The following is a 54,549-nucleotide window of genomic DNA, read 5'->3' on the forward strand; positions in this document are numbered from 1 at the left end:
ACCGTGTTGCCGCTCCAGATCGCCGAGAACAGCAACCCCAGCGCGCCGCACAGGGCCGGGATGGCCACGTGCCAGCGGCGCTCGCGGTTGCGGTCGGAGTTGCGCGCGATCAGGATCATGCCGATCACCGCGAACAGGTTGGGCACCGCCGTCAGCAGGCCGATCGCCAGCGGGCTTTGCACGCCGGTGCTCTTGATCAGCGTCGGCATCCAGAACCCCACCCCGTACAGCCCCATCACGAACGAGAAGTAGATCAGCGCCATCGCCCACACGCGCGGATGCGCCAGCGCGGCGCGGATCGGCGGGTCTTCCTTGTGCTGCTCCTCGGCCGCGATATTGCGGATCAGCACCGCCTTTTCATTGGCGGTCAGCCACTTGGCCTTGTTGATGCGGTCATCCAGGTACATCAGCACCAACACGCCGATGATCACCGACGGGATGCCTTCGAGCAGGAACAGCCATTGCCAGCCCGACAGGCCGTGGTCGCCGTGGAAGGTATTCATGATCCAGCCGGAGATCGGGCCGCCGATCAGGCCGGACATCGGCACCGCGGTCATGAAGAAGGTGGTGATGCGCCCGCGCCGGGCGGCGGGATACCAGTAGGTCAGGTAAAGGATGATGCCCGGGAAGAACCCGGCCTCGGCCGCGCCCAGCAGGAAGCGCAGGAAATAGAACATGTGCACGCTGGTCACGAACATCATGCAGGCCGAGATGATGCCCCAGGTGATCATGATGCGCGCGATCCAGACCCGCGCGCCGACCTTGTGCAGGATGATGTTGCTGGGGATCTCGAACAGGAAATAGCCGATGAAGAATATCCCCGCGCCCAAGCCGTACACCGTCTCGCTGAACTGGAGTTCCTGCAGCATCTGCAGCTTGGCGAAGCCCACGTTGACGCGGTCCAGGTAGGCCACGACGTAGCAGACGACCAACAGCGGCACCAGCCGCCACCCCACTTTGCGATAGATCCGGTCCTCCTCAGCCGCCGGGATCGCCGGCGAGACCCCGGGGGCCATAGTGTGTTCCATCAATGTCTCCTCCTCTAACGGGACAGGCCGGCTCTGTCTGCCGGCGGCTTGCGCGGTCCCGCCGCCCCCGAGGGGACGCATGGACCGGCGCATCAAGCCTAGAACCCCGTAGTTGACAAAAAACTGAACAACTTGCCGCTGTGCGTGCAAACCCCTAGTGTGTTTTCGCTTCGATCCGTCCCTCCCATTCTGCGGCCGGGCTCACAGGGTGGCCCCAACCACGGTAAAATGTCCGGTTTCGCACAAAAGTCATCAGGAATCATCATGGAAGCCGAACGTCAGAACCAGCTCGCAGCCCGCCTCGCCGACTACGCGGAGCGCGAACAGGCTCTACGGAGGTATCTTTGACTACGATGCCAAAGCCGAACGCCTGCAAGTCGTAAACGCCGAGCTCGAAGACCCGGCGGTCTGGAACGACCCCAAGCACGCCCAGGACCTGGGCCGTGAAAAGAAAGCCCTCGAAGACGTGGTGGAAACGCTCACCGGCCTGGGCACGGGCCTGGCCGACTCCAACGAGCTGTTCGAGCTGGCCGCCGCCGACAACGACGACGCCACCCTCGAATCCATCGAGCTGGACGCCAACGGCTTCCAGGAAAAGCTGGAAAGCCTCGAATTCCGCCGCATGTTCTCCAACCCGGCCGATCCGCTGAACTGCTTCCTGGACATCCAGGCCGGCGCGGGCGGCACGGAAGCGCAGGACTGGGCCTCGATGCTGCTGCGCCAGTACCTCAAGTACGCCGAGCGCAAGGGCTTCAAGGCCGAAGTGCTGGAAGAATCCGAGGGCGAAGTCGCCGGCATCAAGTCCGCCACCATCAAGCTCGAGGGCGAATACGCCTTCGGCTACCTGCGCACGGAAACCGGCGTGCACCGCCTGGTGCGCAAGAGCCCGTTCGACTCCTCGGGCGGCCGCCACACCTCGTTCGCCAGCGTCTTCGTCTACCCCGAGGTCGACGATTCCTTCGAAGTCGAAGTGAACCCGGCCGACCTGCGCGTGGACACCTATCGCGCCTCGGGCGCGGGCGGCCAGCACATCAACAAGACCGACTCGGCGGTGCGCCTGACGCACATCCCGACCGGCATCGTGGTGCAGTGCCAGAACGACCGCTCGCAGCACCGCAACCGCGCCGAAGCGATGCAGATGCTCAAGTCCAAGCTGTACGAACTGGAAATGCGCAACCGCATGGCCGAGCAGCAAAAGCTGGAAGACTCCAAGACCGACGTGGGCTGGGGCCACCAGATCCGCTCGTACGTGCTGGACCAGAGCCGCATCAAGGACCTGCGCACCAACGTCGAAATCTCCAACACGCAGAAAGTGCTGGACGGCGACCTGGATCCCTTCATCCAGGCCAGCCTCAAGCAAGGCGTGTAAGTTCCGCGATACTTCCGTCCACCGTCCCCCGAGGGTCCACGCATGTCCGACACCATCGCAATTCTCACCGGCGCCTCGCGCGGCATCGGCGCCGCCATGGCGCGCGGCCTGGCCAAACCGGGCACCCGCCTGATCACCCTGGCGCGCCGCGAAGACCCCGAGCTGGCCGCCTACGCCCGCTCGCAGGACGCGCAGCTTGAACAGCTGTCCGTGGACCTGTCGGACCTGGCCGCGGCGGAAGCGGCCGCGCGCCGCATCTGCGACGCGCTGCCGCGCGACGCCGGCCGCTATCTGCTGATCAACAACGCCGGCACCGTGCATCCCGTGTCCGGCACCGACGCGCTGATCGACGGCCCGGCGATTGCCGCGGCCTTCAACCTGAACGTGACGGCAGTGATGCTGCTGACCGCGCGCTTCCTGGCCGCGGTCGCGGACCTCAAGGCCGACCGCCGCGTGCTCAACATCTCGTCCGGCGCCGGCCGCAATCCCAATGCCGGCTGGGGCGTGTACTGCGCCACCAAGGCCGCGCTCGACATGTACTCGCGCGTGGTCAAGCAGGAACAGGGCGAAGGCGGCGCGCGCGTCGTCTCGCTGGCCCCCGGCATTGTCGACACCGACATGCAGGCCGCCATCCGTTCCAGCGACCCCAAGAGCTTCCCGGCGCTGGCCAAGTTCCAGGACTTCCACGCCAGCGGCAAACTGTCCTCGCCCGCCAACGTGGCCTCCCGCATCCTCGCCTACCTGGATCGCGACGACTTCGGCACCACCGAAATCGACGACATCCGCAATTACGACTGATCCCCCGACCATGACCGACCACACGACCGCTCCGGCAACCGCCCAGGATGAAAACCGCTTGATCGCCGAACGGCGCGCCAAGCTGGCCAAACTGCGCGAGACCGGGGTCGCGTATCCCAACGATTTCGTCCCCGACGCCCGCGCCGCGGCCCTGCACGACAAGTACGACGACCAGGAGCAGGAAGCCCTGGCCGCCGCGCCCGTCACCGTCAAGGTCGCCGGCCGCATGATGCTCAAGCGCGTCATGGGCAAGGCCAGCTTCGCCACGCTGCAGGACAGCACCGGCCGCATCCAGATCTACCTGGACCGCGGCACGCTGGGCGAAGACAGCTACGCCGCGTTCAAGCAATGGGACATCGGCGACATCATCGCGGTCGAAGGGTCGGTCTTCAAGACCAACAAGGGCGAACTGTCGGTGCACGCCGCCACGGCGCGCCTGCTGTCCAAGTCGCTGCGCCCGCTGCCGGACAAGTTCCACGGCGTGGCCGACCAGGAACTGCGCTACCGCCAGCGCTACGTCGACCTCATCATGACCGACGCCACGCGCCGCACCTTCGAGGCGCGCAGCAAGGCCATGGGCAGCATCCGCCAGTTCATGCTGAACGCAGGCTTCCTCGAAGTCGAAACGCCCATGCTGCACCCGATTCCGGGCGGCGCGGCGGCCAAGCCCTTCGTCACGCACCACAACGCGCTGGACATGGAAATGTTCCTGCGCATCGCGCCCGAGCTCTATCTCAAGCGCCTCATCGTCGGCGGCTTCGAACGCGTGTTCGAAGTCAACCGCAACTTCCGCAATGAAGGCGTGAGCCCGCGCCACAACCCGGAATTCACGATGATGGAGTTCTACGCGGCCTTCGCGGACTACCGCTGGCTGATGGACTTCACCGAGGAACTGATCCGCCAGGCCGCCATCTCGGCCACCGGCAGCGCCGTGCTGACCTACCAGGAACGCGAGCTGGATCTGTCCAAGCCGTTCGACCGCCTGACCATCTGCGAAGCCATCCTCAAGTACGCCCCCGGCTACACCCAGGCGCAACTGGACGACGTCGCCTTCGTGCGCGCCGAACTCAAGAAGCTGGGCGCCGATGCCGATGGCCCGGTGCTGGCGCGCGCCGGCCTGGGCGCGCTGCAATTGGCGCTGTTCGAGGAAACGGCCGAAGCCAAGCTGTGGAACCCCACCTACATCATCGACTACCCGGTCGAGGTGTCGCCGCTGGCGCGTGCCTCCGATACCCGCGAGGGCATCACCGAGCGCTTCGAGCTGTTCATGACGGGCCGCGAGATCGCCAACGGCTTCTCCGAGCTGAACGATCCCGAAGATCAGGCCGAGCGTTTCCGCTCGCAGGTCGAGGCCAAGGACGCCGGCGACGAGGAAGCGATGTACTACGACGCCGACTACATCCGCGCGCTGGAATACGGCATGCCCCCGACGGGCGGCTGCGGCATCGGCATCGACCGTCTGGTGATGCTGCTGACCGACAGCCCCAGCATCCGCGACGTCATCCTCTTCCCGCACCTGCGCCGTGAAGACTAAGACGCGGTCGGCATCGTGATCCTCAAGATCCTGATGCTGGCGGCGGTGGTTGCCGCCCTGTTCTACATGGTGATGCAACCGCGTCGCGCCCGCGGCGGCTACCACGGCGCCGCGGCGCCCGTGCGCCGCGCGCCGCTGTTCATCGCCCTGTGCCTGGCCACCGCGCTGTCGATCACGGGCGCGCTGGTCACGGCGGTCCTGTGGATGGGCAGCGTCGCCGGCGGCGTGACCGGCGGCGGCTATCATGGCGAAGCCGATTTCCTCCTGACCATCGCCGGCGCCCTGCTGGCGATCGCGGTGGCCTGCGGCGTCGGCGCCTTCCTCAAGCGCAAGGCCTAGCGCCGACGGACCCCGTGGTCCCGCGCCTCTCTGGCGCCGGCGCGTCCCCCCGCCCCCTACTTCCCGCCCAGGGCCGCCGCCAGGCGCCGCATGGCAAGATCGATCTCGTGCGTGCTGAGCGAGGCATAGCCGAGCAGCCAGCCCTGCAACGCGGGCGTGCCGGCATACAGGCGTCCCAGTCCCGGCAGCGCCAGGCCGGCCGCCGCCGCCCGGCGGATCGTGTCCGCTTCGGACCAGCCCGGTTCCAGCAGGCACGGCACCTGCAATCCCCCCTCCGGCCGCAACGCCCGCGCCACGCCCGCCAGGTGCCGGCCGACCGCTTCCAGCATGGCTTCGCGCCGCGCCGCATACAGCTTGCGCATGGCGCGCACGTGGGCGTTGTAGTGGCCGTCGGCCATGAAACGCGCCAGCGTCAGCTGCAGGATCTGCGGCGTATGGCCATCGACAATGCTGCGCGCGCGGGTGAAAGACGACACCAGTTCTTCCGGCAAGGCCATGTAGCCCATCCGCAGGCCGGGGTACAGGGTCTTGCTGAACGTGCCCAGGTAGATCGTGCGGCCGTGCTTGTCCAGCCCCTGCACGCAGGCGGTGGGCAGGCCGTCGTAGTGGAATTCGCTGTCGTAGTCGTCCTCGATGATCCATCTGCCGCCCTCGGCCGCCCAGCGTGTCAGTTCGAGCCGGCGCTCCAGCGATAGCGTGGCGCCGGTCGGATACTGGTGCGAAGGCGTCACGTAGACGCACGCGGCGCCGCTGCGGTCGGCGCGCAGCAGGTCGGTGCGGATGCCCTGCGCATCGACGTCGACCGGCACCACGCGGGCCTCGGCGAACTCGAAGGCCTTGCGCGCGCCGAAATAGCCGGGATTCTCCAGCAGGATCGGCTTGCCGGCATCCACCAGCAACTGCGCGCACAGGAACAGGGCCTGGCGCGTGCTGCTCAGCACCACGATCTGCTCGGCGCGCACCTTGGCGCCGCGTTCCAGGTTCAGGTAGGTGGCGATCGCGCGGCGCAGGGGCTCGGCGCCTTGCGGGTCGCCATGCAGCAACACGTGGCCGCGGTGGTCCCGCAGTACCTGCCGCTGCAAGCGCTCCCAGACCGCGAGCGGAAAGCTGCGGGTCTCGGGCAGCCCCGTGGCGAAGGCCTGGACCGATTGCTGGTCGGCCACGCCGCCGCTGTCGAAGATCGCCCGGCCACGCCGGCTCAGGCCGGCCGCCGGCGCGATCGATTGCGCCGACGCCGGCCGGCGCTCCCGCGATAGCGCGCGACGCCGCGCCGAACCGCGCAGTTCGGTGCCGATGGTTTCCGATACATAGCTGCCCGAGCCCTTGCGCCGCGCGATGAACCCATCGCGCTGCAACTGCACGTAGGCGTTTTCGACCGTGTCGCGCGCCACGCCGAGCGACTGCGCCAGCGCGCGGGTGGCGGGCAGCTTCACGCCGGGATCCAGGTCGCCGTCCAGCACCAGCGCGCGCAACGCGCGCTGGATCCGCTGGTGCAGGTCGAGCGGCGCCAGGTCCGCGTCGCCCATGCGGATCTTCAGTGTCTCAAGCGTGAAAGTCTTGCTCATGCGGTCTGCCCAAGGGCGATGAAAGCGTCAATGACGACCGACCATTCTAGTCGCCGGCGAGCGCGCCGGGAGCAATAAAGTGGTCCGGCCAGACCAGTCAAAGTGTACGGTCCAGACAGTCCAATACGGCGTTACAAAGTGGCTTGCCCCTCAACCCTTCCAACCTGTCTCGCCCATGTCTTCCCCCAGCGCTTCCCCTCTGCTTGCGCGCGATCTCCTCCATCCCGTCGTCGCCGGCCTGATCTCGGTCATCGTCAACTATGGCGGCACCTTCATTCTGGTGTTCCAGGCCGCCAAGGTCGCCGGCCTCAGTCCAGCGCTGACCGCCTCCTGGGTCTGGTCGGTGTCCATCGGCGTCGGCGTCACCGGCATCCTGCTGAGCTGGGCCGCGCGCGAACCCATTATCACCGCGTGGTCCACGCCCGCCGCGGCCTTCCTGGTCACGGCGCTCGCCACCACGCCCTACGCCGAAGCCATCGGCGCCTACCTGATCTCGGCCGCCGCGTTCGTCGCGCTCGGGCTGTCCGGCTGCTTCGACAAGGCCATCCGCCTGATCCCGCCCGGCGTGGCCGCCGGCCTGTTGGCCGGCATCCTGCTGCCGTTCGGCATCGGCGCGTTTGGCGGCATGTCGCTGGACCCGTTGCTGACGGGCTGGCTGATCCTGGCCTACGTCGCCCTCAAGCGCTATACCGCGCGCTACGCCGTGGTCGGCATCCTGGTGTCGGGGCTGGCCCTGCTGTTGTTGCAGGACCGGGTCGACCTGTCGGGTCTGCGGCTGGAATTCGCCACGCCGGTCTTCACCGCGCCCGCATTCTCGCTCAATGGCCTGCTGAGCGTGGCGCTGCCGCTGTTCCTGATCACGCTGACCGGGCAGTACATGCCGGGCATGCTGGTGCTGCGCAACGACGGCTTCAAGACCAGCGCCAACCCCATCGTCACCCTCACCGGCCTGGGCTCGCTGCTGATGGCGCCGTTCGGCTCGCATGCCTTCAACGTGGCCGCGATCACCGCCGCCATCTGCACCGGCCGCGAAGCCCATGACGATCCGTCCAAGCGCTGGATCGCCGGCATCGCCGCGGGCCTGTTCTACATCCTGGTCGGCGTGTTCGGCGTGACGCTGGCCGCCCTGTTCATGGCCCTGCCCGCCACCTTCATCACCACCCTGGCGGGCCTGGCGCTGCTGGGCACCATCGGCGGCAGCCTGGCCGGCGCCCTGGCCGATCCAAAAACACGCGAGGCCTCGCTGATCACCTTCCTGGCGGCCGCGGCCAACATCAAGCTGTTCGGCATCGGCGGCGCCTTCTGGGGCCTGGTGATCGGCCTGCTCGCCCATGCCGCGCTCAATGGCCGCCTGCCGCGACGCCTGCGCCCGCCCCGCTACACTGATCTGCCGCGCCCCCAAGCCACCGGCAAGGAAATGGTGAAATGATGACGCTCCCGACCGATCCCGCCCAGGCCGCGCCTGGCGGCGCCGACACGCAGACCCGCCACGACCAGCACGGCCGCTATCCGCAGGCGCTGAGCGTCGAGGACTTCCGCCACAACCTGGCCGTCATCCACGCGCGCATGGACGCCGCCTGCCGGCGCGTCGGCCGGGACCCGGCCGGCGTGCGGCTGCTGCCGGTCAGCAAGACCATGGACGAATCGCGCATCCGGCTGGCCCATGCCGCGGGCTGCCGCCTGCTGGGCGAAAACAAGATCCAGGAAGCCCACCGCAAATGGCAGAACACCGCGGACCTGCCCGACCTGCGCTGGTCGGTGATCGGCCACCTGCAGACCAACAAGGCCAAGCTGATGGCGCAGTTCGCCAGCGAATTCCAGGCGCTGGACAGCCTGCGCCTGGCCGAAGCGCTGGATCGCCGCCTGCAGGCCGAAGGCCGCGCGCTGGATGTCTACGTGCAGGTCAACACCTCCGGCGAGCCCAGCAAATACGGCCTGGCGCCCGACGATGTCGCCGCCTTCATCCAGGCGCTGCCGGCGTTTTCCTCATTGCGGGTGCGCGGCTTCATGACGCTGGCATTGTTCTCCAGCGAGGCCGAGCGGGTGCGTCAGTGCTTCGTGCTGCTGCGCGGCCTGCGCGACCGCCTGCGCCAGGATGCCCCGGCGGGCATCAGCCTGGATGAACTGTCGATGGGCATGTCCGGCGACTTCGAGATCGCCATCGAGGAAGGCGCCACCGTCGTGCGCGTCGGCCAGGCCATCTTTGGCGCCCGCGCGCTGCCGGACAGCCACTACTGGCCGGGCGCGGCGTAGCCTGCGCAACGGGACGGCCCTAGGCCACCGGCCAGCGCCCCGCTCCCTCCGGCAGCGCCGGCAGGCTGGCCCGCAACATCTCATCGATGAACGCCGCCGGCCGCAACCGGCCTTCCGGCTTGTACCACTGCACCGTCAGGTTCATCGCCCCCAGCACGCAGCGCTTGATCACGCGCGCATCGCCCCGCAGCACGCCGGCGGCCACCGCCGCCGCCACCGCGTCCTGCCACATGGCCTCGTAGCGGTCGCTCAGCGCCTTGACGCTGGCTTGGCTCGACGCGGACAGGCTGCGCCATTCGTAGACCAGCGCGTTCATCGCATCGCCGCCGGCGCCATGCAGCATGCTCCACATGTGCACGCGGAACAGCGCCGCCAGCCGGTCGGCCGGCGTCCGGTAACGATCCAGCGCCTGGCGACCTTCGTCCAGCACCTCCTGGATACCGTTGTTCATCACCGCCACCAGGATTTCCTCCTTGCTGCGGAAATGATGGAACAGGCTGCCCGACTGCAGGCCCACGGCGCGCGCCAGTTCGCGCACGGTGGTGCGTTCGTAGCCGTGCTTGCGAAACAGCCGGGCCGCCGTCAGGATCACTTCGGCGCGGCGCAGCGATTCCGCGCCGTCCTCGTGGCCCTGCGGGGCCGCCTGCGCCGCGGCCTTGCCGGATCGGTTCATAGCCGTTCGACGATGGTCGCCGTCGCCATGCCGTGCCCGATGCACATAACCTGCAGGCCGAACTGGCCGCCGCTGGCGCGCAGCCCCGCCAGCATCTTGGCCATCAGCGCCGCGCCCGTGGCGCCCAGCGGATGGCCGTGGGCAATGGCGCCGCCCCATGGGTTGACCTTGGCCGGATCCGCATCCAGCGTCTTCAACCAGGCCAGCACCACGCTGGCAAAGGCCTCGTTGATCTCGATCCAGTCGATGTCCCGCAGGCGCAGGCCGGCCCGCTCCAGGGCGCGCTCGGTGGCGGCGATCACGCCGGTCAGCTGCAACACCGGATCCGAGCCGATCGCCACCCGCGCGCGAAAGCGCGCCTGCGGCCGCAGCCCATCCGCCAGCGCGGCCTGGCGGTCGGCCAGCAACACCGCCGCCGCGCCATCGGCCAGCTGGCTCGACTGCGCCGCCGTCACGTTGCCCTGCCCCGGCGGGCGCAGGGCAGGCGCCAGCGCGGCCATCTTGGCGGGGTCGGCATGCTCGCGGATGCCCTCGTCGCGCGCCGGCGTCCCGGCCGGGCCCGGCAGCAATTCGCTGTGGCGGCCGGCGCTGGCCGCCGCCCAGGCGCGCGCATGGCTCTGCATCGACCAGGCATCCAGTTCCGCGCGCCCCAGCTGCCACTGCTCGGCGATGCGTTCGGCGCTCTCGATCTGGTGGATCAGCGGATAGCGCTGCAACAGTCCGGGATTGAGCGACTCGAAGCCGCGGAACTCGCGCTGGCCCAAGGTCACGTCCAGGAACATCGGCACGCGGCTCATGCTCTCGACGCCGCCGGCGACCACGTAGCGCATATCGCCGGCGGCAATGGCCTGGGCCGCCGCATGCACCGCCTGCTGGCTCGAACCGCACATGCGGTTCAGGGCCACGCCCGGCACCGTCTCCGGCAGGCCGGCCAGCAGGGCCGACAGCCGGCCGATGTTGGCGCCCTGCTCGCCCGCCTGGCTGACGCAACCGGCGATCACATCGTCCACCTGGCCGCCCGGCAGACCGGCGCGCGCCAGCAGGCCCTGGATCACCTCGGCCAGCAGGTCATCGGGCCGCTTGTCGGCCCACCAGCCGCCGCGCCGCCCGAACGGCGTGCGCACCGCCTCCACGATCACCGCTTCGTTCATGCTGGCGCCTCCTCGGCGTAGAGCCGTTCTATCTCGTCCGCGTAGCTGCGGTAAATGCTGGCGCGGCGCACCTTCATGGTCGCGGTCACCTCGCCATCGTCATGGTCCAGCTCTTTGGTCAGCAGATGGAAGCGCTTGATCTGCGCCACCGGCGCCAGGCCCGCGTTGGCGCGCGCCACCTCGCCGGCCACCAATTCGCGCACCTCGGCGCACTCGGCCAACGAGCGGAAATGGGTGAAGGCGATGCGGCGCGATTCGGCCCACTTGCCCACGGTCTCGAACTCCAGCTGGATCAGCGCCGCCACATAGCGCCGGCCGTCCGCCACGATCACGCATTCCTTCACATAGGGGCTGCTCTTGACCGCGTTCTCGATCTCCGACGGCGTCAGGTTCTTGCCGCCGGCGGTGATCATGATGTCCTTCAAGCGGTCCACGATGCGCAACTGGCCCTCGCGAACCTCGGCCACGTCGCCGGTATGCAGCCAGCCGTCGCGCACGGTCTGGGCGGTGGCGGTTTCGTTCTTGTAATAGCCGGCGAACACCATCTCGCCGCGCACCTGCAATTCGCCCTGCTCGCCCAGGCGCCAATCCACGCCCAGGATAGGCTCGCCCACCGTGCCCGCCTGCACGCGGTCCGGATGCTGGCCGAAGATCATGCCGGTCGACTCGGTCAGGCCGTATACCTCCACCAGCGGCACGCCGAGATTGCGGAAGTAGCGCACCACCTCGGGCGCGATCGGCGCCGCCCCGGTCATCGCCACCCGTACCCGCCGCAGGCCGATGAAATTCTGCAAGGCGCGCAACACCAGCCAGTACCACAGCGCATAGGTCATCCGCTCGCGCATGCCGCGCTGGCGCGCCGACTTGTGCGCGAACGGCGCGCACGCGGCCAACGCGCGCCGGTACAGCCATTGCTGCAATCGCCCCGTTTCCTGCATCTTGATCGAGATGGACGCGTGCAGCTTTTCCCAGATGCGCGGCACGCCCAGGAACACGGTCGGCGCCACTTCGCGCAAATCCTCCTGCACCGTGCGGATCGACTCGCCGAAATTGACCTGCGCCCCCAGGTAGATCGGCACGAAGGTCGACAGCATCTGCTCGGCCACGTGGCACAGCGGCAGGTACGACAGATGCACGCTGCGCGCCTCCATGCCCAGCCGCTCGGCAATGCCGGGCGCCACGCCGCGCATGTTGCGGTAGCTGAGCATCGCGCCCTTGGGCTTGCCGGTCGAACCCGAGGTGTAGATCATCAGGCCCAGGTCGTCCAGCCCCTGCGTGTCCAGCACCTCGTTCAACGCCTGCAACCCTTCCGCCTCCTGCCGCTGGCCGTCGGCCTCCAGCTCGGCGAAGGCGACGATGCGGGCGCGTTCGGCCGGCGCGTAGGAACGCAGGCCCTTGGTCTCCATCACCACGATGCGCCGCAACAGCGGCAGCCGGTGCGCCACCTGCAGCACCTTGTCGGTCTGCTCCTGGTCCTCGCACACCACCAATTCGACGTCGGCATGCTCCAGCACATAGCCCATTTCCTCGGCCGGGCTGGTGGCGTATACCCCTACCGCCACGCCCCCGACGGCGCCCGCGCCCAGCTGCGTCAACAGCCATTCCAGCCGGTTCTCGGCAACGATGGCCACGCGCCCGCCGCGCGACAGGCCGGCCGCCCGCAAGCCCAGCCCGACACGGCAGGCGCGGCGCCAGTACTCCGCCCAAGACATCGGCCGCCAGATACCGAAATCCTTCTGCCGCACCGCGACGGCGTCCGGCTGCCGGCGCGCCTGCTCGCGCAGCATCTGCGGCAGCGTCAGCGCCGGCCAGGCCCCAGGCGCGCGGGCGAATTCGAGCGGCCCGTTCATGACAGCCAGCGCTTGCGGCGCTTGTAGTGCTTGATGTCGCGAAAGCCGCGCGCCTCGCCCGATCCGCCCATGCCCAGGTAGAACTCGCGCACGTCGGGGTCGGCCGCCAGCTTTTCGGCCGTGCCGTCGATCACCACCTTGCCGGTCTCCATGATGTAGCCGTAATGCGCCACCGCCAGCGCCACCGAGGCGTTCTGCTCGACCAACAGCATCGACACGCCCTGCTCGCGGTTGATGCGCGCGATGATGGAAAAAATGGTTTCCACCAGCATCGGCGACAGCCCCAGCGACGGCTCGTCCAGCAGCATCAGCTTGGGCTGCGCGATCAGCGCCCGCCCGATCGCCAGCATCTGCTGCTCACCGCCGGAAAGATAGCCCGCCAGGCCGCGGCGGCGTTCGTACAGCCGCGGAAAATATCCGTACACTAGGTCGAAATCGGCCTTGGCGCCGGACCTGCCGCTGAGCGCGTAGGTCGCGGCCACCAGGTTCTCCTCGACCGACAGGTCCTCGAACACGCGCCGTCCTTCCATCACATGCGCCAGCCCGGCGCGCACCAGGTTCTGCGGCCGCGCCCCCGCGGTGTCGCCGCCGTCGAACAGGATGCGCCCGCGCGCCAGCTCGCCATCCTCCAGGTCGAGCAGGCGCGACACCGCCTTCAACGTCGTCGACTTGCCGGCGCCGTTGCTGCCCAGCAGGGCCACGATGGCGCCGGCCGGCACCGACAGCGACAGGCCGCGCAGCACCTGCACCGCCTTGTTGTAGACCACCTCGATGTTGTTGATGTCCAGCACCGTGGCCGGCGACGCAGCGTGTCCGGGGTTCACGGGCGCCTCACTGCAGCACGATCCAGTCGGAAGCCGGCACCATCTGCTTCTGCTTGGTATCGGCGCGATAGATACGGCCCACCGGAATCGAATTGCCCTTGATGCTGATCGGCACGCCGATCAGCCCGCCGGTGTCGAAGTCCTTGATGCCCTCCAGCGCCGCCTTCATGTTGGCGCTGGTCAGCTCCTTGCCCGCCTCCAGCGTGCGCTTGGCCACCTCGGTGAACAGCATCGCGGCAAGGAAGCCCTGCATGTAGCCGGTGCTCTGGTATTGCGGCCGCATCTCTCGGATCTTCTTGAGCATCGGCGCGTCCGCCGTCTCGTCGTAGTAATAGCGGTATGGCATCACGCCCATGAAGCCCTCGGCGTCCTCGCCCATCTGCATCACGGTGGAGTTGTCCATGGTCCAGAACGTGCCCATGTAGCGCGTCTTCAACCCCATGCGCTTGCCCTGCCCGACGAACTCGGGAATCGGCGCCAGCACGTAGCCGTGGAAAATGGTGAAGTCCGGATCGGCGCGGCGCAGCTTGATGACCTCGGTCGACACGTCGACGCTGCCCGGCGGCGTCATGATCTCGGTGGCCACCGTCAGCCCCAGCTTCTGCGCCACCGCGCGCGAACTGGCGATCGGGTCGCGGCCGAACTCGGTATCCGAATACACGAACGCCACCTTGGCGCCCGGCTTTTCCTTGGCGATGTAGCGCAACAGAATGCCGAACATCTCCGTGTAGTCCGGCCCCAGCATGAACTGCGCCGGATACTTGGCCGGGTCGTTCAGCTCGGTGGCGAACGACGCGCCCGTCATGAGGATGTTGCCCGAACGGTTGAGCTCGGCATTGATGGTCTTGGAAAACCCGGTCGAATCACCGTAGTAGAAATTGACCTTGTTCTGGCTGGTGATCTTCTTGAAGGCCGCCACCGACGCGTCCACCTTGTAGGCGGTGTCCTCCGGCACGTAGCGCAGCTTGCGGCCCTTGACGCCGCCCTGGTCATTGACGATCTTGACGTAGTCGGTGATGCCGGCATGGATGCCCTGCCCGGCGAACGCGAACACGCCGCTCAGCGGGATCGAACCGCCCAGCACCAGGTCCTCCTCGGCCTGGGCCGCCGGCGCCGCGGCCAGCGCCAATGCCACGCCCAAGGGGGCCAGCAACTTCGATAAACCGCTGCCTATCCGGATGCGCTTCATGGTTTCGTCTCCTGGTTCTCTTGGGAATACGCGGCCGCCGTCTAGGTGCGGAATGGCCACAGATGGAAGTAGCGGCGCACGCGGCGCCAGATTTCCGCGAGCCCGTGCGGCTCGAAGATCAGAAAGCCCACGATCAGCAGGCCGAACACAATCGTGCGCACCGGCGATATCAGCCGCAGGGCATCGCCCCCCACCGGCAGCCAGCCCACCACCAGCTTGAGCAGTTCGGGCACCATGGTCATGAACACGGCGCCCAGGATGGAACCCAGGATCGACCCCATGCCGCCCACGATGATCGCGGCCAGGAAGAAGATCGACATGATCAGCGGGAAACTCTCCGGCGTGACCACGCGGAAGAAATACGCCCACAACCCGCCCGCCACGCCCGCGTAGAACGACGACAGCCCGAACGACAGCAGCTTGTAGCGCAGCAGGTGGATGCCCAGCACCTCGGCGGAAATGTCGCGGTCGCGTATCGCGATGAAGGCGCGGCCGATGCGCGTGCGGAACAGGTTGGCCGCGCCCAGCACCATCAGCGCCGTCAACGGCACGATCAGCCAATAGATCTTGAACGACGTGTCCAGATCGATCCCCAGCAGCCGCGCCGGCGGCACCTGCAACCCGCCCGTGCCACCAGTGAAGGCCCAATTCGCGAACACGAAGTGCGCGATGAACGAAGCCGCGATGGTCGAGATCGCCAGGTACAGCCCCTTGACCCGCAGTGAAGGAATGCCCACCAGCAGCCCGCCCAGCATCGCCACCACGCCGGCCCCCAGCAGGTTCAGCAGCACCGGCGTGCCCAGCCGCAGCTCCATCACCGCCACCGTGTACGCGCCCAGCCCCATGAACGCCGCCTGCCCCAGGCTCACCAGCCCGGTGTATCCCGTCAGGATGTTCAGCCCCGTGGCGCTGGCCACGTTGATCGCCACCAGGCACGCCAGGTACAGCCAGTAGGCATCGGCCACGAACGGGAACAGCGCCAGCGACGCCGCCAGCAGCGCCAGCCACAGCCGCTGGGTTGCCGTATCGAACAGCGCCTCGTCGGCCCGGTAGGTCTCTTTCGCGGTCGCGATGCGCATGGCTACAGCCTCTCGATTTCGCGCGTGCCGAACAGCCCATAGGGCCGCATCATCAGCACCGCCACCAGCACCACGAAGGTCGCCAGCAGTTTGTATTCGCCGCCCAGGTAGGCGCCGGCCCAGGCCTCCAGCAGCCCGATGAAAATGCCTCCCACCAGGGCCCCCGCCACGCTGTCCAGCCCGCCCACGATCACCACCACCAGCACCGACAGGCCGAACACGCCCATCGATGATGAGATCCCCCCGATCGCCCCCACGATCACCCCCGATACCGCCGCGATCGCGCCCGCCGCCGCCCACGACAGCGAGAACACCCGCGGCACGTTGATGCCCATCGCGTAGGCCGCTCCCTGGTCCGAGGCGGTGGCGCGCAGGGCCACCCCGCCGCGCCAGTAGCGGAACACCGCCAGCACCAGCAACACCAGCGCCAGCGCCACCCAGAAGCCATAGAACACCTTGGGCGCGACAAACGCCTCGCCCACCATCACCGGCGCGCGCGGCATGAACTCCGGCAGGCGGCGCTGGTCCGCGGTCCAGATCAGTTCCACCACGCCCACCAGGATCGACGCCAGTCCCACGGTGATCATGAACACCGAGATCGGCGACTCGCCCAGCATCGGCCGGATCGTCACCCGCTCCACCAGCGCGCCCAGCACGGCAGACAACGCCACCGCCCCGGCGATCGCCGCCCACACCGGCCAGGCCATGCCAGCGGCAAACGCATAGAACACGTAGGCTCCCATCATCAGGAATTCGCCGATGGCGATGTTCACCACGCGCGTCGCCTTGTAGACGATCACGAACGCCAGCGCCGCCAGCGCGTACAGGCCGCCGCTGCCCAGCCCGGCCAGCGTCACCTCCAGGAAGAATAGGCCGTCCATCAGGCCGCCTCGCGCAGCCGCCGGCGCAGGTCGCCGACGTCACCCGCGCCCAGATAGGCCTTGATGACCTCGGGATCGGCCTGCACCGCCGCTGGCGTGCCATCGGCGATCACCTGGCCAAAGTTCAGCACCACCACATGGTCCGACAGGTCCATCACCATGCCCATGTCGTGCTCCACCATCAGCACCGTCACGCCCCACTCGGCGCGCGCATCGAGGATGAAGCGCGCCATGTCGTCGGTCTCCTCGCGGTTCATGCCCGCCACCGGCTCGTCCAGCATCAGCACCTTGGGCTGCATCGCCAGCGCCCGCGCCAGCTCCACCCGCTTGCGCAGCCCGTACGACAGCGCCGCCACCGGCGCATGGCGGATGTGGTCGATCTCCAGGAAGTCGATGATGCGTTCTTCGATATCGGCGCGCAGCGCCATCTCTTCGCGCCGCGCCCGGCCCAGGTACAGCAGCGCATCGAGCACATTGGTGCGCAGGTGGGCGTGGCGCCCCAGCTTGATGTTGTCCAGCACCGTCATGCCGCGGAACAGCGCGATGTTCTGGAAGCTGCGCGCCAGCCCCAGGCGGGCGCGCTCGGGCGCCGCCACGCGCGTGATGTCGCGGCCCAGGAAGCGGATGGTGCCCGCGGCCGGCCGGTAGAAACCCGAGATGGTGTTGAACAGCGAGGTCTTGCCCGCGCCATTGGGGCCGATGACCGTGGTGATGGATCCGGGCGCGACACGAAAGCCCACGCCCGTGAGCGCCTTGACCCCGCCGAACGCCAACGTGACCCCATCCACCTCCAGCAAGGGAGGGCTGTCGGATTGATCCACCTTTGTCTCCTCGCCTTGGTCGCGAAGCTGTTTTTCTATTGGCGGTGAATCAGCGGAGCCCCGAGGCAGGCGATGCGGCGAACCTGTCTTTACCTACGCTGTACAGCGCCGGAAAATCGTTCTATGCGTTACGCTTGTGTGGCGGACGGCAACCGAGCAAGCGCTTGGTTCCGACCATAGCATCGTGGTTTTTGGATCGAAAGTTGGTATTTACCCGATAACGGAGACAAGCCATGAACCCACCCCTTCCGGTCTTTCCAACCCTGCTGCTGGAAACCGGCGACGGCATCGCCACGCTGACACTGAACCAGCCCGCCACGCTCAACGCCATCGACGTCGCCATGGCGCTCGACCTGCAACGTGCCGCCCAATGGCTCGATACGCGCGCCGACATCCGCGTCGTGCTGCTGCGCGGAGCGGGCAAAGCCTTCTGCGCCGGCGGCGACATCACGCTGTTCGAAGGCGACGTCAACGCGGTGCGCGCGAAACTGCTCGCCCTGTTCACGCCGCTCAACGATTTCGTCGCGCACGTCGCGCGCATGGACAAGCTGTGGCTGGCGCAGATACACGGCGTCGCGGCCGGCGCCGGCCTGTCGCTGGCGCTGGCCTGCGACCTCGCCATCGCCGAGGCCGACACGCGCTTCATGACGGCCTACCTGAAACTCGGCGCCACGCCGGACGCCGGCATGACGCATGGCCTGAACCGCCTGCTCGGCCCGCGCCGCGCGCTCGACCTGCTGCTGCGCCCCGACGCCTTCAGCGCCGCCGATGCGCACGCCTGGGGACTCGTCAACCGCATCGCCGACGCCGGCCAGCTCGCGCCGCAAGCGCAGGCCTACGCGCAACAGCTGGCCAGCCACGCGCCGCACGGTATCGCTGGCGCCAAGCACCTGCTGCGCAACGCCGCCCATGCCACGCTGGAAACGCAGCTGGCCGAAGAAACCGCCTGCTTCCTGGAAACCGCGCGGCGCGAGGATTTCACCGAAGGCGTGCGCGCCTTCCGCGAAAAACGCGCGCCGCGCTTCCAGGGCCGGTAAAGCGCGGCGCCCGCGTCAGAACTTGTAGGTGACGCTGGCAATCGCGCTGCGGCGCGCTCCGTACCAGCAATCGCCGCGCGACAGGCAGGTGGCCAGGTAGGTCTTGTCCGTCAGGTTGTTGACGTTCAAGGCATAGCGCCAGTGGCTGGTTTCATACGCCATCATGGCGTCGACCAGCCACACCGGCGACAGCTTGGGCCCATCGCCATCGCGGAACGAGGACATCCAGCGCGTGCCCGCGCCCACCGTGAAGCGCCCGTCCAGGTTGTCGAGCGCGAAGCGGTACCGGCCCCACGCCGCGGCCTGGTGGCGCGGAATGCCTTCCAGCTGCGGATCGAGGTCGATGTAGTTGTAGTGCGCGATCACGTCGAACGACGACGTCAACTGGCCGCGCCATTCCAGCTCCAGGCCGCGGGTGCGCGTCTTGCCCGTCTGCACGTTGTTCAGCGCCGCCGTCGGATCCGGCACCAGGCGGTTCTTCTCCCGCAGGTCATACACCGACGCCGTGGCCAGGTGGCTGCCATCCTGCGACTGGTATTTCACGCCCGCTTCCCATTGCTTGCCACGCAGCGGCTTGTATAGCTCGGGCACCGCGCCATCGGGCGTCTTGCGCGTGGTGCTGGCCACCGGCGTGAACGATTCGCTGTAGCTGATGTAGGGCGACCAGCCGTTGCTGGCCGCGTACATCAACCCGAAACGCTTGGTGGTGGCCTGGGCCTTGTCCGCGTCGCCGCCCTCGAGCTGGCTGCGGGCGCGGTCGTGGCGCACGCCCGCCGTCACGATCCAGTTCTGGCCGATCTTCATCTGGTCCTGCAGATAGATGCCGGTCTGGCGCTGGTTGAACTGCGGCTCGCCGGTAAGCTCGGGAATGTAGCCATTGCCGTATACGGGCGAGTAGGCATCGATCGTGTCCATGCCGCTGCCGCTCTCGCGGTCGCGGCGATAGCGCGACCAGTCCAGGCCCAGCAGCAGCTTGTGCGTCACCATGCCGGTGCCGACCTCGCCCGTCAGGTGCTGGTCCAGCGTATCCATGCGGACCTTGGTGATGGTGTCGTCGGCGTAGCGGCCGATGATGCGCTGGTTGATCGGATCCGCGGCCCAGCCGCCCGGGACGCTGAACGAATCCGCATAGTGCGTGAAATACGTCACCTTGTTGTTCGCGTGGCGAAAGCCCTGGCTGAACGCCCATTTGTCGTTGAACTTGTGCTCGAACAACCAGCCGAAGCTGCGGCGCTCGGAATCGTAGCGATCGTGATCCGGCTCGCCGATGAAGCGATAGGTCGGAATCATGCCGTTCGGATTGGGCGTGCGCATCCCCGACCACGGCATGAACTGCGCGGTCGAGCCCGACTTGTCCTTCTGGTACAGCGCCTGCAAGGTCAGTGTCGTCGCCGCGCTCGGCCGCCACGTCAGCGACGGCGCCACCAACGTGCGGTCGTCCGGCACATGGTGCACCTGGGTATCGGCGTCGCGCTGCAGCGCCACCAGGCGGTACAGCCACTGGCCATCTTCGGTTATGGGCCCCGTCAGGTCCATCTGCGCCTGCTTGCGCCCGTGGTTGCCCAGCTGCACGCCCACTTCGCGCTGCGCCTCGGCCAACGGACGCTTGCTCACCATGTTGATGAGGCCGCCCGTGCTGCCCTGGCCGTAAGTCATGGCCGCCGGCCCGCGCAGCACCTCGATGCGCTCCAGCATGTATGGATCGGGACGGGTCGTGCTGGTGTAGTAGTCGAACGCCTGGCGCATGCCGTCCAGGTAGACGTCCACATCGGTCCCGCGCACGCGCACGCTGTCGCTGCGCGAATCCAGGCCGTAGGCGTCGGACCGCACGCCCGCCGCATAACCCAGTGCCTCCTGCAGGCTGGTGGCGCCCTGGTCCACGATCTGGTCGCGCGGCACCACGGTGATCGATTGCGCCGTTTCGTTCAGCGGCGTATCCGTCTTGGTGGCCGTGGCCGACCGGGTGGCGGCATAGCCCAGCACCGGGCCGGTCGCCGTCTCCTCCGCGCCGGCCTCCACCCTGACGGACGGCAAGGTCGTCGGCTCGGTGGGCGCCGACTGCGCGACCAGCGCGGCCGGCAGCAGGCTCAACGCCGCCGCCAGGCTGGCGCGGCGGGACATGACAGGATCAAACATCGACGTGGCTCCCCTTGATGGATTTTCGAGAGCCAGATGTTAATGTTTCTCGTTATTGAAATGGTTCCTTTTCCCTACAAAAGGAAAGTCTTCCCCTGTTTGCAACAGGGCCGGCGTGGCTTGCGCGCGACAAGCCACCCGGCCCCAAAAAAGAAAACCCTCATCGAGGCCCCGCCGGCCCTCGTCGGCTCAGGCCTTGCCCCCTGCCCCCGCTCGGCTCCCCGCCGATTCAACCCCGGCCGGCGCGCAGTTCCACCGCCTTGGCCCAGCGCCGCGCCACCGACGGCGAGGTCGCGCAGGTCGCGGACTCCGTCACGACCCGCACGGCGCGCTCCAGCAGCTGGATATCCGCTTCATGCTGGCGCGCCACGTGCGGATCCTCGAAGAAGATGACGCGCTGGCACTGGTGCTCCAGCACCAGTTCCGCGATCTGCGCGTCGCCGCCCAGCGGCCCGCTCAGGTAGCGATGCACCCACGGCGTATCCTTGGGCCAGCCGCGCGACCACGCCAGCTCGTTCAGGCGGCCGCCGGTGGTGCCGGTGGCCACGCGCCGCGCGAACTGCGACAGCACGTCGAAATGTTCGGCCGCAAACGCCACCATCTCGTCCTTGAGCGCATCGTGCGCGATCAACGCCAGCGTCTGGCCAGCGTAGTTGAACAGGCGCGATGCCGCCGCATCCGGCGCCAGCCCGGCGTGCACCCGCTCCACCTCCATCCATTCGATGGCGCCCGCCAGCGTCGAGATGAACGGACGGCCATGCGTGATGCACTGGCGCTTGAGCGCCAGCGCCTCGGGGAAGATCGACGACGGGTCCACCGGATCGATCAGGTAGATCGCGCCGTCGAACGGCGCCTGCCCGTCGCGTCCTTCGGTGACGCGCGCCACCAGCTTCATCAACCCGCCCTCGCGGCCATACGGATAACGGATCAGGCCGGGATAGCCCTGCAGCATGCCCTCGCGCACGATCGCGTCGTGCGTGCGGCCCACGGTATGCAACTGCACGCCCAGTTCGCGGATGGTGGATGAGCAGGCCCGCAGCCAGGTGAACAAGGCGGCATCGGGCGTTTCGTGGTGCAGTCGGTTGGCGGCCAGGCCAAAGCGCAATTGGGCAGCGGGCATCGGTAGACTCGGATGGCAAGGACAACGAAAAGAGTCTTGATGATACCCCGCGCCCGCGCCCCCAATGCAAAAACGCTCCCGAAGGAGCGTTTCGCTGAAGGTTCAGTCGGCCTCGTCGATCCAGGCCATCTGGATGGCCTCCAGGATCTTTTCGCCGCTGCGTTCCGGGTCGTCACTGAAGCCGGGCAAGGCCAGCACCCATTCGCGCAGCTGAGTGAAGCGCAGCGTCTTGGGATCGACGTCCGGGTGGGCGTCCGCCAGCGCCTCGGCGATCTGGTAAGTATCGGTCCACTTCATCAATGGCCCTCTTTCGCGTGGTTGATGGTGTACTTGGGGATCTCGATCGTCAGATCGGCATCCTCGACCCGCGCCTGGCAAGACAGGCGCGAGGTCGGCGTCAGGCCCCAGGCCTTGTCCAGCAGATCCTCTTCGTCATCGGTCGCGTCTTCCAGCGAAGCATAACCCTGCTTGACCACCACGTGACAGGTCGTACACGCGCACGACAGTTCGCAGGCATGCTCGATGTCGATATGGTTGTCCAGCAGGACGCGGCAGATCGACACGCCCTTGGGCGCGTCTTCGATCACGGCGCCCTCGGGGCAGTAGTCGGGATGAGGCAGTACGGTCAGTTTCGGCATAGCGTGTTATCAGGCGATCTCGTCAAGTTTGCGGCCGGCCAGCGCGGCGCGGATGCTGCGGTCCATGCGGCGCGCGGCGAATTCGTCGGTCGCGGCCGACAAAGCCTCGACCGCGGCCTTCACCGCGTCCACGTCCTGCGCCTCCTGGGCGCGGCTGGCCGCCTGCAGGCATTCATCGACCCGTTGGCGTTCCTCGGCATTCAGCAGGTCGCCGTCGACAGCCAGCGCGGCCTGCACCGACTCGACCAGTTGGCGCGCCTCCACCTGCTGCTCGCGCAGCATGCGGGCGCGGGCGTCGTTGTCGGCCTGCGCCACGCTGTCGGCCAACATACGCGCGACTTCGTCGTCGCTCAGGCCGTACGACGGCTTGACCGACACCGCCGCTTCCACGCCCGTGCTCTGCTCGCGCGCGGTCACGCTCAGCAGTCCGTCGGCATCCACCTGGAACGTCACGCGGATCCGCGCGGCGCCCGCCACCATCGGCGGAATGCCGCGCAGCTCGAAACGCGCCAGCGAACGGCAATCCGACACCAGGTCGCGCTCGCCCTGCAGCACGTGGATGCTCATGGCCGTCTGGCCATCCTTGAAGGTGGTGAATTCCTGCGCCCGCGCCACCGGAATGGTGCTGTTGCGCGGGATCACGCGCTCGACCAGCCCGCCCATGGTTTCCAGGCCGAGCGACAGCGGCGTCACATCCAGCAGCAGCCAGTCCTCGCCCGGCGCGCGGTTGCCGGCCAGCAGATTGGCCTGCAGCGCGGCGCCCAGCGCCACCACCTGGTCCGGGTCCAGATCGGTCAGCGGCTCGGTGCCGAACATCTGGCCCACCGCGGCGCGCACCACCGGCATGCGCGTGGCGCCGCCCACCATCACCACGCCGCGCACGTCGGCCGGCTTGAGCGCGGCGTCGCGCAGCGCCTGGCGCGCGCTGTCCAGCGTGCGCTGCACCAGAGGCTGGGCCAGCGCCTCGAACTGCGCGCGGGTCAGCGTGTGATCGATCACCTGGCCATTGGCCAGCGTCAGATTCAGATTGGCCTCCTGCGCGTCCGACAGCGCCTCGCGCGCCGCGCGCGCCGCCATCAGCAGGCCGCGCCGGTCGGCGTGCGTCAGTGCTTTGGCGCCCGCGGCCGCCACCACGTGGTCGACGATGAGCGAATCGAAATCATCGCCGCCCAGCGCGGTATCGCCGCCGGTCGAGATCACTTCGAACACGCCCTGCGTCAATCGCAGGATGGAGATATCGAACGTGCCGCCACCGAGGTCATAGACGGCATACACGCCTTCGGCGGCGTTATCCAGGCCGTAGGCGATCGCCGCGGCGGTCGGCTCGTTCAAGAGGCGCAGCACGTTCAGGCCGGCCAGGCGCGCCGCGTCGCGGGTCGCCTGGCGCTGGGCGTCATCGAAATAGGCCGGCACCGTGATGACGGCGCCCACCAGGTCATCGCCCAGCACGTCCTCGGCGCGCTGGCGCAGCACCGCCAGGATCTGCGCCGACACTTCCACCGGGCTCAGGTCGCCCTGCGCGGTGCGGATGCGCACCATGCCGGGCGCATCCACGAATTCGTAAGGGGCGCGCGTGGCGCGCGCCTCTTCCAGCGAACGGCCCATGAAACGCTTGACCGACACCACTGTATTCAGCGGGTCCTCGGCTTGCTGCGCCAGCGGTTCACGCCCCGTGGTGACCTTGCCGCCGGGGAAATAGCGCACCGCCGACGGCAGCAGCACGTGGCCCTGCGCATCAGGCAGGACCTCGGCGACGCTGCTGCGCACGGCGGCAACCAGGGAATTGGTGGTGCCCAGGTCGATCCCCACCGCCAGCTTGCGCTGGTGCGGCGCGGGCGATTCGCCGGGCTCGGAAATCTGCAATAAGGCCATGATTGTTTTTTCTACTCAGTAGGCGGCGAAGTCCGGGCGCCCCGCGGCCGGGCCATCCTGGGGGACTAGGAATCGGGGTGGGCCTGGGCCAGCTCCTGCGCCAGCTTCTCCACGAACATCCATTCCCGCACCTTGAGACCCGCCGCGGCGTAGTCGCGCTGTTCGTCCAGCAGGCGCGTCAACGCGGCGCGCATCTGCTGCCGGGCATCCTCCAGCTCGGTCCGCAGCTCGGCCAGCACGCCGGCGTCATTGCGCGCGTCGTCCATCATTTCGCGCCAGGTCATCTGCTGCATCAGGAAAGCCGTGTCCATCGACGTATTGCTCTCGGTCTGCAGATCCACGCCAGCCTGTTCGCACAGGTAGCGCGCCCGCAACAGCGGATCGCGCAACTGGCGATAGGCCTCGTTGGCGCGCGCCGCCCACTGCATGGCCACGCGGCGTTCCGCGGGGCTGGCGGTGGCATAGCGGTCGGGATGCACCTGCGCGGCGACGGTGCGCCACGCCGATTCCAGCGCCTGGGCGTCCAGGTCGAAGCGTGACGGCAAGCCGAACAGGCTGAAGTGATCGTCTCCAGCCAAGACTTACACCGTGAACGACTCGCCGCAGCCGCAGGTCGCCTTTTCGTTGGGGTTGCGGAACTTGAAACCTTCGTTCAGGCCTTCGCGGGCGTAGTCCAGCTCGGTGCCGTCCAGGTAGGCCAGGCTCTTGGGATCGACGAACACCTTCACGCCGAAACTCTCGAACACCTGGTCCTCGGGCGCCGCGTCGTCCACGTACTCCAGCTTGTAGGCCATGCCGGAACAACCCGTCGTCCTAACGCCGAGGCGCAAGCCGATCCCCTTGCCGCGCTTTTGCAAGTAGCGGCCGATGTGGGTGGCGGCCTGTTGGGTCAGGGTAACGGACATGTTCAGCTCGCAACAGCTTCGGCCGGAACCGAATGCTTTTCCTTGTAGTTCTGCACCGCGGCCTTGATCGCGTCTTCGGCCAGGATCGAGCAGTGCACTTTCACCGGCGGCAGGGCCAGTTCTTCGGCGATCTGCGTATTGCGGATGTTCATGGCTTCGTCCAGCGTCTTGCCCTTGACCCACTCGGTCACGAGCGAGCTGGAGGCAATGGCCGAGCCACAGCCGTAGGTCTTGAAGCGCGCGTCTTCGATGACGCCGGCTTCGTTCACCTTGATCTGCAGCTTCATGACGTCGCCACAGGCAGGGGCGCCGACCATGCCGGTGCCCACCGAGTCGTCCGACTTGTCGAACGAACCGACGTTGCGCGGGTTTTCGTAGTGATCCAGGACTTTGGTGCTGTAAGACATGTTAGTTCTCCACGTATTCTTTGGCTCGGGCGCTCAGTGCGCGGCCCACTGCACGGTATTCAGATCGATGCCTTCCTTGGCCATTTCCCACAGCGGCGACATGTCGCGCAGCTTGCCGACACGGCTCTTGAGCAGTTCGATGGTGTAGTCCACTTCCTGCTCGGTGGTGAAACGGCCCAGCGTGAAGCGGATCGAGCTGTGCGCCAGCTCGTCGTTGCGGCCCAGGGCGCGCAGCACGTAGGAAGGTTCCAGGCTGGCCGAGGTGCAGGCCGAACCGCTGGACACGGCCAGTTCCTTGATCGCCATGATCAGGGACTCGCCTTCGACATAATTGAAGCTGACGTTCAGGTTGTGCGGCACGCGCTGGTCCATGTCGCCGTTGAGGTAGACCTCTTCGATCTGCGACAGGCCGGCCCAGAGGCGATCACGCAGCATGCGGATGCGCTCGTTCTCGGTGCCCATTTCCTCGCGGGCCAGGCGGAAGGCTTCGCCCATGCCGACGATCTGGTGCGTGGCCAGCGTGCCCGAACGGAAACCACGTTCGTGGCCGCCGCCGTGCATCTGCGCCTCGATGCGCACGCGCGGCTTGCGGCGCACGTACAGCGCGCCGATGCCCTTGGGGCCGTAGGTCTTGTGCGCCGAGAACGACATCAGGTCGACCTTCAGCTTCTGCAGGTCGATCTCGACCTTGCCGGTGGCTTGCGCGGCGTCGACGTGGAAGATGATGCCCTTCTCGCGGCAGATCTCGCCCAGGGTTTCGATATCCTGGATGACGCCGATTTCGTTGTTCACCATCATCACGGACACCAGCACGGTGTCGGGACGCAGCGCCGCCTTGAAGACGTCCAGGTCGATCAGGCCGTTGTCCTTGACGTCCAGGTAGGTCACTTCGAACCCCTGGCGCTCGAGTTCACGACAGGTGTCGAGCACGGCCTTGTGCTCGGTCTTGACGGTGATGATGTGCTTGCCGCGTTCGGCGTAGAAGTTGGCGGCGCCCTTGATCGCCAGGTTGTCGGATTCGGTGGCGCCGGAGGTCCAGACGATCTCGCGCGGATCGGCGTTCACCAGCTTGGCGACTTCCTCGCGGGCACGCTCGACGGCGTCCTCGGACTCCCAGCCAAACGAGTGGCTGCGGGAAGCGGGATTGCCAAAGTTCTCGTACAGCCAGGGCACCATTTTCTCGACGACGCGCGGGTCGACGGGGGTGGTGGCCGAGTAGTCCAGATAGATCGGGCGGGTGGTCATTTCTACAACTCCTACTGCTTATACGGTGGCATTGGCCGCGACGGTGGTGGTCGGGGCATTGGCGGCGGTGTTGGCGCCGCCCACCCGATTCACGCGTACCGCGCACGCCTGGGCTTGATTGTTGGCTTCCTGCAATTGGCGCACGCGCTGCTGATCGACCAGATCCTGCAGCGACACCGAATCCAGGTAATCGACCATCTTGCGATTGAGCGTGGCCCAGAGTTCATGCGTCATGCACTTGCCAGGCTTGCCGTCGTTGCCGCTCGTACAGTCCCGCTTGCCGCCACAGCTGGTGGCGTCCAGCGGCTCGTCCACGGCGAAGATGATGTCGGCCACGGTCACGTTGCGCGCCAGGCGGGCGAGCGAGTAACCGCCGCCGGGGCCGCGCACGCTGTCCACGAGTTCGTGGCGACGCAGTTTCCCGAACAGCTGTTCCAGGTAGGAAAGCGAAATATTCTGACGCTGGCTGATGGCCGCAAGAGTGACCGGACCGCTATGCTGCCGCATAGCCAGATCGATCATGGCAGTCACGGCGAAACGCCCTTTGGTAGTTAGCCGCATGGTGAATTCCCTGTGATTCGGCAATGGCCGCCGGCGAATCCGGCGGTCAATACCCGAGTAATTGGCTCAAGTATAGCAAATTCCCGAGTAATTTGGTATGGCTCCCGGCTAGAAAAAACCGCGCTGTCGCGCGGTTCTTTTCACTGCCAATTCACCGGGAGCCCCACAGGGCGCCCCGGCGCACAGGAGACCTCAGGCCGCCTGGTATTGGGTAGCGCGCTTGCGGACCAGTTCGAGCACGCCCTGACAGGCGTCTTCGAGGTAGTCCAGCACCTTGCCGAAACCATCGGCGCCGCCATAGTAGGGATCGGGCACGGTGGCTTCTTCGAACTCGTTGGCAAAGCGCATCAGCAGCATCAACTTGTGCTGATAGGCCTTGGGGCACTGCTGCTGCATGGCGGACAGATTGTCCCAGTCCATGGCGAGGATGAGGTCGAAGTCGCGGAAGTCTTCCGCGGTGACCTGGCGGGCCTCGCAGTGCGTGATCTCGTAGCCGCGCTTGCGCGCTGCGGCCTGCGCCCGGGCATCAGGCGCCTCGCCGATGTGAAACGCGTGCGTGCCCGCGGAGTCGATGCGAACCACATCGCCCAAACCCGCGTCGTTCACCAAATGGCGAAACACGCCCTCTGCGCTCGGCGAGCGACAGATATTGCCCATGCAAACGAAAAGTACCTTGGTCATCATGGGAGTAAGTGTGCGGGAAAACCCGAGATAAGGCAAGCTTTTTTTGCGCCCAGGGACTCTCTTTCGCGGCGATGCATCCTCGAAAATTTACCCTATAAATCAAATAGTTAAACGCTATATTTAACTTCATCCCAGGGCCGCGAGCCGCTTCGGTTACGCAAATTCCGGGCCCCGCTTCTGCAACACTTGCCTCATCATCACTTTCAGCAACCCGTCAGCGAAAAGACACATCAAGATACAGTTTTGCCCTCATACCGCGCCGTCCAGCAGCACCCGCTGCTTCAAGGCCGTCAGGGCATCGCGAGCGGCCGCGGCCTGCTCGAATTCCAGGTTGCGGGCATGGTCCATCATCAGCTTTTCAAGCCGCTTGATTTCGCGCGCCAGCGCCTTCTCGTCCTTCAGCAATTCGGCCGGCACCGCCGCTTCCAGCGCATCGTGCTGCACCGGGGCCACGATGCCGTCGATCAGCTCGCGCACCGCCTTCTGCACGCCGCGCGCGGTAATGCCGTGGTCGGCATTGAATTGCAATTGCTTGGCACGGCGCCGGCTGGTCTCTTCCATGGCCCGCTGCATCGAATCCGTGATGCGGTCGGCATACAGGATGGCGTGGCCATTCAGGTTGCGGGCGGCCCGGCCGATGGTCTGGATCAGGCTGCGCTCGGAACGCAGGAAACCTTCCTTGTCGGCATCCAGGATGGCCACCAGCGACACTTCCGGGATGTCCAGGCCTTCACGCAGCAGGTTGATGCCCACCAGCACGTCGAACGTGCCCAGGCGCAGGTCGCGGATGATCTCCACCCGCTCGACCGTATCGATGTCCGAGTGCAGGTAGCGCACCCGCACGCCGTGCTCGGTCAGGAAGTCGGTCAGGTCCTCGGCCATGCGCTTGGTCAGCGTGGTGACCAGCACCCGCTCGCCCTGGCTAGTGCGCGCCTTGATCTGGCCCAGCAGGTCGTCGACCTGCGTGCGGGCCGGCAACACCTCGACGATCGGGTCGACCAGGCCGGTGGGACGCACCACCTGCTCGACCACGTTGTCGGCATGCTCTTTTTCGTAGGCCGCCGGCGTGGCCGACACGAACACGCACTGGCGCATGCGGGCCTCGAACTCCTCCAGCTTGAGCGGGCGGTTGTCCAGCGCCGAGGGCAGCCGGAAACCATACTGCACCAGGGTTTCCTTGCGCGAGCGGTCGCCGCGGTACATGGCGCTGAGCTGGCCGATGGTGACGTGGCTTTCGTCGATGAACATCAGCGCGTCGGCGGGCAGGTAGTCGATCAGCGTGGGCGGCGGCTCGCCGGGCGCGGCGCCCGACAGATGGCGCGAGTAGTTCTCGATGCCCTTGCAGAACCCCAGTTCCTGCAGCATTTCCAGGTCGAAGCGGGTGCGCTGCTCCAGACGCTGGGCTTCCACCAGGTGGCCGTCATCGACGAAGCGCTTGGTGCGCTCGCGCAGCTCTTCCTTGATGGTCTCGATGGCGCGCAGCACGGTGTCGCGCGGCGTCACGTAGTGCGAACCCGGGTAGACGGTGAAGCGCGGCAGCTTCTGGCGAATACGGCCGGTCAGCGGATCGAACAGTTCGAGGCTTTCGATTTCGTCGTCGAACAGCGTCAGGCGCAGCGCCAGCTCGGCGCTTTCCGCGGGGAAGATGTCGATGGTTTCGCCGCGTACCCGGAACACGCCGCGGGTGAACTCGGCATCGTTGCGGGTGTACTGCATGGCCACCAGTCGCGCCAGGATCTCGCGCCGCGAAATCTGGTCGCCGGCGCGCAGGATCAGCACCATCGCGTGGTAGTCGCCGGGGTTGCCGATACCGTAGATGCACGACACGGTGCCCACGATGATGGTGTCGCGCCGTTCCAGCAGGCTCTTGGTGGCCGACAGCCGCATCTGCTCGATGTGTTCATTGATGGACGAATCCTTCTCGATGAACAGGTCGCGCGTCGGCACGTAGGCCTCGGGCTGGTAGTAGTCGTAGTACGAAACGAAGTATTCCACGGCGTTCTTGGGAAAGAACTCGCGCATTTCGGCGTACAGCTGCGCCGCCAGCGTCTTGTTGGGCGCCAGCACCAGCGCCGGCCGCCCGAGCTGGGCGATGACGTTGGCCATGGTGTAGGTCTTGCCCGAACCGGTCACGCCCAGCAGGGTCTGGTACATCAGGCCGTCCTGCACGCCCTGGATCAGTCCCTCTATTGCGCCCGGCTGGTCGCCGGCAGGCGGATAGGGTTGATACAGGTGGAATGGGCTGTCCGGGAAATCGACATACCCCGGGCCGGCCTCCGGGGCCGCCACGGCAGCGCCAGAGGGCCCATCGGTCGCCCCGTCGGTGACCGCGCCAACGGCTGCGGCACCCGCCGCGCTCGGGTCTATTGCGCTCTTAGGCATGCTAGACTGTTCCCAGGGTAAACCCCCCATTATCCACAGCACTTCCGACTGCGTCCACTCACCCTCAGCAGAGTCCCATGAGCACCCTTTTCGATTCCGTCGAACTCGCGCCGCGCGACCCCATTCTTGGCCTGAACGAACAATACAACGCGGACACCCGCCCCGGTAAAGTCAATCTGGGCGTGGGCGTGTACTACGACGACCAGGGCCGGATTCCCCTGCTGGGCGCCGTGCGCAAGGCGGAAATCGCCCGCATCGAGGCCGCCGCCGCCCGCGGCTACCTGCCGATCGAAGGCATCGCCGGCTACAACCAGGGCGCGCAAGCCCTGCTGATCGGCAAGGATTCCCCGCTGGCCGCCGCCGGCCGCGTCCTGACCACCCAGGCCCTGGGCGGCACCGGCGCGCTCAAGATCGGCGCCGACTTCCTGCGCCAGCTGCTGCCGACCTCGAAGGTCCTGATCAGCGACCCCAGCTGGGAAAACCACCGCGCGCTGTTCGAGCGCGCCGGTTTCGAAGTCGGCACCTACGCCTACTACGACGCGGCCACCCGCGGCCTGAACTTCGACGGCATGCTGGCCGCCCTGAAGGCCGCGCCGGCCAACACCGTGGTCGTGCTGCACGCCTGCTGCCACAACCCCACCGGTGTCGATCCCACCTTCGACCAATGGAAGCAGATCGCCGCGGTCGTCAAGGAAAACAAGCTGGTGCCGTTCCTGGACATCGCCTACCAGGGCTTCGGCGAAGGCCTGCATGAAGACGCCGCGGTCGTGCGCCTGTTCGCCGACCTCGACCTGACCATGTTCATCAGCTCGTCGTTCTCGAAGTCGTTCTCGCTGTACGGCGAGCGCGTCGGCGCCCTGACGGTCGTGGCCGGCAGCAAGGACGAAGCCACCCGCGTGCTGAGCCAGCTCAAGCGCGTCATCCGCACCAATTACTCCAATCCGCCCACCCACGGCGGCACGATCGTCTCCACGGTGCTGAACTCGCCCGAACTGTTCGCCATGTGGGAAGAGGAACTCGGCGCCATGCGCGACCGCATCCGCCTGATGCGCAAGCAGCTGGTCGAGAAGATCAAGGAACACGGCGGCAAGCAGGACTTCAGCTTCGTGCTGCAGCAGCGCGGCATGTTCTCGTACTCGGGCCTGACCTCGGCCCAGGTCGACCGCCTGCGCGAAGAGCACGGCGTCTACGCCGTCTCCAGCGGCCGCATCTGCGTGGCCGCGCTCAACAGCGGCAACATCGACCAGGTGGCCAAGGGCATCGCCGCGGTGCTCTAAGACTCAGCGCCAGCGTCACCCCCAAACGGGACCTTCGGGTCCCGTTTTCATTGCCTGTCACAAAACCATGCCCGATCAACGCTTGCTTTTTTGCGTTATGTCCCCCAGAATGCCGCTGTATATATGTACAGTCCGACACCCAACGGATCATCGCCATGGCCAGCAAACTCACTGATCGTCAACAGCAAATCCTGGACCTCATCCGGCAGACCGTCGCGCGCACCGGCTTTCCGCCCACCCGCGCCGAAATCGCCCAGGCCCTGGGATTTCGCTCGCCCAACGCGGCCGAAGACCATCTGAAGGCCCTGGCCCGCAAGGGCGCCATCGAACTCACGGCCGGCGCCTCGCGCGGCATCCGCCTGAAGGACAACTCCTCGACGCCGTCCCAGGCGCCGTTGCCCCTGCCCGGCCTGGCGCAGCTGCTGCTGCCGCTGGTGGGCCGCGTGGCGGCCGGCAGCCCTATCCTGGCCACCGAACACGTCGAACGCGAGATCGGCGTCGATTCCAGCCTGTTCGCCCAGGCGCCGGACTACCTGCTCAAGGTGCGCGGCATGAGCATGCGCGACGCCGGCATCCTCGAAGGCGACCTGCTGGCCGTCAAGAAAGCGTCCGAGGCCCGCAACGGCCAGATCGTGGTGGCCCGGCTGGGCGACGACGTCACCGTCAAGCGCCTGCAGCGCCAGAATGGCCGCATCGAACTGCTGCCCGAGAATCCCGACTTCAACGTCATCGTGGTCGAAGCCGACCAGGAATTCGCGCTGGAAGGCATTGCCGTTGGACTGATCCGTCCGCACGCGCTGCACTGATCCTTCCGCCCCAACCTGGCGCCCGCCCGACGGCCGCGCCAAAAAACAAACCCCGCTTGCGCGGGGTTTATTTTTGACGGCGCCCCTCGCGGGGCGCCGTGGGCCGGACATCAGTGCTTGAGCACCGGATCCGTGGAACCCGGTTCGGCCGGCTTGGCGACCAGCGGTTCCTTGACCGCTTCGTCTTCAGCCAGCGGCTCCGGCAGGCGTTCCAGGGCCAGCTCCAACACCTTGTCGATCCAGCGGACCGGCACGATCTCGAGATGGTTCTTGACGTTGTCCGGGATCTCCGCCAAATCCTTGACGTTTTCTTCCGGGATCAAGACCGTCTTGATGCCACCGCGGTGGGCGGCCAGCAGCTTTTCCTTCAGGCCGCCGATCGGCAGGACTTCGCCACGCAGCGTGATCTCGCCGGTCATGGCAACGTCGGCGCGCACCGGGATGCGCGACAGCGCCGACACCATGGCCGTGGTGATCGCGATACCGGCGGACGGACCGTCCTTGGGCGTCGCGCCTTCCGGCACGTGCACGTGCATGTCGTGCTTCTCGAACACGCTGTCGGCAAAGCCCAGGCGACGCGCCCGCGAGCGCACCACGGTGCGGGCCGCCTCGACCGATTCCTTCATCACGTCGCCCAGCGAACCGGTGCGTTGGATCACGCCCTTGCCGGGCATGTCCGCCACTTCGATCGTGAGCAGGTCGCCACCGACTTCCGTCCAGGCCAGGCCGGTCACCTGACCGATCTGGTTTTCCTTTTCGGCCATGCCGAAGGTGTAGCGGCGCACGCCGAGGTAGTCGCTGAGGTTCTCGCCCGTGACGTTGACCGGCTTGAGTTCGAAGGTCTTGCCTTCGGCCTTGGCGCGGTCGCTCTGGGTCAGCAGCTGCTTGATCACCTTGCGGCAGATCTTGCCCACTTCGCGTTCGAGCGCACGCACGCCGGCTTCGCGGGTGTAGTAGCGCACGATGTCGCGCAGCGCGCTGTCGTCGACGGTCAGCTCGGTATCCTTGACGCCGTTGTTCTTCATCAGCTTGGGCAGCAGATGGTCGCGGGCGATGTGGATCTTTTCTTCCTCGGTGTAGCCGGACAGGCGGATCACTTCCATCCGGTCCAGCAGGGCCGGCGGAATGTTCAGCGTGTTGCTGGTGGCCACGAACATGACGTCCGACAGGTCGAAGTCGACTTCGATGTAGTGGTCCTGGAACGTGTGGTTCTGTTCCGGGTCCAGCACTTCGAGCAGCGCCGACGAGGGATCGCCGCGGAAATCCATGCCCAGCTTGTCGATTTCATCGAGCAGGAACAGGGGATTGCGCACGCCGACCTTCGACATGTTCTGGACGATCTTGCCGGGCATCGAGCCGATGTACGTACGACGGTGGCCGCGGATCTCGGCCTCGTCGCGCACGCCGCCCAGGGCCATGCGCACGAACTTGCGGTTCGTGGCCTTGGCGATGGACTGGCCCAGCGAGGTCTTGCCGACCCCCGGAGGACCGACCAGGCACAGGATCGGCGCCTTGACCTTGTCCACGCGCTGTTGCACGGCGAGGTATTCGAGGATGCGTTCCTTCACCTTCTCCAGGCCGTAGTGGTCGTTGTCGAGCACCGTCTCGGCATTGGAGATGGAATTGTTGATCTTGCTCTTCTTCCTCCAGGGGAGATTGATGAGCGTATCGATGTAGTTGCGCACCACGGTGGCTTCGGCCGACATGGGCGACATGAGCTTGAGCTTCTTGAGCTCGGCATCGGCCTTCTTGCGCGCCTCCTTGGGCATGTGCGCGGCGATGATCTTCTTTTCGAGCTCCTCGATGTCGGCGCCCTCTTCGCCTTCGCCCAACTCCTTCTGAATGGCCTTGACCTGCTCATTCAGATAGTAGTCGCGCTGGCTCTTTTCCATCTGCTTCTTCACGCGGCCGCGGATCCGCTTTTCGACCTGGAGAATGTCGATTTCGGTTTCCAGCTGCGTGAGCAGGCCTTCGAGGCGCTCGGAGGTGCCGACGATCTCGAGCATCTTCTGCTTCTGCTCGAGTTTCAGCGGAAGATGCGCGGCGATCGTGTCGGCCAGGCGGCCGGCGTCATCGATGCCGGCGAGCGAGGTCAGGATCTCCGGGGGGATCTTCTTGTTGAGTTTTACGTATTGCTCGAACTGGGCGACGATCGCGCGGCGCAGGGCCTCGGTCTCGGAGCCCTGGACGGCGTCCGGCTCGATCGGGGTGACCTGGCAGGTGAAGTGCGAATCGGCGTCTTCGATGCTGTTGATGCGGGCGCGCTGGGTGCCCTCGACCAGCACCTTGACGGTGCCGTCGGGCAGCTTGAGCATCTGCAGGATGCCGGCGACGCAGCCGATCTCGTAGACGTCTTCGGGAGTGGGATCATCCTTGCCGGCGGATTTTTGGGCCACCAGCATGATGCTCTTGCCCGCTTCCATCGCAACCTCGAGCGCGCGGATGGAGCGCGGACGGCCGACGAACAGCGGGATGACCATGTGCGGGAACACCACGACGTCGCGCAGCGGCAGCAGGGGAAGGTCGATCGGGTCGGAAGGCAGGGTCTGGCTGGCAGACATAGGAGGTTCCTCGGTATGACTCGGCGTATCGGGGACAGGATGACCGGGTATACCCGGACAGCCCCGTCAGTTACGTCTGTTATGGGAACAATAGCCGAAAATTCAAGATCCCGGCGGCCCGATAAACAAAATGGAAAAAAAATCGGCGGCCGCCATCCCGTTATATTGGACGCACCCTGGGAGTGTGCGTTCAATCAGGCGCCGGAGACAAAAAAACCCGTTACGGAAACGGGTTTTTTTGAAATATCCGTCAGGCCGCGGCGTCGCGGACTTCTCCGCGCTCGGGCTTTTCGGCCGTCCCTTCCTCGTCGGCGTAGATCAGCAGGGGCTTGCCCTCGCCTTCGATCGCGCCTTCGTCGAGCACCACACGCTTGACGTTGCCTTGCGACGGCAGGTCATACATGGTGTCGAGCAGGGCCTGCTCGATGATGGAACGCAGGCCGCGGGCGCCGGTCTTGCGCTTGAGCGCCTTGCGGGCGATGGCCTTGAGCGCGGCGGGCCGCACGTCCAGCTCGGCGCCTTCCATGGCGAACAGCTTCTGGAATTGCTTGAGCAGGGCGTTCTTGGGCTCGGTGAGGATCTGCACCAGGGCAGCTTCATCGAGTTCGTCCAGCGTGGCGACCACGGGCAGGCGGCCGACCAGCTCGGGGATCAGGCCGAACTTGATCAGGTCTTCGGGCTCGACTTCGGAGAACAGCTCGCCGACGCCGCGCTCGGACTTGGCGCGCACGGAGGCGGAGAAGCCGATGCCGGACTTTTCGGTGCGGTCGCGGATGACCTTTTCCAGCCCGTCGAAGGCGCCGCCGACGATGAACAGGATGTTGGTCGTGTCGACCTGGACGAAGTCCTGGTTGGGGTGCTTGCGCCCGCCCTGCGGCGGCACCGAGGCCACCGTGCCTTCGATCAGCTTGAGCAGGGCCTGCTGCACGCCCTCGCCCGACACGTCGCGGGTGATGGACGGGTTGTCGGACTTGCGGGAAATCTTGTCGATTTCGTCGATGTAGATGATGGCGCGCTGCGCCTTCTCGACTTCGTAGTTGCAGTTCTGCAGCAACTTCTGAATGATGTTCTCGACGTCTTCACCGACGTAACCGGCTTCGGTCAGCGTGGTGGCGTCGGCCATGACGAACGGCACATTCAGCATGCGCGCGAGCGTCTGCGCCAGCAACGTCTTGCCCGACCCGGTGGGGCCGATCAGCATGATGTTGCTCTTGGACAACTCGACTTCGTCGCCCTTGATCTCGCCGTGGCGGATGCGCTTGTAGTGGTTGTAGACGGCCACCGCCAGCATGCGCTTGGGCGAGGTCTGCCCGATCACGTACTGGTCGAGGAACGTCTTGATTTCAGCCGGAGTGGGCAGTTCGGAACGAATCGCCGCGCGCGCGGTCGCCTGCGCTTCCTCGCGGATGATGTCGTTGCACAAGTCTATGCATTCATCGCAGATGAATACCGACGGACCCGCGATCAGCTTGCGGACTTCGTGCTGGCTTTTATTGCAAAACGAGCAATGCAGCACTTTTGCGTCTGCCGATCCCTTTTTTTCAGGCATATGTAGTCGTATCTCAGGTAAAGAAGCGCCGGACCGGGTAAAGGGCCCGGCGCCTGCGCTTACTCAAACAAGGCGGCAGCGGATGGGACTCAGCCGGGAAGTCAGCCTTCCGAGCGGGAGGTCATCACCTTGTCCACCAGTCCATACGATACCGCATCTTCGGCGGACATGAAGTTGTCACGTTCCGTGTCCAGGGCGATGCGGTCGATCGACTGGCCGGTATTGTCGGCCAGGATGCGATTGAGACGCTCGCGCAGGTCCAGGATCTCGCGAGCCTGGATCTGGATGTCGGAGGCCTGCCCCTGGGCGCCGCCCGAGGGCTGGTGGATCATGATGCGCGAGTTGGGCAGGGTGAAGCGCTTGCCCTTCTTGCCAGCCGCCAGCAGGAAGGCGCCCATGCTGGCCGCCAGGCCGGTGCACAGGGTCGACACGTCCGGCTTGACGAACTGCATGGTGTCGTAGATGGCCATGCCCGCGTACACCGACCCGCCGGGCGAGTTGATGTACAGGGAAATGTCCTTGTCAGGATTCTCCGATTCCAGGAACAGCAACTGGGCCACGACCAGGTTGGCCGTCGCGTCGTTGACCGGGCCCACCAGGAAGATGAGCCGCTCGCGGAGCAGGCGCGAATAGATGTCGTAGGCGCGTTCGCCGCGCCCCGACTGCTCGATCACCATGGGAATGTAGCCCAGGCCGGTGGGGGTCACCGACGACCCGCCATTCATTGCCGCATAGAAATCGGTGAATCTCTGCATAGTGTTACGCCATCCCCATCAACTGATCGAAAGGCACCTTTTCGTCGGTGACCTTGGCCTTTTCCAGAACGTGCGCGACGACGTTGTCTTCGAGCACGATCGCCTCGATTTCAGCACGACGCTGGCGGTCGGCCAGGTAATAGCTGACAACCTGGGCGGGTTGTTCGTAGTTTTCCGCGAATTCCTCGATGCGGGCGCGGACCTGTTCCGGCTTGGCCTGCAGCTGGGCTTGCTTGACCAGTTCGGACACCAGCAGGCCCAGGCGCACGCGGCGCTCGGATTCGGTCGAGAAGGCCTCGGCCGGGATCGGCACGGACTCGGCGTTCGGCACGCCACGCTGCTTGAGCTCTTCGCGGGCGGCGGCGATGCGGCTTTGCACGTCGTTGTCGACCAGCGCCTTCGGCACGTCGAACTTGCCGGCTTCGACCAGGGCGTCCATCACGCTGGCCTTGGTGCGGCCTTGCGAGCGCACCTTGACTTCGCGTTCGATGTTGCTGCGGATGTCGGCCTTGAGCTTTTCGATGTCGCCTTCGGCCTGGCCGAGCGACTTGGCGAATTCGGCGTTCAGTTCGGGCAGGACGCCTTCGGCCACTTCCTTGACGGTGATGGTGAATTCGGCGGTCTTGCCGGCGACTTCCTTGCCTTGGTAGTCATCGGGGAACTTGAGCGGGAAGACCTTGCTTTCGCCAGCCTTCAGGCCGCGGGCGGCTTCTTCGAATTCCGGCAGCATGCGGCCCTGGCCGAGCACGAAGGGGAAGTCTTCGGCCTTGCCGCCGTCGAACGGCACGCCGTCGATGGTGCCGGCGAAGTCCAGCGTGACGCGGTCGCCGTCTTGCGAGGCGCGGCCTTCACGGGCTTCGAACGTGGCGCGCTGCTTGCGCAGGACGTCCAGGGTCTGCTGCACTTCGGCGTCGGTGACCGCGGTTTCATAGCGGGTCACGGCCAGGGCCGACAGGTCCGGCACGGCGACTTCGGGGTAGACCTCGAACGTGGCGGTGAAGGCCAGCGTGTCTTCGCCGACGCCTTCCGTCTTGGGTTCCAGGTTCGGGGCGCCGGCGACGCGCAGCTTGGCGCCGTCGACGGCTTGTTCGAATGCACGGCCGACCTGGCTGTTGATCACGTCGTAGCGGATGCCGGGGCCATGGCTGCGCTCGAGCATGGCGAGCGGCGCCTTGCCGGGACGAAAGCCAGGGACCTTGGCGGTGCGGGCCACGCGCTTCAACTGCGCCTGGACTTCCTTTTCGACGTCGGCCACCGAGACGGCCAGATCAACACGGCGCTCGAGGCCGGAGAGGGTTTCAACCACAGGCTGCATTAAAAGACCTATTTTCCGAAAGATATGAGATGACGGGCGGATAAACGCGGCATTTTACCGGAAACTTCCGGACCCCTGACGCAAAGGGGCGCGAGCACCCGGATAAGCCCGGATGCTCGCGCCCCGTTTTCCACCCGGAAAGGGCGGCAAATTGCCCGCCAGGGCGCTTTACTTGGCCTTGGCGATGCGATCTTCGATGTGCTGCGCGCGCTTGGCCGAGGACGGGTGCGAGCTCATCATATCGCTCTTGCCGCCGTCCAGCTCGGCCAGCTTCTGGAACGCCGTCACCAGGCCGCGGGTGTTCAGCTTCTTGGCCTGCAGCTGGTCGAACGAGTAGTCGTCGGCGGCGCTTTCCTGCGACTGCGAGAACTGCGCGTTGATGAACTTCTCGGTCAGGTCGCCCAGCTGCGACGAGTTCAGGGCGGCGACCGTGGCGCCACCGGCGGCGCCGGCGGCATCGCGCGCGGCCGAGACCGTGTAGGCGGTCTGCATGGCCTTCTTGCTGTGGCCCAGCGCCACGTGGCCGATTTCATGGCCGACCACGCCCAGCACTTCGTCGTCGGTCATCATGTCCATCAGGCCGCTGTAGACGCGGATGCAGCCGTTGGCCATGGCCCAGGCGTTGACGTCCTTGGTGATGTAGACCTTGTAGTTGGCCTTCTGGCCGTTGACGGTGCCGCCCAGCTGCTTGGCGATCTTCTGCAGGCGCACGTCATACTTGCTGCCCGGCGCGGCGATCTTTTCCTGCGAATCGCTCTGCGCGCAAGCCTTGTCGGACAAAGTCTTGATTTCGGCATCGCTCAGGGTGGCGGCCTGCACCACCTTGCTGCCGGCGCCCACCAGTCCCCCGATATCGAGGGCATGCGACGCGGAGTAAGGGGCGAGAGCAACGGCCAGCGCGGCAACGGTGTAGCGGATCTTCATGAAAAAAACTCCTCTTGACTGACTCGGGTGCGAGTGAGGCCGCAATTCTATATACGCCCAAAGCTCTCAAACCGTTTCGCCACAGAGTTTCGCAAATGCGAACTTCACTTACACAAAAGGCATGCAAAAGACTCCTTACCGTGGTAAGTACCGCGCCTGCGACGTCAAACCGTCATCAAAAACAAATACCGGCGCAGGCCGGCGTTGTTAGAATTGCCGCCGCAGTTTTTTCCGCACTTCCTCATAACGGCTCGCAACCACCATGACCCCCAACACCCCTCCCCGCCTGGGCCTGCTGCCCAGCCTGATTTTCAGCTCGCGCTGGCTGCAACTGCCGCTTTATCTGGGACTGATCGTCGCCCAGGGCGTTTACGTGATGCTGTTCCTGAAGGAACTGTGGCACCTGCTGACGCATGCCACCAGCTTCGGTGAAATGGAGATCATGCTGCTGGTGCTGGGCCTGATCGACGTGGTGATGATATCGAACCTGCTGGTCATGGTGATCGTGGGCGGCTACGAGACCTTCGTGTCGCGCCTGCGCCTGCAAGGCCATCCGGACCAGCCGGAATGGCTCAGCCACGTCAACGCCAGCGTCCTCAAGGTCAAGCTGGCCATGGCGATCATCGGCATCTCCTCGATCCACCTGCTGCGCACCTTCATCGAGGCCGGCACGCTGGGCACGCCCAATGCGCGCTTCTCGGAGGCGGGCGTGATGTGGCAGACCATCATCCACGCGCTGTTCATCCTGTCCGCGCTGGGCATCGCCCTGGTCGACAGGCTGTCGACGCCCTCGCATCCCAAGCATTGAGCGCCCGGCGCGCGCCGCAGCAAAAAGAAAAGCCCCGACACTCGCGTGCGGGGCTTTTTTCATGGTGGCGCGCCGCCAGGGGCGCGCCATGGACCTGGACTCAGGCGGCCACCTTGATGTTCTTGGCGCTCGGGCCCTTGGGGCCGGTACCGACCTCGAACGTGACCCGTTGGTTTTCCTGCAGCGACTTGTAGCCTTCGCTGCGGATTTCCGAGTAGTGGGCGAACAGATCCTTGCTGCCGTCGTCGGGCATGATGAAGCCATACCCTTTTTCGGCGTTGAACCACTTGACGATGCCGGTTGCCATGGAATTTCCTCGAACCTAAAGAAGCGATTGCTCGCGGGGCGCCAGATGATCAAGGATGGGAGAGGAAAGCAACGCAGCACCACTGACCGCGACAAGTTGAACGCAGACCGCGTCTCTTGAAAATCTCGCTGGACCCAGTGTATTGGCGAACCTCGAAAAACGTCAAATAGACGATCATCGCAAGCGTCGCGCCCTGCCCGCGGCGAGGCTGCGATCGCTTTTTTTCAACTCGCCATGCGTCGATACAGGCGGATACGCTCGCGCGCAAGGCATGCCGCGCCGCCGCCCTGCCTCATCCGGCAAAGCCGCCGGCGTCCAGGAACTCCTGCTCGGGCTGCGTCGTCTGCCGGCCCAGCGCGGCGTTGCGATGGGGGAAGCGGCCGAAGCGCTTGATGATGTCGCGATGCAGGACGGCCCAGCGCACCGCGTCGGCGCCCAGGGGTTCCATCAGCGCCACCGCCCGGTTCTGCGCGGCGACGGTTTCCGCATGCTCGAAGGGCATATAGAAAAACTGGCGCAGCGCCGGATCGACGGCCAGGTCGTGGCCGGCGGCAATGGCGCGCTCGGCGAACACCAGCGCCAGCGGATCGGTGGCGAACATGTGCGCGGTGCCACGGTATGCGTTGCGAGGATACTGGTCCAGCAGGATCATCAACGCCAGCGCCCCCTCGGGCTCGTCCATCCAGGCATCGAGCTGGCGTGCCGCCGCGGCCATGTGGGCCGGGCCGCAATGCTGGCGGAAGCGCTCATCGAAGGCCGCGTCCTTGGTGAACCATTGCTGCGGCCCGGCGTCGCGCCAGAACGCCACGATGTCCGCCGCGCGCAGGGAAACAGGTTCTTGGCCAGGTTGGGTCATGGAGATCATCCTCGATCGATTGCGGGTGCGGGGTGCGGGTCCGCCGCCAGGCGGGCGGAAGGACGGGGAACTGGCGCAAGGATACCGCGAGCCAGGAACACTGGCAGCGACTGCGGCGGCCCCGCCAAGAGGCCACAGGCGCCGCCGGACAGCAAAAGGGCTCCCCGATGGGGAGCCCAGATGCAAAAAAGCCCCCGAAGGGGCTTTTCCGAAAAGTCAGAGCCTTACAGGACCTGAATCTTCGTGGCTTGCGGGCCCTTGGGGCCATTGGCCGTCACAAAGCTGACGCGCTGGTTCTCTTCCAGAGACTTGAAGCCCGAGCCCTGAATTTCGGAGAAGTGAGCGAACAGATCCTTACCACCCGCTTCCGGGGTGATGAAGCCATAGCCTTTTTCCGAATTGAACCACTTAACGACGCCGGTTTCCATACTGTATTTCCTAGAGATAATGGGCAAATGCCCGGAGGTCACGAATCAATCAAGGAGGGGACAGTAGAACAATAACGCTGAGCCGGAAAAGGCACGGCACTGAACGAAAATCGCAACGCTTGTGATCGTGTGCCGACACTATCGTTATGTTCCCCTCACAAGTCAACATAATCCTAAAAAATACGTGCCAATAATGCAACAAAGAGAAACTGCGAACAAAATTTACACGTTTTCATAGGCAAAAAGAAGGCCTGCATAGGTGTAAACACCCACGCATCATAAAAAAACAATCAAGGCTTATATAAATGCCATCAAAGGGCGTCGCTCACACATACGCCGTTTGGATGGCACTTTGGTTTGCCGTCAGGCTTACTCTTCGATAGGTAAACCCAACAGATCGAGCGCCGCGTTGAAAGCTTCGGGGCCCGAGCAAAGGAAAACCGCCACGTCGCCGGGATTCATATTCTCCAGGACCTGGTCGATTTGGTCTTGCGCATTATCAACATTGTCGACACCAGCGGCGTGAATGTCCGCGCCGGCTTCGACTTTCTCGCGGGGCACGAGGTCGGCGATCGCCTCCAGATCGTCCATGCCGGTCACGACATAGGCGCTGATGCTCTCGCCATCCAGCGTTGTGTGCAGCTCAACGCCGCCCGCCACGTCGGCAACATGCCGACTCAGTATTTCCATGATCACTCTTCCTAGACTTGCGGGCCGGGCCCGCCTGGGCGCGCCCGCACGGGTGCGCACACGCCCAGGCGCGACTATAACAGCCTTATGCTAAGGCTTCCTGACAGCCGGTCCCAAAGAGCGGCGGGCGGCGCCGGAGGTGGCCGCCACGCTGCGGCTGCGCACGCCGGCGGCGGCCAGCGCGGCCAGCAGCGGCTTCTGCGCATCCAGGAAGGCGGCCTTCTCGTCGTCCGCCAACTTGCACAGGAACATCTGCGCCAGCAACTGCGTGCGGCGAGCCTTGCGATTGTCGGCCTCCTGGGCCAGCCAGGCGGCCACCCAGTCGGCGGCCGCCTGCGCGTCGCCCTGGTGCTTGACGTGCCCCAGCAGGTCGAACACGGTGACGCCGGCGATGGCGCCGTCCTCGGCGCGCGTCAGGAAGAGCTTGGCGGCCTGGCCGCTGTAGCCCGGGACCAGGGCAATGCAATCGCGCTCGGCGGGTTTCTTCATGGGTACTGCCTGTATCGGTTATCGGTAACCCTGCAATGTAACCCGCGCCCGCCGCTGTCGCGTGGGCGCCACGGAACTCTGCTATCGTCGGCCTGTTTTTCCCCAACTCTACGGCGGACATCATGCAACGCGATTTCGATCTGGTCGTCACCATCCTGGGAGCCCTGCGCGACGCGCCGGGCCCCAACCTGAGCACCCATGACATCAAGGAAGCGGCCCTGGCCCACGAACAAGGCCTGCAGTTGGTCGCGCACCACCTCGACCTGCTGGCCGACGCGGGCCTGGTCAAGCAGGTCAGCGAAACGGCGGCGACCGCCGGCGATACCCGCTGGCGCATCACCTGGAAGGGTTACGACGCGCTGGAACAGGACGAAGAAGACGACGACGAGGATTTCGACGCCGAGGAATGAGGCGCGCCCCGGCCCTTGCGACGCGGCCGGCGGGCGTGTCATCGCGCCCCGCCGGCGGCCCGGCGGCCACGCCCGGCCAGGTTCCGGAACGGCTCAGTGGCGCCGCAGGATGCGCCGCGTCAACAATGCGGCCGCGGCGCCGATCACCAGACTGAACATGAAGGCGGCAACCGCGAGCATCGCCGCCTGATCGCCGAAACCGGCAGATCGCGACAACACCACCACCACGGCGCAGACCGCCGCGGCCCATACCACCACGCCCGCGAGCACGCGGCCCGGTGTGCGCAACCGGCCGCACAGCGACCCACCCACGAGCGCCGCGGCCACCATGGCGGCCATGGACCAGAACAGATATTCGTAGTGCATGCGGACGGACTCCCCTGCGGTATTGAGGCGAGCGCATTATAGGCGGGCGCGCCGCCCATCTGTCCCCGAGATCCAGGACGTCAGCCGCGCCGGCGCCCGCCTCAGGCCTGCGGCGCGACCGCGACGGCGCTGATTTCCACCAGCGCCCCATAGTGCAATTCCCGTGTCGGCACGATGGCGCGAGCGGGGCGGTGATCGCCGAAGCTGCGTTCGTAGACGCCGTTCACCTCGTTCCACATGCCAACGTCCGGGATGTACACCGTGACATTGACCACCGCGGACATCGATGTCCCCGCGGCTTGCAGAATGGCCGCCAGGCTGCGCAGCGCGGCCTCGGTCTGCGCGGCCACGCCTTGCGCGAGGCGTGGCGGCTCGCCGGGCTGGACGGGCGGCAGGAAACCCAACTGCCCGGAAACGAAGACAAAGCCATTGGCGCGCACGGCCTGCGAATAGTGGCCGGCCGGCGGCGTCGCATGGGGGGTGGATATGATGTCCATCTCGACTCCTGGAGGTTGCGGCCGGGCTACCAGCCGCGGAAACGTTGCCATTGCGCCACGACCTGGCGATCGCCGCTACGCACCACGGCGTAGGCGTCATGCTGGGCGCAGGTGGCGCAGGCGTGGTTCGGCACGATCCGCAGCCGGGTGCCCAGCGGCAGATCGGGCAAGGTGGCGCCGCTGCCCGCGCGCAGCTTGATGATGCCCTGCTCCTGGTTGGTCTCGGCCAGCAGCAGGTCGGGATAGACCTGGCCATCCGCGTCGCACACCAGCCCGTACAACTGGTCCACCGGCTGCCGGGCCGTCCCGCGATCGCGCGACATGGCCATCCAGCCGGCATCGACCAGGATCCAGCCCTTGTCGGGCTGGTGGCCGATCACCGTGGTCAGCACGCTCGCGGCGATGTCGTCCACGGCGCACACGCCCAGTCCCGCCATGACGAGGTCGAAAAACACGTAGACGCCGGCGCGCACTTCGGTCACGCCCTCCAGGTTGCGGGCGAAATGGGCGGTGGGCGTGGAGCCCACGCTGACCACCGGGCACGGCAGGCCGGCGGCGCGAATCGTTTCGGCGCAGCCGACGGCGGCCAGGCGTTCCTGCTCGGCCATGTCGGCGATCGCCTCCACGCTGCGGCAGCCATAGGACTCGCCGGCATGGGTCATGACGCCGCGCAGGCACCCGGCGGCATGCAGTGTTCGCGCGATTTCCAGCAACTGTCCGGCCTGGCCCGGCTGCACCCCGGCGCGGTGGCCATCGCAATCGATTTCGATCAGCGCCGGAATCGCGGCGCCCTCTTCGAGCGCGCGCGCGGCCACGGCCTGCGCCGCCTCGACGCTGTCGACCACCACGGTCAGGTCGACGCCACCACGCCGCAGCGCCAATACGCGTTCGAGCTTGGCGGGCGCCACGCCCACGGCATACAGCAGGTCGGTCACGCCCGCCGCCGCGAACTGCTCGGCCTCCTGCAGCGTCGACACCGCCGCCGGCCCTTCGGGCCGCGCCATGACGCGACGCGCGACCTCGATCGATTTGGGCGTCTTCAGGTGCGGACGCAGCTGCACCCCATGGCCGGCCATCAGGCGGTTCAGGCGCTCGATGTTGCGTGTCATGCGGGTTTCGTCCAGCAGCAGGCAGGGCGTATCCAGCGTATCCAGGGTGACGGAGGCAGTGGTCATGGCGATATCGGTGAAGCTGAAACGGGCGCGCGGGAAGGAGTGCAACGCGGATGGCGCCCGGGTATCCGTCCGCAGGTTCGCAGTATGGCGCGCCAGGGCGCTTGCGTGTTTAATCAGTGCTTAATCAATCATTAAGGCGATTCTGAATGATCACCACGGATGACCTGCGCTTTTTCCTGAGCCTGGCCGCCACCAGCTCGCTGGCGCAAGCGGCGCGCGCGCTCGACGTGACGCCGCCCGCCGTGACCCAGCGCTTGCATGCGTTGGAAAAACGCCTGGGCGTGCGCCTGGTCAATCGTTCCGGGCGCGGCACCGCGTTGACCGACGAGGGCCGCCTGCTGGCGCTGCGCGCCGGGCAGATCTGCGGGGAACTGAACGAGCTGGCCGATGAGCTGGCGGGGCGGCGCGGCGTGGTGGCCGGCCATCTGCGCGTTGTCGCGCCGCTGGGATTCGGCCAGCGGTACGTGGCGGGACTGGTGGCGGAGTTTCGCCAGCACAGCGACAACGTGACCGCCAGCCTGGTGCTGTCCGACGGTCCGCCGCGGCTGGCAAGCGATGACTGGGACGTCATGGTTCACATCGGCGAGCTGCGCGATTCCACGCTGGTGGCGTATCCCCTGGCGCCGAACCGGCGCATCCTGTGCGCGTCGCCCGCATACCTGGCTCGCCACGGGGCGCCCGCCAAGCCCGAAGACCTGCGCGACCACGACTGCATCGCGTTGCGTGAAAACGAAGAGGACGTGACGCTGTGGCGCTTCAAGCGCGGTCGCGGCCCGGTGGTGGGCGTGCGCATTGCCCCCGTGCTATCGAGCAATACCGGGGCCACGGCGGTGGCCTGGGCGCTGGCGGGGCATGGCATCGTGGCGCGATCGGAATGGGATGTGGCCGAGCACGTGAAGCGCCGCGCGCTGGTGCCGTTGCTGCCGGGCTGGAGCCTGCCCGAGGCGAATGTGGTGGCGCTGGTGAAATCACGCCAGGACCTGCCCGCGCGCACCGCGGGCTTTCTGGCCCACCTGCGCGAAGCCTTTGCGGCCACGCCATGGCGCGACAAGGGCCAGGCGTAGCGGTGTGAAGAAGGGGAACCAGCGGGAGGCGTGTTCATCCGACGCGGCGCCGGAAAGTCGGTGGACTCTGCAAAGCCGTGCCTGCCGGCGCGAGCCGGATGAACGTTCGCAGGATGCCAGATCGCGGGACGCCCGGGGCTGGCGCTTCCGATAAATCGGACTCCTCGATCCCTCCGCCACACTCAATCGAGCATGGCTTCCGCTTCGATCTCGACCAGCCATTCCGGCAACGACAGGCCGCTGACGATGATCCATGACGAGGGTGGCGGATCGTTCGGGAAGCGGTCGCGCAGCACTTGCGCGATCGACTCCTGGTCCTCGCGCGCCGTTTCGCAGATGTAGATGCGCAGCATGATGACCTGCGCCAGTGTGCCGCCGGCCGCCGCCAGCACGCGTTCGATATTGTCGATCGCCGCGTCGGCCTGTTCGCGCAGCCCTGGGCTGACCGTGCGCTCCTGCGCATCGACGCCGACCTGGCCCGACAGCAGCATGCGGCGCTGGCCGGTCACGATCACGGCCTGGCTGAAGCCATATTGCACCGTATTGAAGACAGTATCGGGATTGACGACGGTTCGGGACATCTGGATTCTCCTGGTGGGCGGCGCGCCCCGCGGCGCGGCGCTTGCGCCATTCTAGAGGCGCCCGCCATCAGGCGGCCGCGGGCGCGGGCCGCGCGCCACGCGCCGCGTACACGGCCACCAGCAACACCACCGCGCCCGCGCCGACCGCGGTCCAGAAGCCCGCGCCGACGCCATGATGATCCACGATCCAGCCCGCCAGCGCGGCGCCAGCCGCGACGCCCGCGCCCAGGCCCGTCACCAGCCAGGTCAATCCCTCGGTAAGACGGCGGCCCGGCACGGTGCTCTCCACCAAGGCCATGGCGATGATCATGGTCGGCGCGAACGACAGCCCAGCCAGCAAAACGCCCAGGGACAGCGTGAGCAGGTCGCCGACCCACAGCAGCGGCAAGGTGGTGAAGGCGGTCACGCTGGCGGCCACGGCCAGCAACCGCGCCAGCGGCGTCTGGAACTTGAGCACGCCGAACGCCAGGCCGGCGACGCACGATCCCAGCGCGTAGGCCGACAGCACCATGCTGGCCCCGGCCGGCAGGCCCTGCTGGCGCGCGAAGGCCACGCTCATCACGTCGATGGTGCCGACGATGACCCCCATGGCGGCCATCATCGCGGTCAGTTGTCGCATCAGCGGCACGCCCAGCACCGAGGTCTCACGGCCCGCTTCGCGCGGCTGCACCGCCGGCGCGGTGGCACGCTGCAGCACGAAGGCGGTGACGCCCAGGCCCAGCAGCAGCGCCGCGCCGAGCGGGCCGGCTTCGGGGAAGAGGATGACGCACAGGCCCACGGCCAGCGGCGGGCCGATGATGAAGCTCAATTCGTCCAGCACCGATTCGAGCGCATAGGCGGTGCGCAGTTGCGGCCGGTCGCGATAGATCTCGGTCCAGCGGGCCCGCGCCATGGCCGGCATGCTGGGCAGGCTGCCCGCCAGCGCAGCGAACACGAACAGGGTCCAGTCGGGCGCCTGCAGGCGCACGCAGGCGGCCAGGCCGATCAGCCCCGCCACGCTGGCGCCCGCCGCCAGCGGCAGCACCCTGCCCTGCCCGTGGCGATCCACCAGGCGTGAAATGCGCGGCGCGAGCAGCGCCGTGGCCAGGGCGAAGGTGGCCGCGACCGCGCCCGCCAGGGTGTAGGCGCCCCGCACTTGCGACAGCATGGTGATGATGCCGATGCCGATCATCGGCAGCGCCAGCCGCGCCACGGCGCATGCGGCGACAAAACCGGCGGCGCCGGGCGCCAGGAACAATTCGCGATAAGGATTGGACACCCGGAACCTCTGGGATGTTGCGGGCCGGCGACAGCCAGCCGGACAAATTTACATACGTGACGTATGTGAGATGGTATTCACATGCATGGCGCATGTCAATTAACATACGACCCGTATGTCATTGGAGCCAGCCATGTCGCGATCGCGCGCCGAGATGATCGAGGAAACCCGCGGAAAACTGTTGGCGACGGCGCGCGAGTCGTTTCGCCGCGCCGGTTACGCCGGCACCTCGATGGATGACCTGACCGCCGCCGCCGGCCTGACCCGGGGAGCGTTGTATCACCATTTTGGTGACAAGCAAGGTCTGCTCGCCGCGGTGGCCGCGCAGATCGACGCCGAGATGGAGGCGCGGCTGCAGGCCATCTCGCGGGATGCGCCCGACGCCTGGACCGCGCTGCGCGAGCGCTGCCGCGCGTATCTGGAAATGGCCGCCGACCCCGAGATCCGCCGCATCGTGCTGCAGGATGCGCGCGCCGTGCTGGGCCATGCCGGCGCCGCCGCCCAGGAACAATGCACCGCGTCGCTGGGCGAGTTGCTGCAGGACCTGATGGACCAAGGCGTGATCGTCGCCGCGCCCCCGCGCGCGCTCGCCCGGATGTTGCATGGCGGCCTGGCCGAAAGCGCATTCTGGATCGCCGAGGACGATGGCCCGGCGCGCCTGGCGCAGGCCTTGCAGGCGCTCGATCTGCTGCTGCAGGGCATGCGCCGGCGCTGACCGGATCGATGCCCGTGGGCGGCCCTCGCGGCAAACGCCATCGTCGCGCATAATGCGCTCAGCGCGCTCAGTGCCCCACCGGCCCGCGCCCCTTCCCTGAACCCGGATCCACGATCATTCGAGATGAAGCTTTTGCGTCATTACGCCCTGGCCGCCCTGCTGTGCGGCGCCGTGCTGCTGCCGGCCGCCGCGCCCGCCCAACCGCCCGCGCCGGACGTCACGCAGGCCCTGGTGGGCAAGTGGCGGCACCAGACCATGCTGCGCACCGTCGACGGCAAGGCGCAGCCGCCCCAGCCCTCCGGCGGCGCGGGCGTGGTCGAGTTTCGCGGCGACGGCACCTGGTCGATGCAAGGCCCGGACATGGTTTCCAGCGGCACCTACCGATGGCTCGATGCCAAGCGCATCGAACAGACGCTGGAGCAATCCACCAGCAAGCATGAACTTGGCGTGGCCTCCATCCGCTACGTGAAGATCCAGGGCGATCACCTGAGCCTGACGCGGGTGCAGGACCGCAGGGAAATGGACAAGCTGATGCCGCCGCCCGGACCGAACGTGCGCCGCCCCGACCAGTTGATCGTCACCAACGTCTTCACCCGGTTGCCGGCGGAGCCGAATCCATCCGCGCCCGCGGGCGGCGCGGGTCACCGCTAGGCCAAACGCGGTATGGAAGGATGAGACCGTCTTTGCTACGCTGAGTCATCCCCATGGAGGGCACCAGGCCATGAAACCCAAGATCCGCGTGCTGCGCGTCCAGCCGTCGTCGATGTCGGCCCGCTTCGCCTTCCTGGCGATCGCGCTGCGCTGGTCCTTGGGCGCGACGCCCCGGCCGGCGCGCCTGCGGATCGGCCCGCACGACCTGGCGCCGGTCGGTTCCGAGGCGGCGTTCTGGATGTTCGCGCTGCGCCACGCCCTGTCGGCGCAGTCGGTGCTGGTCACGCGGGGCGATTACTGGGACGTGGCGGCGTCGGTCGATGGCGACGTGATCCGCGCCTTCGGCCGCAAGTTTGCACTGCGCCAGTGCCTGTGAAACAAGGCGATTGGCGCGGGCGGCTAGAACTCGGGCAGGTCGAACACCGTATGCAGGGTGGAACTGGGCGCCGGCACGGAAGCCAGATGCTCGCGGCCGTCCTCGTCGGTCAGCACCCGCACCGGGCGCGAAGCCACTGACAGGCCGTCCACGCTGACGACGGTCTCGACGTCGGCGCCGGCCTTGATGGCTTCGATCACTTCGGAAGCCGCCGCGGTCACGGGTTCGCTGACCCAACCGGGCACGCCGCGCTCGGCCAGCCCCCAGCGCACGTAGGCGACATGGCCGGTAACGGCTTCTTTACGAACGGCGACGATCGCGTAAAACGACATCCGGGCCTCCCTCAGGTTTGGTGGCCCGGATCGTATAACAATTTGGCTGATTCGCGATGACAGCCGTCAGGGTTCGATGTCGATGGGCTCAAAGGATTTCACCAAGTCATCCAGTTGTTTCAATTGGGTGAGGAACGGCTCCAGCTTGTCCAGCGGCAGCGCGCTGGGGCCGTCGCATTTGGCGTTCCGGGGGGCCGGGTGGGCCTCCAGGAACAAGCCCGCCAGCCCCACGCCCATGCCCGCCCGCGCCAGTTCCGCCACCTGCTCCCGGCGCCCGCCCGAGGCGGCGTCCAGGGCCGAACGCTGCTGCAGGGCATGGGTGACGTCGAATATCACGGGCCGGTTGCCCGTCACCTTTTTCATGACCCCGAAGCCCAGCATGTCCACCACCAGGTTGTCGTAGCCGAAGCTGGTGCCGCGATCGCACAGGATGATCTGCTGGTTGCCGGCCTCGGTGAATTTCTCGACGATATTGAGCATCTGGGTAGGACTGAGGAACTGCGGCTTCTTGATGTTGACGACGCGGCCGGTCTTGGCCAGCGCCACCACCAGGTCGGTCTGGCGGGCCAGGAACGCCGGCAATTGCAGGATGTCCGCGACCTCCGCCACCGGCGCCGCCTGCCAGGGCTCGTGCACGTCGGTGATCACCGGCACGCCGAAGTTCTGCTTGACCGCCTCGAAGATCTTCATGCCCTCTTCCAGCCCCGGCCCCCGGTAGGAATGGATCGAGGAACGATTGGCCTTGTCGAACGACGCCTTGAACACGTAGGGAATGCCCAGCCTGGTGGTCACGCGCTGGTATTCCTCGCAGGCGCGCAGCGCCAGGTCCTTGGATTCCAGCACGTTGATCCCGCCGAACAGCACGAAAGGCTGGTCGTTGGCGCACGTGATCGAGGGCGAAATGATGACTTCCGGGGCGGTCATGATGGGGCTGTCCTGTAGGGATGAAGCAGGTAATAGTGCGTAATGTACAACCTGCCCACCCCGGTTCCGGCCGCCGCCGCCGCTTTTTTGCCTCGGTCCGGCGACACAGGACGCCATGGGGCGCCGCCGCGGCGCTGCGCCGTCCGATCCGCGCGGTCGGGACGAACGCAAGATACACTCGCTGACGGGGGACGATACCCGCGAGCGTATTGACAACGGACTTACGACGACCTGATTCATGGACACCGACACCCTGTCCCGCCGACTCGAATTCCTGCGGCAAGCCGAGAAGCTCAAGGACGTGCTGCGCAGCGCCCGCAGTTCGGGCGGACGCCAGGAAAGCACCGCCGAACATACCTGGCGCCTCTGCCTCATGGCCATGATGCTGGAGGAAGACCTGGCGGACCTGGATTTCACCCGCATCCTGCGCCTGTGCGTGATCCATGACCTGGGCGAAGCCATCCACGGCGACATTCCGGCGACGCAACAGTCCCCCGGCGCCGGCAAGGGCGCCCAGGAACGGCTGGACCTGCTGCAACTGGCCAGCCCGCTCGATGCCCCGGCGCGCGACCGGTTGCTGGCGTTGTGGGACGACTACGAGAATGCCGCCTCGCCCGAAGCCCGCGCCGTCAAGGCCATGGACAAGCTGGAGACGCTGCTGCAACATAACCAGGGCGCCAACGCGCCGGACTTCGACTACGCGTTCAACCTGGACTACGGCCGCAAGCACACCGATGCCCTGCCGCTGTTCCGCGAGATCCGCCGGCTGCTGGATGCCGATACCGAAGCGCGCATCCGCCAGCAGGCCGCCGAACGCGCCGCGCGGCCCGCGCCCTCGCCCTCGCCGGCCGATGTCGTGCAGCGCCAGCTGGACGCCTACAATGCCCGGGACATCGATGCCTTCATGCCGGCATGGGCGCAGGACTGCGAGTATTACGCGTTCCCCGACACCCTGCTGGCGCGTGGCAGCGCCCAGGTCCGCGAACGTCACCTCGAACGTTTCAAGGAACCCGATCTGCACGGCAGGCTGGTCCATCGCATGGTCAACGGCGACATGGTGGTGGACCATGAAGTCGTCACCCGCAACTTCGCCGACGGCCGCGGTGAAGTCGACGTCGTCGCGATCTACGAAGTGCGCGACGGCCAGATCGCCAAGGCCTGGTTCAGGCTGGGCGCGCCGCGACTGCACGGCGGGCCCGCATAGCGGCCGCAAGGCCCGGGAAAAGCATGGGATTACTCGACTCGCTGTTCCGGCGCAAGCCCACGCAAGACCAGTTCGCCCGGCTTTTCATCGACGCCGTCCGGCAGCGGGGCTACACCGGCACGCTGGACTACAAAGCGGATGAATTCCGGCTGCTTCACGGCGAAGGCTCGTACTTCAACCTGCACAACGCCTATAACGCCTATTGTGAAGCCCGAAGCGGCCAGCGCCAGGGCGCGTTGCAGGGCTATGTCTCGACCCTGCTGACCAGCGACCAGGCCAGGCCGGCCTCGCTGGCCGAGGCCCGCCCGCTGCTGCGGCCGGTGATCCGGGCCCGGGCCATGATCGAGGCGATCCGCATGCACCACCTGCACACGGACGGCAACGACACCGACTTCCGCCCCGCCCTGCGGCCGTTCGGCGACGACTGCGTGGTGCTGCTGGCGCTGGACCATCCGGAATCCATCGCCACGCTCACCAACGGCCCCGATGCCGACTGGGGCCTGTCGTTCGAGCAGTCGCTGGCCATCGCCATCGACAACCTGCGTGACTCGGCCGACCACTTCGTGGAAGTGGCGCCGGGCGTGCATGGCGGGGCCTGGGAAGACGGCTACGACATCAGCCGCGCGCTGCTGCCGGACATGCTGGAACGCGTCGCGGTCCGCGGGCGTCCGGTGTTCATGATGCCCACGCGGGATCTGTTACTGGTCAGCGGCGACAACGACGACGCCGGCCTGTTGAAGATGATGGAACTGAGCCAGCAGGTGGTGGCCCACGGCCGCCCGGTGTCGCCATACATGTACCACTATGGCGAAACCGGCGTCGAACGCTACCTGCCGCGCCAGGAGCGCATCATCCACCTGCAGGCGCACCTGGCGCGAGTGCTGGCGCAGGGCGATTACGACGCGCAGAAGGAAGCGCTGGACCGCCTGCACGAGGAACGGGGCATCGATGTGTTCGTCGCCACCTACAATCTGTTCATGCAGAACGACGATTCCGCCACGTCGTTCTCGCTGGCGACCTGGACGCGCGGCGTGGACACCTCCCTGCCCAAGGTCGACCGGCTGGCGCTGGTGCGCCCGGAGGCCAACGACGATATCGGCGAAGTGCGGGTTGTCAGCTGGGAACAGGCGGCGCCGGTGCTGGCGCCGTTGCTCGAACCCGAAGACCTCTATCCGGCGCGCTACCGCACCCGGGGATTTCCCAGCGACGCGCAATTGGCGCAATTGCCCGAAGCGGATTGAGCGCAACCGGACGGTCGACCCGTCCGGCGGGCGCATCATCACCTCAGGGCTGCGCTTCCGATTGGCTCACCAGGCGATAGGCGATCGCGCCGATGATCGCGCCCACGATCGGCGCCACCCAGAACAGCCACAGCTGCTCCAGCGCCCAGCCGCCCACGAACAGCGCCGGGCCGGTCGAACGCGCCGGGTTGACCGAGGTGTTGGTGACCGGAATGCTGACCAGGTGGATCAGCGTCAACGCCAGGCCGATCGGAATCGCGGCGAAGCCGGCCGGCGCGCGCTTGGAGGTCGCGCCCAGGATCACGAACAGGAAACCGGCCGTCATCACGACTTCGGTGACCAGCGCGGCAGCCATCGAGTACTTGCCCGGCGAATAGGCGTCAAAGCCGTTGGCGGCGAAACGGCTGGCCTGCAGGTCGAAGCCCTGTTGGCCATTGGCGATCACCGCCAGCACCGCGGCCGCCGCAATGGCGCCCAGCACCTGCGCCACCACGTAGGGCAGGATTTCGCGGGCGGGGAAACGCCCGCCGGCAACCAGGCCGACCGTGACCGCGGGATTGAAGTGCCCGCCCGAAATGTGGCCGACGGCGAACGCCATGGTCAGCACCGTCAGGCCGAACGCCAGCGCGACGCCGGCAAAGCCGATGCC

At 66.6% G+C, this 54,549-nt stretch carries 57 protein-coding genes and 1 pseudogene (2 of these 58 cut by a window edge); 18 read left to right on the forward strand and 40 right to left on the reverse strand.

Annotated features, from left to right (window positions below):
* Positions 1-1,028: the 5' portion of an MFS transporter gene (locus ACUTAG_RS01995; RefSeq protein ID WP_006386142.1), read on the reverse strand. It extends 283 nt beyond the left edge of the window; 1,028 of the gene's 1,311 nt are visible here — the first part of the coding sequence; its start codon is at positions 1,026-1,028; its stop codon lies beyond the left edge, outside the window.
* Between the two features lie 264 nt (positions 1,029-1,292).
* Between ACUTAG_RS01995 and prfB the strand changes: the two genes are divergently transcribed.
* From prfB to ACUTAG_RS02015, 4 genes are all read left to right on the forward strand, one after another.
* A protein-coding gene (gene prfB, locus ACUTAG_RS02000; RefSeq protein ID WP_102949866.1) for a peptide chain release factor 2 occupies positions 1,293-2,397 on the forward strand; the annotation gives its coding sequence in 2 pieces (ribosomal slippage) (positions 1,293-1,373 and positions 1,375-2,397; 1,104 coding nt in all).
* A 42-nt stretch (positions 2,398-2,439) separates the two neighbouring features.
* Positions 2,440-3,195: an SDR family oxidoreductase gene (locus tag ACUTAG_RS02005; protein ID WP_054443669.1), complete on the forward strand. Its 756-nt coding sequence runs from the start codon at positions 2,440-2,442 to the stop codon at positions 3,193-3,195.
* Between the two features lie 10 nt (positions 3,196-3,205).
* Positions 3,206-4,729, forward strand: a complete 1,524-nt coding sequence (lysS, locus tag ACUTAG_RS02010) for a lysine--tRNA ligase (RefSeq protein ID WP_006386145.1) — start codon at positions 3,206-3,208, stop codon at positions 4,727-4,729.
* Between the two features lie 15 nt (positions 4,730-4,744).
* Entirely contained in the window at positions 4,745-5,068 is a 324-nt protein-coding gene (locus ACUTAG_RS02015) for a hypothetical protein (RefSeq protein ID WP_020928310.1), read from the forward strand.
* 56 nt (positions 5,069-5,124) lie between these two features.
* On the opposite strand, the gene pdxR is transcribed toward ACUTAG_RS02015, so the two are convergent.
* Positions 5,125-6,633, reverse strand: coding sequence for a MocR-like pyridoxine biosynthesis transcription factor PdxR (pdxR, locus tag ACUTAG_RS02020; RefSeq protein WP_054498723.1), 1,509 nt, complete (start codon positions 6,631-6,633; stop codon positions 5,125-5,127).
* A gap of 175 nt (positions 6,634-6,808) precedes the next feature.
* Here pdxR and ACUTAG_RS02025 point away from each other — a divergent pair, with 175 nt between their 5' ends.
* A complete protein-coding gene (locus ACUTAG_RS02025; RefSeq protein WP_024069428.1) occupies positions 6,809-8,062 on the forward strand; it encodes a benzoate/H(+) symporter BenE family transporter in 1,254 nt (417 codons plus the stop codon).
* Positions 8,059-8,886, forward strand: coding sequence for a YggS family pyridoxal phosphate-dependent enzyme (locus ACUTAG_RS02030; protein WP_006386149.1), 828 nt, complete (start codon positions 8,059-8,061; stop codon positions 8,884-8,886). The genes ACUTAG_RS02025 and ACUTAG_RS02030 overlap by 4 nt, the downstream gene beginning before the upstream one ends.
* Positions 8,887-8,905: 19 nt before the next feature.
* Here the strand turns inward: ACUTAG_RS02030 and ACUTAG_RS02035 are convergent, their stop codons facing one another.
* Genes ACUTAG_RS02035 through ACUTAG_RS02070 form a run of 8 tightly spaced genes read right to left on the reverse strand, consistent with a single transcriptional unit; the run spans position 8,906 to position 17,330 of the window.
* Positions 8,906-9,559 (reverse strand): TetR/AcrR family transcriptional regulator, encoded by a 654-nt coding sequence (locus ACUTAG_RS02035; protein ID WP_006386150.1) that lies wholly within the window; start codon positions 9,557-9,559, stop codon positions 8,906-8,908.
* A complete protein-coding gene (locus tag ACUTAG_RS02040; protein WP_038503902.1) occupies positions 9,556-10,710 on the reverse strand; it encodes a thiolase family protein in 1,155 nt (384 codons plus the stop codon). Before ACUTAG_RS02040 ends, ACUTAG_RS02035 begins: the two co-directional genes overlap by 4 nt.
* Entirely contained in the window at positions 10,707-12,560 is a 1,854-nt protein-coding gene (locus tag ACUTAG_RS02045) for an AMP-dependent synthetase/ligase (RefSeq protein ID WP_054514911.1), read from the reverse strand. Before ACUTAG_RS02045 ends, ACUTAG_RS02040 begins: the two co-directional genes overlap by 4 nt.
* Entirely contained in the window at positions 12,557-13,351 is a 795-nt protein-coding gene (locus ACUTAG_RS02050; protein WP_035182370.1) for an ABC transporter ATP-binding protein, read from the reverse strand. Before ACUTAG_RS02050 ends, ACUTAG_RS02045 begins: the two co-directional genes overlap by 4 nt.
* 40 nt (positions 13,352-13,391) lie before the next feature.
* The gene (locus ACUTAG_RS02055; RefSeq protein ID WP_006386155.1) at positions 13,392-14,573 is read right to left on the reverse strand and encodes an ABC transporter substrate-binding protein; all 1,182 of its coding nucleotides are present in this window, start codon (positions 14,571-14,573) and stop codon (positions 13,392-13,394) included.
* Positions 14,574-14,614: 41 nt separating this feature from the next.
* Entirely contained in the window at positions 14,615-15,652 is a 1,038-nt protein-coding gene (locus ACUTAG_RS02060; protein ID WP_006386156.1) for a branched-chain amino acid ABC transporter permease, read from the reverse strand.
* 2 nt (positions 15,653-15,654) lie between these two features.
* The gene (locus ACUTAG_RS02065; protein WP_006386157.1) at positions 15,655-16,533 is read right to left on the reverse strand and encodes a branched-chain amino acid ABC transporter permease; all 879 of its coding nucleotides are present in this window, start codon (positions 16,531-16,533) and stop codon (positions 15,655-15,657) included.
* Entirely contained in the window at positions 16,533-17,330 is a 798-nt protein-coding gene (locus ACUTAG_RS02070; RefSeq protein ID WP_169538040.1) for an ABC transporter ATP-binding protein, read from the reverse strand. Before ACUTAG_RS02070 ends, ACUTAG_RS02065 begins: the two co-directional genes overlap by 1 nt.
* Before the next feature lie 257 nt (positions 17,331-17,587).
* Here ACUTAG_RS02070 and ACUTAG_RS02075 point away from each other — a divergent pair, with 257 nt between their 5' ends.
* Positions 17,588-18,391 carry an enoyl-CoA hydratase/isomerase family protein gene (locus tag ACUTAG_RS02075; RefSeq protein WP_006386159.1) on the forward strand — a complete coding sequence of 268 codons (804 nt, stop codon included), beginning with the start codon at positions 17,588-17,590 and terminating at the stop codon, positions 18,389-18,391.
* Between the two features lie 15 nt (positions 18,392-18,406).
* Here ACUTAG_RS02075 and ACUTAG_RS02080 read toward each other — a convergent pair whose 3' ends face one another.
* From ACUTAG_RS02080 to uvrB, 12 genes are all read right to left on the reverse strand, one after another.
* Positions 18,407-20,527 (reverse strand): TonB-dependent siderophore receptor, encoded by a 2,121-nt coding sequence (locus tag ACUTAG_RS02080; RefSeq protein ID WP_020928320.1) that lies wholly within the window; start codon positions 20,525-20,527, stop codon positions 18,407-18,409.
* Positions 20,528-20,756: 229 nt separating this feature from the next.
* Positions 20,757-21,647 (reverse strand): methylglyoxal synthase, encoded by an 891-nt coding sequence (locus ACUTAG_RS02085; RefSeq protein ID WP_006386163.1) that lies wholly within the window; start codon positions 21,645-21,647, stop codon positions 20,757-20,759.
* Positions 21,648-21,749: 102 nt separating this feature from the next.
* Positions 21,750-21,944, reverse strand: coding sequence for a Fe-S cluster assembly protein IscX (gene iscX / locus ACUTAG_RS02090; protein ID WP_006386165.1), 195 nt, complete (start codon positions 21,942-21,944; stop codon positions 21,750-21,752).
* Complete coding sequence (gene fdx, locus ACUTAG_RS02095; RefSeq protein ID WP_006386167.1) at positions 21,944-22,285, reverse strand: ISC system 2Fe-2S type ferredoxin; 342 nt, start codon at positions 22,283-22,285, stop codon at positions 21,944-21,946. Before fdx ends, iscX begins: the two co-directional genes overlap by 1 nt.
* 9 nt (positions 22,286-22,294) lie before the next feature.
* The gene (gene hscA, locus ACUTAG_RS02100; RefSeq protein WP_172999572.1) at positions 22,295-24,157 is read right to left on the reverse strand and encodes a Fe-S protein assembly chaperone HscA; all 1,863 of its coding nucleotides are present in this window, start codon (positions 24,155-24,157) and stop codon (positions 22,295-22,297) included.
* 65 nt (positions 24,158-24,222) lie between these two features.
* Positions 24,223-24,735 carry a Fe-S protein assembly co-chaperone HscB gene (gene hscB, locus ACUTAG_RS02105; RefSeq protein WP_006386171.1) on the reverse strand — a complete coding sequence of 171 codons (513 nt, stop codon included), beginning with the start codon at positions 24,733-24,735 and terminating at the stop codon, positions 24,223-24,225.
* A gap of 3 nt (positions 24,736-24,738) precedes the next feature.
* Positions 24,739-25,062: an iron-sulfur cluster assembly protein IscA gene (gene iscA, locus ACUTAG_RS02110; protein ID WP_006386172.1), complete on the reverse strand. Its 324-nt coding sequence runs from the start codon at positions 25,060-25,062 to the stop codon at positions 24,739-24,741.
* Positions 25,063-25,064: 2 nt separating this feature from the next.
* A complete protein-coding gene (gene iscU / locus ACUTAG_RS02115) occupies positions 25,065-25,469 on the reverse strand; it encodes a Fe-S cluster assembly scaffold IscU (protein ID WP_006386173.1) in 405 nt (134 codons plus the stop codon).
* Between the two features lie 33 nt (positions 25,470-25,502).
* A complete protein-coding gene (locus ACUTAG_RS02120) occupies positions 25,503-26,714 on the reverse strand; it encodes an IscS subfamily cysteine desulfurase (protein WP_006386174.1) in 1,212 nt (403 codons plus the stop codon).
* 18 nt (positions 26,715-26,732) lie between these two features.
* Positions 26,733-27,275: a Fe-S cluster assembly transcriptional regulator IscR gene (iscR, locus tag ACUTAG_RS02125; RefSeq protein ID WP_006386175.1), complete on the reverse strand. Its 543-nt coding sequence runs from the start codon at positions 27,273-27,275 to the stop codon at positions 26,733-26,735.
* 192 nt (positions 27,276-27,467) lie between these two features.
* Complete coding sequence (locus tag ACUTAG_RS02130) at positions 27,468-27,959, reverse strand: low molecular weight protein-tyrosine-phosphatase (RefSeq protein WP_006386176.1); 492 nt, start codon at positions 27,957-27,959, stop codon at positions 27,468-27,470.
* Positions 27,960-28,208: 249 nt separating this feature from the next.
* A complete protein-coding gene (gene uvrB / locus ACUTAG_RS02135) occupies positions 28,209-30,248 on the reverse strand; it encodes an excinuclease ABC subunit UvrB (protein WP_006386177.1) in 2,040 nt (679 codons plus the stop codon).
* A gap of 170 nt (positions 30,249-30,418) precedes the next feature.
* Here uvrB and ACUTAG_RS02140 point away from each other — a divergent pair, with 170 nt between their 5' ends.
* On the forward strand, positions 30,419-31,618 hold the full coding sequence (locus ACUTAG_RS02140; protein ID WP_026384515.1) for an amino acid aminotransferase: 1,200 nt from the start codon (positions 30,419-30,421) through the stop codon (positions 31,616-31,618).
* 155 nt (positions 31,619-31,773) lie between these two features.
* Positions 31,774-32,424 (forward strand): transcriptional repressor LexA, encoded by a 651-nt coding sequence (gene lexA, locus ACUTAG_RS02145; protein WP_020928330.1) that lies wholly within the window; start codon positions 31,774-31,776, stop codon positions 32,422-32,424.
* Between the two features lie 110 nt (positions 32,425-32,534).
* Here the strand turns inward: lexA and lon are convergent, their stop codons facing one another.
* The 5 genes from lon to loiP all read right to left on the reverse strand — a co-directional run bounded on the left by lon (position 32,535) and on the right by loiP (position 39,528).
* Positions 32,535-34,985 carry an endopeptidase La gene (lon, locus tag ACUTAG_RS02150; protein WP_020928331.1) on the reverse strand — a complete coding sequence of 817 codons (2,451 nt, stop codon included), beginning with the start codon at positions 34,983-34,985 and terminating at the stop codon, positions 32,535-32,537.
* 250 nt (positions 34,986-35,235) lie between these two features.
* On the reverse strand, positions 35,236-36,534 hold the full coding sequence (clpX, locus tag ACUTAG_RS02155) for an ATP-dependent Clp protease ATP-binding subunit ClpX (RefSeq protein ID WP_006386181.1): 1,299 nt from the start codon (positions 36,532-36,534) through the stop codon (positions 35,236-35,238).
* 101 nt (positions 36,535-36,635) lie between these two features.
* Positions 36,636-37,289 carry an ATP-dependent Clp endopeptidase proteolytic subunit ClpP gene (gene clpP / locus ACUTAG_RS02160; RefSeq protein WP_006386182.1) on the reverse strand — a complete coding sequence of 218 codons (654 nt, stop codon included), beginning with the start codon at positions 37,287-37,289 and terminating at the stop codon, positions 36,636-36,638.
* 4 nt (positions 37,290-37,293) lie between these two features.
* Positions 37,294-38,604, reverse strand: a complete 1,311-nt coding sequence (gene tig, locus ACUTAG_RS02165; RefSeq protein WP_006386183.1) for a trigger factor — start codon at positions 38,602-38,604, stop codon at positions 37,294-37,296.
* A gap of 168 nt (positions 38,605-38,772) precedes the next feature.
* Positions 38,773-39,528, reverse strand: coding sequence for a metalloprotease LoiP (gene loiP / locus ACUTAG_RS02170; RefSeq protein WP_006386184.1), 756 nt, complete (start codon positions 39,526-39,528; stop codon positions 38,773-38,775).
* 262 nt (positions 39,529-39,790) lie between these two features.
* On the opposite strand from loiP, the gene ACUTAG_RS02175 reads away from it, so the two are divergent.
* Positions 39,791-40,336, forward strand: a complete 546-nt coding sequence (locus ACUTAG_RS02175) for a TIGR00645 family protein (protein ID WP_026384514.1) — start codon at positions 39,791-39,793, stop codon at positions 40,334-40,336.
* Between the two features lie 100 nt (positions 40,337-40,436).
* On the opposite strand, the gene ACUTAG_RS02180 is transcribed toward ACUTAG_RS02175, so the two are convergent.
* The 5 genes from ACUTAG_RS02180 to ACUTAG_RS02200 all read right to left on the reverse strand — a co-directional run bounded on the left by ACUTAG_RS02180 (position 40,437) and on the right by ACUTAG_RS02200 (position 43,106).
* Positions 40,437-40,643 carry a cold-shock protein gene (locus ACUTAG_RS02180; RefSeq protein WP_006225311.1) on the reverse strand — a complete coding sequence of 69 codons (207 nt, stop codon included), beginning with the start codon at positions 40,641-40,643 and terminating at the stop codon, positions 40,437-40,439.
* A 292-nt stretch (positions 40,644-40,935) separates the two neighbouring features.
* Positions 40,936-41,499 carry a DUF924 family protein gene (locus ACUTAG_RS02185; protein ID WP_020928332.1) on the reverse strand — a complete coding sequence of 188 codons (564 nt, stop codon included), beginning with the start codon at positions 41,497-41,499 and terminating at the stop codon, positions 40,936-40,938.
* Between the two features lie 224 nt (positions 41,500-41,723).
* A complete protein-coding gene (locus ACUTAG_RS02190; RefSeq protein ID WP_006220190.1) occupies positions 41,724-41,927 on the reverse strand; it encodes a cold-shock protein in 204 nt (67 codons plus the stop codon).
* Between the two features lie 369 nt (positions 41,928-42,296).
* Entirely contained in the window at positions 42,297-42,617 is a 321-nt protein-coding gene (locus tag ACUTAG_RS02195; protein ID WP_006386188.1) for a hypothetical protein, read from the reverse strand.
* Between the two features lie 90 nt (positions 42,618-42,707).
* Complete coding sequence (locus ACUTAG_RS02200; protein ID WP_006386189.1) at positions 42,708-43,106, reverse strand: hypothetical protein; 399 nt, start codon at positions 43,104-43,106, stop codon at positions 42,708-42,710.
* Between the two features lie 122 nt (positions 43,107-43,228).
* Here ACUTAG_RS02200 and ACUTAG_RS02205 point away from each other — a divergent pair, with 122 nt between their 5' ends.
* Positions 43,229-43,516 (forward strand): DUF2513 domain-containing protein, encoded by a 288-nt coding sequence (locus ACUTAG_RS02205; protein WP_006386190.1) that lies wholly within the window; start codon positions 43,229-43,231, stop codon positions 43,514-43,516.
* Between the two features lie 93 nt (positions 43,517-43,609).
* On the opposite strand, the gene ACUTAG_RS02210 is transcribed toward ACUTAG_RS02205, so the two are convergent.
* The 3 genes from ACUTAG_RS02210 to ACUTAG_RS02220 all read right to left on the reverse strand — a co-directional run bounded on the left by ACUTAG_RS02210 (position 43,610) and on the right by ACUTAG_RS02220 (position 45,554).
* Positions 43,610-43,882 (reverse strand): hypothetical protein, encoded by a 273-nt coding sequence (locus tag ACUTAG_RS02210; RefSeq protein WP_006386191.1) that lies wholly within the window; start codon positions 43,880-43,882, stop codon positions 43,610-43,612.
* Between the two features lie 101 nt (positions 43,883-43,983).
* Positions 43,984-44,379 carry a RidA family protein gene (locus ACUTAG_RS02215; protein ID WP_020928333.1) on the reverse strand — a complete coding sequence of 132 codons (396 nt, stop codon included), beginning with the start codon at positions 44,377-44,379 and terminating at the stop codon, positions 43,984-43,986.
* Between the two features lie 26 nt (positions 44,380-44,405).
* On the reverse strand, positions 44,406-45,554 hold the full coding sequence (locus ACUTAG_RS02220) for a DSD1 family PLP-dependent enzyme (RefSeq protein ID WP_006386193.1): 1,149 nt from the start codon (positions 45,552-45,554) through the stop codon (positions 44,406-44,408).
* A gap of 146 nt (positions 45,555-45,700) precedes the next feature.
* Between ACUTAG_RS02220 and ACUTAG_RS02225 the strand changes: the two genes are divergently transcribed.
* Positions 45,701-46,618: a LysR family transcriptional regulator gene (locus ACUTAG_RS02225; protein WP_006386194.1), complete on the forward strand. Its 918-nt coding sequence runs from the start codon at positions 45,701-45,703 to the stop codon at positions 46,616-46,618.
* 182 nt (positions 46,619-46,800) lie between these two features.
* On the opposite strand, the gene ACUTAG_RS02230 is transcribed toward ACUTAG_RS02225, so the two are convergent.
* Both ACUTAG_RS02230 and ACUTAG_RS02235 read right to left on the reverse strand, forming a co-directional pair.
* On the reverse strand, positions 46,801-47,199 hold the full coding sequence (locus ACUTAG_RS02230) for a RidA family protein (protein WP_020928335.1): 399 nt from the start codon (positions 47,197-47,199) through the stop codon (positions 46,801-46,803).
* 67 nt (positions 47,200-47,266) lie between these two features.
* Positions 47,267-48,457: an MFS transporter gene (locus ACUTAG_RS02235; RefSeq protein ID WP_054436804.1), complete on the reverse strand. Its 1,191-nt coding sequence runs from the start codon at positions 48,455-48,457 to the stop codon at positions 47,267-47,269.
* Positions 48,458-48,590: 133 nt separating this feature from the next.
* Here ACUTAG_RS02235 and ACUTAG_RS02240 point away from each other — a divergent pair, with 133 nt between their 5' ends.
* The 3 genes from ACUTAG_RS02240 to ACUTAG_RS02250 all read left to right on the forward strand — a co-directional run bounded on the left by ACUTAG_RS02240 (position 48,591) and on the right by ACUTAG_RS02250 (position 50,199).
* Entirely contained in the window at positions 48,591-49,172 is a 582-nt protein-coding gene (locus ACUTAG_RS02240; RefSeq protein WP_006386197.1) for a TetR/AcrR family transcriptional regulator, read from the forward strand.
* Positions 49,173-49,295: 123 nt separating this feature from the next.
* Complete coding sequence (locus ACUTAG_RS02245) at positions 49,296-49,823, forward strand: hypothetical protein (RefSeq protein WP_006386198.1); 528 nt, start codon at positions 49,296-49,298, stop codon at positions 49,821-49,823.
* Positions 49,824-49,893: 70 nt separating this feature from the next.
* The gene (locus tag ACUTAG_RS02250; RefSeq protein WP_006386199.1) at positions 49,894-50,199 is read left to right on the forward strand and encodes a hypothetical protein; all 306 of its coding nucleotides are present in this window, start codon (positions 49,894-49,896) and stop codon (positions 50,197-50,199) included.
* Between the two features lie 23 nt (positions 50,200-50,222).
* Here ACUTAG_RS02250 and ACUTAG_RS02255 read toward each other — a convergent pair whose 3' ends face one another.
* Both ACUTAG_RS02255 and kdsA read right to left on the reverse strand, forming a co-directional pair.
* Positions 50,223-50,531 carry a hypothetical protein gene (locus ACUTAG_RS02255; protein ID WP_006386200.1) on the reverse strand — a complete coding sequence of 103 codons (309 nt, stop codon included), beginning with the start codon at positions 50,529-50,531 and terminating at the stop codon, positions 50,223-50,225.
* 66 nt (positions 50,532-50,597) lie between these two features.
* On the reverse strand, positions 50,598-51,455 hold the full coding sequence (gene kdsA, locus ACUTAG_RS02260) for a 3-deoxy-8-phosphooctulonate synthase (protein ID WP_054443675.1): 858 nt from the start codon (positions 51,453-51,455) through the stop codon (positions 50,598-50,600).
* 238 nt (positions 51,456-51,693) lie between these two features.
* Between kdsA and ACUTAG_RS02265 the strand changes: the two are divergent.
* The 3 genes and pseudogenes from ACUTAG_RS02265 to ACUTAG_RS02275 all read left to right on the forward strand — a co-directional run.
* Positions 51,694-52,263, forward strand: a pseudogene (locus tag ACUTAG_RS02265) (HD domain-containing protein); the annotation flags it as partial.
* Between the two features lie 48 nt (positions 52,264-52,311).
* Positions 52,312-52,659, forward strand: a complete 348-nt coding sequence (locus ACUTAG_RS02270) for a nuclear transport factor 2 family protein (protein ID WP_371318095.1) — start codon at positions 52,312-52,314, stop codon at positions 52,657-52,659.
* Between the two features lie 23 nt (positions 52,660-52,682).
* The gene (locus tag ACUTAG_RS02275) at positions 52,683-53,900 is read left to right on the forward strand and encodes a hypothetical protein (RefSeq protein WP_446649960.1); all 1,218 of its coding nucleotides are present in this window, start codon (positions 52,683-52,685) and stop codon (positions 53,898-53,900) included.
* Positions 53,901-53,943: 43 nt separating this feature from the next.
* Here ACUTAG_RS02275 and aqpZ read toward each other — a convergent pair whose 3' ends face one another.
* A protein-coding gene (gene aqpZ / locus ACUTAG_RS02280) for an aquaporin Z (protein ID WP_024069446.1) crosses the window boundary here: on the reverse strand, positions 53,944-54,549 show its 3' portion. Its footprint extends 105 nt past the window's final position; 606 of the gene's 711 nt are visible here — the last part of the coding sequence; the start codon falls outside the window, past its right edge — the gene reads right to left on this strand; it ends in the stop codon at positions 53,944-53,946.

This window comes from Achromobacter sp. CSND-B12 (genome assembly GCF_052906545.1).

Bases quoted from the DNA above. Each gene is read 5' to 3' on its own strand.
- ACUTAG_RS02005 (WP_054443669.1), top strand. From the start codon at position 2,440: ATGTCCGACACCATCGCAATTCTCACCGGCGCCTCGCGCGGCATCGGC.
- lysS (WP_006386145.1), top strand. From the start codon at position 3,206: ATGACCGACCACACGACCGCTCCGGCAACCGCCCAGGATGAAAACCGC.
- pdxR (WP_054498723.1), bottom strand. From the start codon at position 6,633: ATGAGCAAGACTTTCACGCTTGAGACACTGAAGATCCGCATGGGCGAC.
- ACUTAG_RS02025 (WP_024069428.1), top strand. From the start codon at position 6,809: ATGTCTTCCCCCAGCGCTTCCCCTCTGCTTGCGCGCGATCTCCTCCAT.
- ACUTAG_RS02030 (WP_006386149.1), top strand. From the start codon at position 8,059: ATGATGACGCTCCCGACCGATCCCGCCCAGGCCGCGCCTGGCGGCGCC.
- ACUTAG_RS02035 (WP_006386150.1), bottom strand. From the start codon at position 9,559: ATGAACCGATCCGGCAAGGCCGCGGCGCAGGCGGCCCCGCAGGGCCAC.
- ACUTAG_RS02040 (WP_038503902.1), bottom strand. From the start codon at position 10,710: ATGAACGAAGCGGTGATCGTGGAGGCGGTGCGCACGCCGTTCGGGCGG.
- ACUTAG_RS02045 (WP_054514911.1), bottom strand. From the start codon at position 12,560: ATGAACGGGCCGCTCGAATTCGCCCGCGCGCCTGGGGCCTGGCCGGCG.
- ACUTAG_RS02055 (WP_006386155.1), bottom strand. From the start codon at position 14,573: ATGAAGCGCATCCGGATAGGCAGCGGTTTATCGAAGTTGCTGGCCCCC.
- ACUTAG_RS02060 (WP_006386156.1), bottom strand. From the start codon at position 15,652: ATGCGCATCGCGACCGCGAAAGAGACCTACCGGGCCGACGAGGCGCTG.
- ACUTAG_RS02065 (WP_006386157.1), bottom strand. From the start codon at position 16,533: ATGGACGGCCTATTCTTCCTGGAGGTGACGCTGGCCGGGCTGGGCAGC.
- ACUTAG_RS02075 (WP_006386159.1), top strand. From the start codon at position 17,588: ATGAACCCACCCCTTCCGGTCTTTCCAACCCTGCTGCTGGAAACCGGC.
- ACUTAG_RS02080 (WP_020928320.1), bottom strand. From the start codon at position 20,527: ATGTTTGATCCTGTCATGTCCCGCCGCGCCAGCCTGGCGGCGGCGTTG.
- ACUTAG_RS02085 (WP_006386163.1), bottom strand. From the start codon at position 21,647: ATGCCCGCTGCCCAATTGCGCTTTGGCCTGGCCGCCAACCGACTGCAC.
- iscX (WP_006386165.1), bottom strand. From the start codon at position 21,944: ATGAAGTGGACCGATACTTACCAGATCGCCGAGGCGCTGGCGGACGCC.
- fdx (WP_006386167.1), bottom strand. From the start codon at position 22,285: ATGCCGAAACTGACCGTACTGCCTCATCCCGACTACTGCCCCGAGGGC.
- hscA (WP_172999572.1), bottom strand. From the start codon at position 24,157: ATGGCCTTATTGCAGATTTCCGAGCCCGGCGAATCGCCCGCGCCGCAC.
- iscA (WP_006386172.1), bottom strand. From the start codon at position 25,062: ATGTCCGTTACCCTGACCCAACAGGCCGCCACCCACATCGGCCGCTAC.
- iscU (WP_006386173.1), bottom strand. From the start codon at position 25,469: ATGTCTTACAGCACCAAAGTCCTGGATCACTACGAAAACCCGCGCAAC.
- ACUTAG_RS02120 (WP_006386174.1), bottom strand. From the start codon at position 26,714: ATGACCACCCGCCCGATCTATCTGGACTACTCGGCCACCACCCCCGTC.
- iscR (WP_006386175.1), bottom strand. From the start codon at position 27,275: ATGCGGCTAACTACCAAAGGGCGTTTCGCCGTGACTGCCATGATCGAT.
- ACUTAG_RS02130 (WP_006386176.1), bottom strand. From the start codon at position 27,959: ATGATGACCAAGGTACTTTTCGTTTGCATGGGCAATATCTGTCGCTCG.
- ACUTAG_RS02140 (WP_026384515.1), top strand. From the start codon at position 30,419: ATGAGCACCCTTTTCGATTCCGTCGAACTCGCGCCGCGCGACCCCATT.
- lexA (WP_020928330.1), top strand. From the start codon at position 31,774: ATGGCCAGCAAACTCACTGATCGTCAACAGCAAATCCTGGACCTCATC.
- lon (WP_020928331.1), bottom strand. From the start codon at position 34,985: ATGTCTGCCAGCCAGACCCTGCCTTCCGACCCGATCGACCTTCCCCTG.
- clpX (WP_006386181.1), bottom strand. From the start codon at position 36,534: ATGCCTGAAAAAAAGGGATCGGCAGACGCAAAAGTGCTGCATTGCTCG.
- clpP (WP_006386182.1), bottom strand. From the start codon at position 37,289: ATGCAGAGATTCACCGATTTCTATGCGGCAATGAATGGCGGGTCGTCG.
- tig (WP_006386183.1), bottom strand. From the start codon at position 38,604: ATGCAGCCTGTGGTTGAAACCCTCTCCGGCCTCGAGCGCCGTGTTGAT.
- loiP (WP_006386184.1), bottom strand. From the start codon at position 39,528: ATGAAGATCCGCTACACCGTTGCCGCGCTGGCCGTTGCTCTCGCCCCT.
- ACUTAG_RS02175 (WP_026384514.1), top strand. From the start codon at position 39,791: ATGACCCCCAACACCCCTCCCCGCCTGGGCCTGCTGCCCAGCCTGATT.
- ACUTAG_RS02180 (WP_006225311.1), bottom strand. From the start codon at position 40,643: ATGGCAACCGGCATCGTCAAGTGGTTCAACGCCGAAAAAGGGTATGGC.
- ACUTAG_RS02185 (WP_020928332.1), bottom strand. From the start codon at position 41,499: ATGACCCAACCTGGCCAAGAACCTGTTTCCCTGCGCGCGGCGGACATC.
- ACUTAG_RS02190 (WP_006220190.1), bottom strand. From the start codon at position 41,927: ATGGAAACCGGCGTCGTTAAGTGGTTCAATTCGGAAAAAGGCTATGGC.
- ACUTAG_RS02195 (WP_006386188.1), bottom strand. From the start codon at position 42,617: ATGGAAATACTGAGTCGGCATGTTGCCGACGTGGCGGGCGGCGTTGAG.
- ACUTAG_RS02200 (WP_006386189.1), bottom strand. From the start codon at position 43,106: ATGAAGAAACCCGCCGAGCGCGATTGCATTGCCCTGGTCCCGGGCTAC.
- ACUTAG_RS02205 (WP_006386190.1), top strand. From the start codon at position 43,229: ATGCAACGCGATTTCGATCTGGTCGTCACCATCCTGGGAGCCCTGCGC.
- ACUTAG_RS02210 (WP_006386191.1), bottom strand. From the start codon at position 43,882: ATGCACTACGAATATCTGTTCTGGTCCATGGCCGCCATGGTGGCCGCG.
- ACUTAG_RS02215 (WP_020928333.1), bottom strand. From the start codon at position 44,379: ATGGACATCATATCCACCCCCCATGCGACGCCGCCGGCCGGCCACTAT.
- ACUTAG_RS02220 (WP_006386193.1), bottom strand. From the start codon at position 45,554: ATGACCACTGCCTCCGTCACCCTGGATACGCTGGATACGCCCTGCCTG.
- ACUTAG_RS02225 (WP_006386194.1), top strand. From the start codon at position 45,701: ATGATCACCACGGATGACCTGCGCTTTTTCCTGAGCCTGGCCGCCACC.
- ACUTAG_RS02230 (WP_020928335.1), bottom strand. From the start codon at position 47,199: ATGTCCCGAACCGTCGTCAATCCCGATACTGTCTTCAATACGGTGCAA.
- ACUTAG_RS02240 (WP_006386197.1), top strand. From the start codon at position 48,591: ATGTCGCGATCGCGCGCCGAGATGATCGAGGAAACCCGCGGAAAACTG.
- ACUTAG_RS02245 (WP_006386198.1), top strand. From the start codon at position 49,296: ATGAAGCTTTTGCGTCATTACGCCCTGGCCGCCCTGCTGTGCGGCGCC.
- ACUTAG_RS02250 (WP_006386199.1), top strand. From the start codon at position 49,894: ATGAAACCCAAGATCCGCGTGCTGCGCGTCCAGCCGTCGTCGATGTCG.
- ACUTAG_RS02255 (WP_006386200.1), bottom strand. From the start codon at position 50,531: ATGTCGTTTTACGCGATCGTCGCCGTTCGTAAAGAAGCCGTTACCGGC.
- kdsA (WP_054443675.1), bottom strand. From the start codon at position 51,455: ATGACCGCCCCGGAAGTCATCATTTCGCCCTCGATCACGTGCGCCAAC.
- ACUTAG_RS02275 (WP_446649960.1), top strand. From the start codon at position 52,683: ATGGGATTACTCGACTCGCTGTTCCGGCGCAAGCCCACGCAAGACCAG.